38 protein-coding genes and 1 pseudogene are annotated in these 44330 nt (G+C 72.1%); 22 read left to right on the forward strand and 17 right to left on the reverse strand.

Going from position 1 to position 44330, the window contains the following annotated elements:
• From E9998_RS21040 to E9998_RS21070, 7 genes are all read right to left on the reverse strand, one after another.
• The coding region (locus tag E9998_RS21040) for an ATP-grasp domain-containing protein (RefSeq protein WP_158299919.1) at window positions 1-943 on the reverse strand (943 nt) is incomplete at its 3' end.
• 19 nt (window positions 944-962) lie between these two features.
• Window positions 963-1910 (reverse strand): diiron oxygenase, encoded by a 948-nt coding sequence (locus tag E9998_RS21045; protein ID WP_136531663.1) that lies wholly within the window; start codon window positions 1908-1910, stop codon window positions 963-965.
• A gap of 2 nt (window positions 1911-1912) precedes the next feature.
• Window positions 1913-3652 (reverse strand): carbamoyltransferase family protein, encoded by a 1740-nt coding sequence (locus tag E9998_RS21050; protein WP_136531664.1) that lies wholly within the window; start codon window positions 3650-3652, stop codon window positions 1913-1915.
• Window positions 3653-3700: 48 nt separating this feature from the next.
• Window positions 3701-5398, reverse strand: a complete 1698-nt coding sequence (locus E9998_RS21055) for a carbamoyltransferase N-terminal domain-containing protein (protein ID WP_136531665.1) — start codon at window positions 5396-5398, stop codon at window positions 3701-3703.
• Complete coding sequence (locus E9998_RS21060) at window positions 5395-6675, reverse strand: ATP-grasp domain-containing protein (protein WP_158299920.1); 1281 nt, start codon at window positions 6673-6675, stop codon at window positions 5395-5397. Before E9998_RS21060 ends, E9998_RS21055 begins: the two co-directional genes overlap by 4 nt.
• Before the next feature lie 674 nt (window positions 6676-7349).
• Window positions 7350-9173 (reverse strand): AfsR/SARP family transcriptional regulator, encoded by a 1824-nt coding sequence (locus E9998_RS21065; RefSeq protein WP_136531667.1) that lies wholly within the window; start codon window positions 9171-9173, stop codon window positions 7350-7352.
• A gap of 77 nt (window positions 9174-9250) precedes the next feature.
• Window positions 9251-9733, reverse strand: a complete 483-nt coding sequence (locus E9998_RS21070; RefSeq protein WP_136531668.1) for a hypothetical protein — start codon at window positions 9731-9733, stop codon at window positions 9251-9253.
• A gap of 428 nt (window positions 9734-10161) precedes the next feature.
• Here E9998_RS21070 and E9998_RS21075 point away from each other — a divergent pair, with 428 nt between their 5' ends.
• Both E9998_RS21075 and E9998_RS21080 read left to right on the forward strand, forming a co-directional pair.
• Window positions 10162-10824: a hypothetical protein gene (locus tag E9998_RS21075; protein ID WP_136531669.1), complete on the forward strand. Its 663-nt coding sequence runs from the start codon at window positions 10162-10164 to the stop codon at window positions 10822-10824.
• Between the two features lie 121 nt (window positions 10825-10945).
• Window positions 10946-11881 (forward strand): SDR family oxidoreductase, encoded by a 936-nt coding sequence (locus E9998_RS21080; RefSeq protein ID WP_136531670.1) that lies wholly within the window; start codon window positions 10946-10948, stop codon window positions 11879-11881.
• Between the two features lie 8 nt (window positions 11882-11889).
• Here the strand turns inward: E9998_RS21080 and E9998_RS21085 are convergent, their stop codons facing one another.
• Together E9998_RS21085 and E9998_RS21090 are read right to left on the reverse strand one after the other, a co-directional pair.
• The gene (locus tag E9998_RS21085) at window positions 11890-12987 is read right to left on the reverse strand and encodes a hypothetical protein (RefSeq protein WP_136531671.1); all 1098 of its coding nucleotides are present in this window, start codon (window positions 12985-12987) and stop codon (window positions 11890-11892) included.
• Between the two features lie 76 nt (window positions 12988-13063).
• Window positions 13064-14053 (reverse strand): LacI family DNA-binding transcriptional regulator, encoded by a 990-nt coding sequence (locus E9998_RS21090; RefSeq protein WP_192907132.1) that lies wholly within the window; start codon window positions 14051-14053, stop codon window positions 13064-13066.
• A 171-nt stretch (window positions 14054-14224) separates the two neighbouring features.
• Between E9998_RS21090 and E9998_RS25545 the strand changes: the two genes are divergently transcribed.
• Genes E9998_RS25545 through E9998_RS21110 form a run of 4 tightly spaced genes read left to right on the forward strand, consistent with a single transcriptional unit; the run spans window position 14225 to window position 19704 of the window.
• A complete protein-coding gene (locus tag E9998_RS25545) occupies window positions 14225-16234 on the forward strand; it encodes an HAD family hydrolase (protein ID WP_204745578.1) in 2010 nt (669 codons plus the stop codon).
• A 46-nt stretch (window positions 16235-16280) separates the two neighbouring features.
• Window positions 16281-17171: a DUF8171 family membrane protein gene (locus tag E9998_RS21100; protein ID WP_136531673.1), complete on the forward strand. Its 891-nt coding sequence runs from the start codon at window positions 16281-16283 to the stop codon at window positions 17169-17171.
• Window positions 17168-18871, forward strand: coding sequence for an ABC transporter ATP-binding protein (locus E9998_RS21105; RefSeq protein ID WP_136531701.1), 1704 nt, complete (start codon window positions 17168-17170; stop codon window positions 18869-18871). Before E9998_RS21100 ends, E9998_RS21105 begins: the two co-directional genes overlap by 4 nt.
• Window positions 18871-19704 (forward strand): energy-coupling factor transporter transmembrane component T family protein, encoded by an 834-nt coding sequence (locus E9998_RS21110; protein ID WP_136531674.1) that lies wholly within the window; start codon window positions 18871-18873, stop codon window positions 19702-19704. Before E9998_RS21105 ends, E9998_RS21110 begins: the two co-directional genes overlap by 1 nt.
• Before the next feature lie 2 nt (window positions 19705-19706).
• Here E9998_RS21110 and E9998_RS21115 read toward each other — a convergent pair whose 3' ends face one another.
• Window positions 19707-20282, reverse strand: a complete 576-nt coding sequence (locus E9998_RS21115) for a dihydrofolate reductase family protein (protein ID WP_136531675.1) — start codon at window positions 20280-20282, stop codon at window positions 19707-19709.
• Between the two features lie 99 nt (window positions 20283-20381).
• On the opposite strand from E9998_RS21115, the gene E9998_RS21120 reads away from it, so the two are divergent.
• The 3 genes from E9998_RS21120 to E9998_RS21130 all read left to right on the forward strand — a co-directional run bounded on the left by E9998_RS21120 (window position 20382) and on the right by E9998_RS21130 (window position 22902).
• Complete coding sequence (locus E9998_RS21120) at window positions 20382-21173, forward strand: inositol monophosphatase family protein (RefSeq protein WP_136531676.1); 792 nt, start codon at window positions 20382-20384, stop codon at window positions 21171-21173.
• 80 nt (window positions 21174-21253) lie between these two features.
• A complete protein-coding gene (locus tag E9998_RS21125; RefSeq protein ID WP_158299922.1) occupies window positions 21254-22657 on the forward strand; it encodes a serine hydrolase domain-containing protein in 1404 nt (467 codons plus the stop codon).
• A gap of 23 nt (window positions 22658-22680) precedes the next feature.
• Window positions 22681-22902: an inositol monophosphatase family protein gene (locus E9998_RS21130; RefSeq protein WP_240037702.1), complete on the forward strand. Its 222-nt coding sequence runs from the start codon at window positions 22681-22683 to the stop codon at window positions 22900-22902.
• Here E9998_RS21130 and E9998_RS21135 read toward each other — a convergent pair whose 3' ends face one another.
• Window positions 22903-23478, reverse strand: a complete 576-nt coding sequence (locus tag E9998_RS21135) for a class I SAM-dependent methyltransferase (protein ID WP_136531679.1) — start codon at window positions 23476-23478, stop codon at window positions 22903-22905.
• 54 nt (window positions 23479-23532) lie between these two features.
• Between E9998_RS21135 and E9998_RS21140 the strand changes: the two genes are divergently transcribed.
• From E9998_RS21140 to E9998_RS21155, 4 genes are all read left to right on the forward strand, one after another.
• Entirely contained in the window at window positions 23533-24009 is a 477-nt protein-coding gene (locus E9998_RS21140) for a MarR family winged helix-turn-helix transcriptional regulator (protein ID WP_136531680.1), read from the forward strand.
• 147 nt (window positions 24010-24156) lie between these two features.
• Window positions 24157-25137 (forward strand): hypothetical protein, encoded by a 981-nt coding sequence (locus E9998_RS21145; protein WP_136531681.1) that lies wholly within the window; start codon window positions 24157-24159, stop codon window positions 25135-25137.
• A gap of 215 nt (window positions 25138-25352) precedes the next feature.
• Window positions 25353-25943 carry a hypothetical protein gene (locus E9998_RS21150; RefSeq protein ID WP_136531682.1) on the forward strand — a complete coding sequence of 197 codons (591 nt, stop codon included), beginning with the start codon at window positions 25353-25355 and terminating at the stop codon, window positions 25941-25943.
• Window positions 25944-26103: 160 nt separating this feature from the next.
• A complete protein-coding gene (locus E9998_RS21155) occupies window positions 26104-26466 on the forward strand; it encodes a hypothetical protein (protein WP_136531683.1) in 363 nt (120 codons plus the stop codon).
• A 9-nt stretch (window positions 26467-26475) separates the two neighbouring features.
• Here the strand turns inward: E9998_RS21155 and E9998_RS21160 are convergent, their stop codons facing one another.
• The gene (locus E9998_RS21160) at window positions 26476-27312 is read right to left on the reverse strand and encodes an EamA family transporter (RefSeq protein ID WP_136531684.1); all 837 of its coding nucleotides are present in this window, start codon (window positions 27310-27312) and stop codon (window positions 26476-26478) included.
• Between the two features lie 112 nt (window positions 27313-27424).
• Here E9998_RS21160 and E9998_RS21165 point away from each other — a divergent pair, with 112 nt between their 5' ends.
• On the forward strand, window positions 27425-27994 hold the full coding sequence (locus E9998_RS21165; RefSeq protein ID WP_136531685.1) for a cupin domain-containing protein: 570 nt from the start codon (window positions 27425-27427) through the stop codon (window positions 27992-27994).
• A gap of 70 nt (window positions 27995-28064) precedes the next feature.
• Here the strand turns inward: E9998_RS21165 and E9998_RS25965 are convergent, their stop codons facing one another.
• Window positions 28065-28772 (reverse strand): LPXTG cell wall anchor domain-containing protein, encoded by a 708-nt coding sequence (locus E9998_RS25965; RefSeq protein ID WP_204745580.1) that lies wholly within the window; start codon window positions 28770-28772, stop codon window positions 28065-28067.
• Between the two features lie 295 nt (window positions 28773-29067).
• On the opposite strand from E9998_RS25965, the gene E9998_RS21175 reads away from it, so the two are divergent.
• Window positions 29068-29727, forward strand: coding sequence for a hypothetical protein (locus tag E9998_RS21175; RefSeq protein ID WP_136531686.1), 660 nt, complete (start codon window positions 29068-29070; stop codon window positions 29725-29727).
• Between the two features lie 6 nt (window positions 29728-29733).
• On the opposite strand, the gene E9998_RS21180 is transcribed toward E9998_RS21175, so the two are convergent.
• A complete protein-coding gene (locus E9998_RS21180) occupies window positions 29734-30660 on the reverse strand; it encodes a LysR family transcriptional regulator (protein WP_136531687.1) in 927 nt (308 codons plus the stop codon).
• Between the two features lie 116 nt (window positions 30661-30776).
• Here E9998_RS21180 and E9998_RS21185 point away from each other — a divergent pair, with 116 nt between their 5' ends.
• Complete coding sequence (locus E9998_RS21185) at window positions 30777-32174, forward strand: MFS transporter (protein WP_204745581.1); 1398 nt, start codon at window positions 30777-30779, stop codon at window positions 32172-32174.
• A 455-nt stretch (window positions 32175-32629) separates the two neighbouring features.
• On the opposite strand, the pseudogene E9998_RS21190 reads toward E9998_RS21185, so the two are convergent.
• A pseudogene (locus tag E9998_RS21190) lies at window positions 32630-33673 on the reverse strand (glucose 1-dehydrogenase); the annotation flags it as partial.
• 5 nt (window positions 33674-33678) lie between these two features.
• Entirely contained in the window at window positions 33679-35502 is a 1824-nt protein-coding gene (locus E9998_RS21195) for a glycoside hydrolase family 15 protein (RefSeq protein WP_204745582.1), read from the reverse strand.
• Between the two features lie 207 nt (window positions 35503-35709).
• Between E9998_RS21195 and E9998_RS21200 the strand changes: the two genes are divergently transcribed.
• The gene (locus E9998_RS21200; RefSeq protein WP_136531690.1) at window positions 35710-36165 is read left to right on the forward strand and encodes an SRPBCC family protein; all 456 of its coding nucleotides are present in this window, start codon (window positions 35710-35712) and stop codon (window positions 36163-36165) included.
• Window positions 36166-36213: 48 nt separating this feature from the next.
• Here E9998_RS21200 and E9998_RS21205 read toward each other — a convergent pair whose 3' ends face one another.
• A complete protein-coding gene (locus E9998_RS21205) occupies window positions 36214-37929 on the reverse strand; it encodes a carbohydrate-binding protein (RefSeq protein ID WP_136531691.1) in 1716 nt (571 codons plus the stop codon).
• Window positions 37930-38141: 212 nt separating this feature from the next.
• On the opposite strand from E9998_RS21205, the gene E9998_RS21210 reads away from it, so the two are divergent.
• The 5 genes from E9998_RS21210 (at window position 38142) to E9998_RS21230 (ending at window position 44210) form a co-directional block, all read left to right on the forward strand.
• Complete coding sequence (locus E9998_RS21210; RefSeq protein WP_136531692.1) at window positions 38142-39164, forward strand: LacI family DNA-binding transcriptional regulator; 1023 nt, start codon at window positions 38142-38144, stop codon at window positions 39162-39164.
• A 61-nt stretch (window positions 39165-39225) separates the two neighbouring features.
• The gene (locus tag E9998_RS21215) at window positions 39226-40467 is read left to right on the forward strand and encodes a sugar ABC transporter substrate-binding protein (RefSeq protein ID WP_136531693.1); all 1242 of its coding nucleotides are present in this window, start codon (window positions 39226-39228) and stop codon (window positions 40465-40467) included.
• A 17-nt stretch (window positions 40468-40484) separates the two neighbouring features.
• Window positions 40485-41462, forward strand: coding sequence for a carbohydrate ABC transporter permease (locus E9998_RS21220; protein WP_136531694.1), 978 nt, complete (start codon window positions 40485-40487; stop codon window positions 41460-41462).
• Window positions 41459-42286, forward strand: a complete 828-nt coding sequence (locus E9998_RS21225) for a carbohydrate ABC transporter permease (RefSeq protein WP_136531695.1) — start codon at window positions 41459-41461, stop codon at window positions 42284-42286. The genes E9998_RS21220 and E9998_RS21225 overlap by 4 nt, the downstream gene beginning before the upstream one ends.
• A gap of 4 nt (window positions 42287-42290) precedes the next feature.
• On the forward strand, window positions 42291-44210 hold the full coding sequence (locus E9998_RS21230; protein WP_136531696.1) for a glycoside hydrolase family 127 protein: 1920 nt from the start codon (window positions 42291-42293) through the stop codon (window positions 44208-44210).
• Window positions 44211-44330 lie beyond the last annotated feature (120 nt).

Here is a 44330-nt window from a genome sequence, read left to right on the forward strand (position 1 = left end):
GGTCGGGGCGTTCGCCGAGGGCGAGGCGGGCGCCGACGGTCCCGGAGTCGATGCCGTTGGCGAGCAGGCCGAGGTAGGGGATGAGGTCGCCGCCGAGGCGGCCGTTGATCTCCACGAGGACGGGGCCGTCCGGGGTGAGCTTGAACTCGGTGTGGGTGCTGCCGTGCCGCCAGCCGACGGCGTCGTGCGCTGCCTGGAGGTGGGCGAGCAGGTCGGGGTCGCGGAGCAGGGGGTCGTCCGCGTCGACGGTGTGGCCCATCTCCTCGAAGTACGGCTCGGGTCCGATGACCTTGCGGGCCAGGAGGTACGGGCGGCACTCCCCCTCGTGGACGGCGGCGTCGACGCTGATCTCGGGCCCTTCCAGGTACTGCTCCAAGAGGAGGGTGCCGTCGTTGGTCATGCCCGCCTGCATGGTCGACCGCGAGGCGGCGACGGCGGCGGCGAGGCCACCGGGTTCGTCCACTTTGATCACGCCTTGGCTCGCGCCGAGGGAGACGGGCTTGACGACGAGCGGGTAGCCGATGCGGGCCGCCGCGGCGGTGCCGTCGTCGCCGGGGGCGAGGACGGCGAAGGCGGGTTGGGGCAGTCCCGCGGCGGTGAGCGCGCGGCGGGTCGCGGACTTGTCGCGGACCGCGCGCACCGCCTCGGGCGAGGGGCCGGGCAGGCCGAGTTCGGCGGCCGCTTCGGAGGCGGCCTGGATGGCGGCCTCGTGCCAGCAGTAGACGCCGAGGACGCGGTGCTCGGCGGCGACGCGGCGCACCGCGTCGAGGGCTGAGGCGGGGTCGTACACGTCGCAGACACTTCGCCCCGCAAGGTACTTCGTCTGCCAGGTCGGTTCGGCGGGGTCGAGCGCCCACAGCGGCACGCCCTGCTCGGCCGCGGAGGCAAGAAGGTACTCGCGGAATTTCTCGTGCCCGGTCCCCATGATCAGCAGCAGGTCCATCGGCGGCTCCGTTTCTTCTTCAGGGCAGGAGGAGTCCCTGCTCGGTGAACGCGTCCCGGGCGCCCGGCTGGTCGAGGACGCCCACCTCCTCGAACAGGCGGAGGGTCTTGGCCGCGGAGTGCCGGATGCCGGCCAGCACCTTGTCGCTCGAGAACGAGTCGGCGATGATGTCGGCGGTCTTCGAGGGCCCGAACCCGGCCGACAGGAGGGCGTCGCGGGCCGGGTCGGTCGCCGGGCGCAGCGACCGCAGGACCAGCGGCGGCAGGTAGTGGGCGACGCGGCGGCGCAGCGGCGGGTCGAGCTGGCTCCACAGGTGCTTGAAGAACGCGCTGAAGAACGCGTGGTGGCGCCCTTCGTCGATCGCGTGCTCGCGCACGGTCTCGCGCATGATCGTCACGACGCTCTCGTCGGGCGGGATGTCGGAGAGGATCGAGGTCACGAGCGTCTCGAAGACGACCACCTGGAGCAGTTCGACGAGCCTGCGGTGCTGCGGGAAGTCCTCCCCGACCGCGTCGAGCCCGGCGATGAACGGCCCGAAGTCGTAGTCGAGGGCGGGGATCTCGGAGCGGCCCGCCAACTGGTGGAGCACGTCGAGGCTGTACAGCGAGTGGTAGCCCTCGTCTACGACGATCTTGTAGGCGTCCATGCGGGTGGTCTCATGGAGGTGGAGCCCGCTCGACCCGTCGGCGATCTTCTGCGAGGCCCGCACGACCACCGCGACCTCGAAGTGCATCGTGAAGCGCAGCCACTGGAAGGCGTGCTGCGCGGTCAGGTAGCGGCGCAGGACCGGGTCGCCGGGGTCGACGAGGGGATGGTCGAGGTGCGGCACGAGGTGCTCGGGGAAGAACGCCTTGTGGATGTCGTCCTCGGCGTCGATGAGCTTGCGGTGCTCCGACCGCACCCCGGCGCGCTCGTACCAGTTGCGGAACGCCTCGATCCGCGGCATCGGGTCCCGGCCTGCGAACACCGCTACTCCCCGGTCCTCGCCGGGTGGTCCGCGGGCAGGTCCCTCCCGGGCTTGGAGACCAGGTACCCCTCGATGTAGAGGTGGTCGATCTCGGTGCGCGCGAAGGTTCTCAGCGCGTCCTCGGGGGTCTCCACGATCGGCTCGCCGTTGTCGTTAAACGAGGTGTTGAGGACGATCGGCACGCCCGTGAGATCGGCGAAGCGGCTGATCAGTTCGTGGTACTCGGGATCGGCCGCGGCGTCGACGGTCTGGACGCGGGCGGTGCCGTCCACATGGGTCACCGCCGGGAGCGCGTCGCGGCGCTCGGGGAGGACTTCGGGCACCAAGAGCATGAAGGGGCTCTCGCCGCGGAAGTCGAACCAGTCCTCGACCGCCTCGGCGAGCACGGAGGGCGCGTAGGGGCGGAACGGCTCGCGGTGCTTGACGGTCTCGTTCAGGTAGTCGCGCACGCGCGGGTGGCGGGGGTCGGCGAGGATCGAGCGGTGACCGAGGGCGCGCGGGCCCATCTCGGAGCCGCCGTTGACCCAGGCGACGATCCGGTGCCCGGCGAGGAGCTCGGCGACGTCGGCGATCGGGGCCTCGCGCCATTCGAGCACGTCCCGGTACGCGTCGAGCGCGTCGAGGACCCGCTCCCGGGGGTAGCGCACTCCGTATGCGGCCGTAGTCATCTCGCCGCGCCGCTCCTGGCCGCCTTCCAGAATCCGGTGCCAGCCGTACAGGGCCGCGCCGACGGCGTTGCCGGAGTCGCCGGCGGGCGCGGGGATGAAAACCTCCTCGAAGGGGCCTTCGGCGCGCACGCGGTGGTTGGCGACCGAGTTGAGCATGACGCCGCCGCCGAGGCAGAGCCGGGTCTCGCCGGTGCGCCGGTGCGCCTCCGCGGCGAGGTGGAGCATGGCCTGCTCCAGCTCGTCCTGGACCTTGCGGGCCACGTCCTTGGCGAACGCGCAGTCCCAGCGCCGCTCGGTGAGCGACTCGAACTCGGCGCCCTCGTCGGCGGCGATGCCCTTCCAGATCTGTTCGAGGCCGTCCTGGGAGACGGTGATGTCGAAGCCGTCGAAGGTCAGCCACTCGCCCCAGTCCGGGCGCGGAGTCCCGTAGGGCGCCAGGCCCATCGTCTTCCCGGCCTCGGGGTAGCCGCCGCATTCAAAGACGCCGAAATCCGGGGTCCCGTACCGGGTGGTGAACCCGAGCTTCGCGGTGAAGAAGTCGTAGAACAGCCCGAGGCTCATGTCGCCGTAGTCGACCGGGTACTCCGTGGCCGCGACGCGGGTGAGTTCGGTGCCGCTGCCGGTGAACAGGGTGTGCTTCTCGACCATGCCTCCGGCGGAGCGGCTGCCGGCCTGGTCTACGACGAGGACGGCGGCGCTGTCGAACGGCGAGGTGTAGAACGCGGTCGCCGCGTGCGCGAGGTGGTGCGAGGGTTGGGGAAAGGCGTGGACCTTGCTCTTGTCCTTGAGCGGCAGGTCGCGCAGGATGCGCCGCACGGTGCCGTCGCCGAGTGGCCGATTGCCGACGATGAGGTCGACCTCGTCGACGCCGATGCCGGCCGCGTCGAGGCAGTAGGCGATGGCCTTGATCGGGATGATCTTCGTGAGGCGCTCGAAGTGGCCCTGCACGAGGAAGCCCTCGGAGTGCTTGATGCGGTCGAGCCGCTCTTCTTCGACCGCCGCGAGGACCACGCCGTCCTTGACGATGGCCGCCGAGCGGTCGTGGCTGAGGTTGACGCCGAGGATGTAAGGCATCGGTTGCGCTCCAATGGTGGTGGGAGGGAGGGTCTGCGGTGGGGTCGGTCAGCTGTCGCGGCGGTAGAGGAGTCCGTCGCTCCAGACGAGGTCCACCTGCCCCCAGGCGACGGCGGACGCGACGTCGGGGAAGAACCCGCTGCCCTTGAGGTTCGCGCTCGTGTTGCACAGCACCGGAATGCCGCTGGCCGCGTGGTAGGCCTCCAGGATCCGGCGCACCGCGCCGTCGCCGGGGCCGACCGTCTGGAGCCGCGCGGTGCCGTCGAGGTGGACGATCGCGGGGACGCGGTCGAGCCATTCGGGCCGGACCTCGTGGTCGAAGAGCATGTACGGGTCGGGGGTGCCCGGACTGAAGACCGCGGGCGCGTGCTCCTCCAGGCAGATCGGGGCGACGGGCCGGTACGGCTCGCGGTCCTTGACCTCGTTCAGCAGGTCCTTCATCGACGGTGAGACGGCCGGGGCGATGATCGATCGCCCGCCGAGGGCGCGGGGCCCGAGCTCAGCGCGGCCGTCGAGGACGACGCAGGCCTGTCCGGTGCGGTGCAGGAGCCGCCCGAGCTCGCCCGCGTCGAGGGCGGTCGTGCTCCACCCGGCGGGGACACGCGGGGTCGGCTTGAGGTCGGGTCCGAGGCGCACGTCCCAGGCGACCGGCGCCGCGGGGTTGTCGCGGCCCAGGGCCGCCGCGCCGATGGCCGAGCCGGAGTCGTTCGGGAAGGGCGGCACCCACACCTCGTCGAAGAGCTCGACCTCCCGGAGACGGGAGTTCCACTTGATGTTGAGCGCGCAGCCGCCGACGAAGCAGAGCTTCCAGGGGCCCTCGCCCTTCCAGTCGATCACCTTGGAGCGCAGGTGCTCGGTGAGGAGGCGTTCGAGGAGGACGTGGACGCTGGCGAGGACGTCGGCGTCGGTGGCCTCGCCGCCCTGCACGAGTCGCTGGACCTCGCCGAAGTACCGGTGGAGGTGGTCCAGCACGGGTTCGGAGGTGGACCCGAAGCCGCCGACCGCGTTCCGGTAGCCGACGGCGACCGGACCGTCCCCGGTGAAGAGCTCTTCGAACTTCGCCCGCAGGACCGTGATCACGTCCTCGTTCGGGGTGCCGAGGGCGATGTAGGCCATGAGCTTGCCGGCAACGGAGAGGTCCTCGTTGACGGACTCGGGCTTCTCGTCCCATTGGAACGGTCCGAAGTGGTGCGCCGCGGCGGCGTACGCGTGGCCGGTGAGGGGGAACAGCGCGCCGCCGTTCTCCACGGTCCCGTCGGGGTCGACGTGGTAGAGCCGCGGGAAGGAGCCGCCGTCCCACACCAGGACCAGCGCGGGCTCGCCGATCTGCCCGAAGGGGCTGAGGCCGTACGCGCTCGCGACGTGGCCGGCGACGTGTACGTGGCTGGTGTAGGGCCGGGGGCGGCCCGCGATCGGCAGGGTGCCGTCGTGGCCGGGCTCGAAGAGGTTCGGCACGGCCTCGGTCTCGCGGTAGGGGGCGAGCTGGAGCAGCAGCGGCTCGCCGTCCGCTTCGAGGCTCGCCTGGCCGTACTTCGCGCCGTCCCAGCCGTCGACCACCCAGCGGTCGACCTGGTCGGGGCTGTAGCCGAACTCGGCGAGCAGCTCGGTGACGACGGCGAGGTCGGCGACCTGGCTGTGCCGCGCGGCGTTGCCGAGCTTCTCCATCTCGACGCTGAAGACGAGCCGGTCGCCGTCGATGAGCGCGACCGCTCCGTCGTGGGTGAGTTTGAGGCCGCAGACGATCATGCGTCCGCCCTTCTCGATTCGTGTCCCTTGGCGAGCAGGGACTCCAGGTTGTCGAGGACGTGGTAGGAGTCGGCGACGAGCAGGTCCGCGGAGGCGGTGCGCAGGAAGAAGATGCCGCCGTAGCCGAGCGCGCCGCTGGTGAGGTCGTAGGCGGGCATGGGGGTGCCCGCGGTGATGCACAGGCCGGGGACGGCGGTGACGGTGGTGGCGGGGTCGATCACGCCGGTCCAGTCCACTAGGGACTCGTCCCAGGCGGGGTGGTCGCTCCAGGGGCGCCCGGCCGAGTCGGTCGCGATGAGCGAGAGCGATCCGGCCGCGCCGGTCGCGTCGCGGTCGGTGAGCATGGCCGCGGGCGGGTCGACCGGTTCGCCCAGGAGCGCGTCGGTGAGCATCCCGACGATGTCGATGCCGAAGCAGTGCTCGATCTCGGGGGCGACCATGACGCCGCCGAGCCGGGCGGCCGACTCGAGGACCGACAGGCGGCCGTCGGCGCACAGCTTGAGTTCGGTGTGGGTGCCGCAGGTGCCGAGCCCGAGGGCGTCCACGGCGGCGCGGGCTGTCTGTTCGATCTCGCGTTGCGCCGCTTCGGGAAGCGCGCAGGGCGCGAGGTTGCTCAGTTCGGTGAACGGCGGGATCGTGGGGATGCGCGAGGTGATGCACACGGGGTGGTAGACGCCGTCGACCACGAGGCCCTCGACGCTGAGGTAGTCGCCGTAGCCGCTGCCGGGCTCCCACCAGGACTCGATGGTGGCGTCGATGACCTCCTCGACCAGGAAGTCGGCGTCGGCACCGGCGGTCTGCATCTCGGTGTAGCCCGCGTCGAGCGCCTGGACCATCGCCTCGTTCGCCTTCGCCCACGCGCCTTCGAGGTCGGCTTCGCGTTCGAGCACGAGCTGGCCGATGGCGCCTGCGCCCCACGCGGATTTGAGCAGCATCGGCGCCGTCAGCTCGTCGAAGGCGCGGCGCAGGTCCTCAGCGGAGTCGACGACCCTGAAGCGCGGCACGGGGACGCCGGCGTCCTCCCACACGCGCCGCATGAGGCGCTTGTCCCTGGAGCGCACGGCGTTCGGTCCGGCGCCGCGCAGGCCCAGCCGGGCGGCGGCCTCGGCGACGGCGATGACCGCGAACTCGGAGAGAGTCACGATAGCGTCGGCGCCGATGCGCTCGGCCTCGGCCACGATGAGGTCCACGAGGTCGTCGCCCGCGACCTCGACGTCCCACCGCGGGGTCACCGAGGCGCAGTGCTGGCTCCACAGTGGTTGTGTATGCTCGGGCATCGGCTTCAATGCGAGTACGTGCAACTCGCCTTTCGCCGCGATCTTCGGGAATGCGTACTCGAGTGGGGCGCCGCCGCGCGAATAGACGAAGAGAACCCTTTTTCCGGGCACGGCAGTCTCCCTGCTGTCAGTCGGGATGGATCGCGGTCGACGAAGGTCCGGACCGCATTCCGGGCGCGTCCGTGGTCGCAATGTGATCTGTTTTCCGCAGGCGCCGAGGCGCCCTGAGCCGTAGACGATCGTATGAGACATGGGAGCGTGTGTCAAGCATGCCCGTCAATATGATTCCACAGTGACGACCGCGAACCAGACGCTATTACTGGTGCGTAATCGAATCGGCGTTGCCGGATTCACCTCACAGGACGAACTCGCCTTCGTGCGTTCCACCAGGTCATCCCGTGCCTCGAAATATGACCACCGACATAGGCCCGGCGCCGCTGCAGCCCCGGCAGAGCGGTTGAGCACCGCGTTCGCCCGCGATCGTGCCGCCGCCATCGGATTCACAACCGACACAGTAGTATCGGGGTGCACCTTGCGCCCCTGTGGATCCCGATGAATGGGAGCGCTGTACCGCCGAATTCGTTCTCCGGTGCTACACTCGCGCCCTTTCGCCGAAGTCGGCGACATTCGCCGGCGGTGCATTAAGGAATGGCGATCGCGTCGCCTCGCAGTAGTCATGCGGCGCGATACGTCGCGGGTCGCGGCGACGGACCGCAGATGTGCGTCACCGATTCGCTATCGCTCCGATCCCGATCATGGAGTTCCGCGAGTTCAGCCGCGTATTCGTGCAGCAGATCGGGAACGCAATAGCGTCCGGGCCGGTCTTCGCAGACGAGGTGCATGGAGGCGAGTTCGCGCAGGAGCGCGCGGGTCTGTTCGATCGGGATCGCGGCGAGGCTCGCGGCGCCCGGTGCGGTCCAGTGCGGTTCGGGGTGCGCGCCCAGGCGCCGGAACAGTTGGGCGGCATCGGGTCGCAGTGCGCGGTACGACCAGGAGAGGACGGCTCGGAGGTCGGTCTCGGGGTCGAAGACGGTGAGCGCGTCGAGGCGGGAGGATTCGAGTTCGGCGGCGAGGGCGTCGAGCGTGAGCGCGGGGCGGGCGGCAGCCCGGGCGGCGGTGACGGCGAGGGCGAGGGGCAGCCCGGCGCAGGCGGCGAGGAGGCGCGGCATCGCCTCGGGCTCGGCGGCCGTTCTCGCTGCGCCGAGGCGGCGTTCGAGCAGTGCGCGGGACTCGGCTCGGGTGAAGGGTTCCAGCGGCAGGAAGCGCACCTCGTGTGAGACGGCCAGACCGACCAGGTCGTTCCTGCTGGCGACGAGGGTGCGGCCGCCGCCGGGCCCGGGCAGGAGCGGGCGCACCTGGGCCGCGTCGCGTGCGTTGTCGAGGATCAGCAGTCGCGGGGTCCGCGCGAGCGCCTCGCGGTAGAGGGCCGTGCGGGCCTCGGGCGCCGAAGGCTCCCCGGCGAGGTCGACGCCGAGCAGTGCCAGGAGACGGTTCGTCGCCTCGGCGGGTTCGAGCGCGTTCTCGTTCGGGCCGAAGCCCTGGAGGTCGAGATGCATTGCGCCGCTGGGGAAACGTTCGGCCGCGCGGCGGGCCCAGTGCAGTGCCAGAGTCGTCTTGCCGATCCCGGCGGCCCCGGTGACGACCGTGACGGCGGAGCCGGCCTCGGCGTCGAGCGCCGCGAGGGCGGCGTCCCGGCCGGTGAACGCGGCGACGGGCGGCGGCAGATGCCCGACTCGGTCCGTTCTGGCGGGCTTGAGGTCGGGGTCGTCGCGGAGGATCGCGGTGTGCAAGTTGAGCAGGGCGGGGCCGGGGTCGGCGCCGAGGTCCTCGGCGAGACGCGAGGCGATCTGGGCGTAGACCGCCAGCGCCTCGGGCGAACGTCCGGTCCGGTGCAGGGCGAGCATGAGCTGGGCCGTGAACGGTTGACGAAGCGGGTGTTCGGCGACCAGGAGGCGCAGTTCGGTGGCGGCGGACTCGTGGTGGCCGAGTTCGACTTCGAGGTGGAACCGTTGCTCCAAAAGCGACAGCCGCTCCTCGTCGAGGCGGCGCGAGAGTCCTTCGACGAACCGGCCGCCGAGTCCGGCGAGCGCGGGGCCGCGCCATTGGGCGAGGGCCGCGCGGAGGGCGCGCAGGGCCGCGGGGCGGTCGCCGCGGTCGCGGGCGCGGCGGGCCTCGGCGGCGTGGCGGCGGTATCGCAGCAGGTCGAGTTCGTCTTCGGCGACATCGAGGAGGTAGCCGCGGCCGGAGGTCCGCAGCCGGTCCCGGCTGTTGCCGAGGACGCCGCGCAGGCCGCTGACGACGTTCTGGATCTGCTGCTGCGCCGTCTCGGGCGGGGTGCCGTCCCACAGCGCCGCGACGAGGCGGTCGACGGGGACGGGGACGGGGACGCCGGTCTCGTGCAGCAGCACCGCGAGCAGTCGGCGCTGGTGGTCGCCTCGCGGCGACGGCGACCGGTCGCCGTCGCGGATCTCCAGTGGACCGAGTATCCGGAACTCCACGGCACCTTCCTAACTGCGGTTCGGACTCGTCCTCCGCGGCCCGAGGGCGGGCCGCGGAGGACGGGCGGTGCGGCGGGTCAGCGGTCGCACCAGCTCTTCATCTCGGCGCCGGAGAGGATGCCGATGACGATGAAGGACATGACCGCGCCGAGGCAGCTGCCCACGTAGGTGCTGGTGAAGTCGGCGCCCTGGGCGGCGAGGTCGTTGTAGGTGCCCTGCATGGCGCCGAAGCTCAGGACGGCGAGCGCGAGGCCGACGATCTCCAGGGTGATCACGCCGGTGCGGGCCGACTGGCGGCGCTGCGGCAGCCGCACCGCGAACACGGCGTAGAGGATCACCCAGACGATGGTCTGGACGACGCTGAAGGCGACGAAGCCGTCGTACCAGTCGGGCAGCAGCGCGGCGGCTTCGGGCATCCCGTTGAGCGCGTTGACAAGGGTGATGAGGCCGAAGGTGGCGCAGATGCCGAGGCCGAAGCGGATCCAGAGCAGGACCACGACGAACTTCCCGCCGCCGGGCATCTCCGAGAATCCGAGGGCATCGGGGTGGTGGTGGGACATCGCAAGGGCTCCAAGGGTTCGGGGTGGGCGGTCCCGCACCGGGCGGTCCGGGACGCGTGCAGTCTCGGTCCGCCCGCTACGGCCCCGATACGGATGCGCTAACTGGGGGCGTGCGGGCGCGATGCCGTTCCCGTACGGGCGTGCGCCAGACTCCGGAGCTCCGTCCGGGCGCGGTCGACGCGCGCGGGCGATCGCACCGACGAAAGGCCCCCATGTCCTATCCCCCGCCCGGCCCGAACGGACCGCACCATCCCGGCGCGCAGCCCCCGCAGCAGTTCCCTCCCGGCCCGAACGGGCCGCCTCACCCCGGCGCGCAGGTCCCGCAACAGTTCCCGCCCGGGTACGGCCCGCCGGGCGGGCCGCCTCCCGGTCAGTACCCTCCCGGGCCGCCGCCGAACGGCGGCAACGGGTTCCCGAAGGTGTACCTCGTGCTCGGGGCGGTGCTGGTCCTGGTGCTCGCCACGGCCGCGGTCGTCCTCACGAAGGTGTTCCAGTCCGATGAGGACCCTCCGGCGAGCCTCGTGACGAGCGAGGCCGAGCCGAGCACCGAGGAGGAACCGACGACACCCGCCGAGGAGCCCACCACCGAGGCCGAGCCCTCCGGGGCCGCGCACGCGCTGGTCGAGGACGTCTGCGAGGTGATCGAACCGGAGGTCTCGACGTACATCACCGTGGACGACGAGGAGACCGAGGCGGGCATCAACGAGTTCTTCGGCGGCTCGGAGTGCTACATGACGGCCGTGCTGGAGGCCGGCGAGTTCTCCACGGCCTCCTTCTACGTCACCCAGAAGGCCGACCAGGAGGACCTGGAGGCCGCCGCCGGCGACTACGAGTTCGACCTGGGCCTCATCAGCGCGAGCTGCACCGTCACCGAGGACGTCGAGGGCCCGTGGGAGCAGGCGGTCTACTTCTTCGGCTCGCAGGAGGACGGCTGCGCCTTCCTCGGCTACACCCACACGCTCCTGGTCCTCGACGGCAACATGTTCATCCAGGCCGAGATCGTCTACGGCGACGAGGAGAGCGACGGCGCCGCCGAGCTCGCCGTCCTGACCGGCCTCGCCGAGGCCATCACCGAGGCTTCGATCCCGTAGCCGCCCGCCCGAGGCGCCGCGGGCGGCGTCTCGGGCGCGATCCACGGATCGACGAACCCTGGTTGTGCCGCAGGCGGCGGTGCATCGTGGTTGTCTGGGCCGGGACGCTAGGGGGAACGCCATGACACGTCACATCGCCGAGGTCGCACTGCGGGATCTGAGCGGAAAGCGCGCCGTGGTCACCGGCGCGAGCGACGGCATGGGGCTCGGCATCGCCGAGCGCCTCGCCGCCGCTGGCGCGGAGGTGGTCATGCCCGTGCGCAACCCCGCCAAGGGGGAGCGGGCCGCCGAGCGCATCCGCGCGGCGGTGCCCGGGGCCGCGGTGGTGCTGCGGAGCCTGGACCTGTCCTCGCTGGCGTCGGTGGGCGCGTTCGCGAAGGAGATGGCCGACGAGGGCCTGCCGGTGCACGTGCTGGTCAACAACGCGGGGGTCATGACGCCGCCCGACCGGCAGACGACCGCCGACGGTTTCGAGCTCCAGTTCGGCACCAACCACCTCGGGCACTTCGCGCTCGTGGCGGGTCTGCTGCCGCTGCTCCGGGCGGGCCGGGCCCGGGTGACCTCGCAGGTGAGCGTCGCGGCGAGGCGCGGGCGCGTCAACTGGGCGGACCCGAACTGGGAGCACGGCTACCACGGGCGGCGCGCCTACAGCCAGTCGAAGATCGCCTTCGGCCTGTTCGGACTCGAACTCGACCGCCGCAGCCGCGCCGCCGGCTGGGGCGTCTCCAGCAACCTCTCGCATCCCGGCGTCGCCCCCACGAACCTCCTCGCCGCCCGGCCCGAACTCGGCCGCGACCGCGACACCGCCGCGGTGCGCCTCATCCGGGCCCTCTCGGCCCGCGGCGTCCTCTTCGGCACCGTCGAGTCCGCCAGGCTCCCCGCGCTGCTCGCCGCAACCACCGGCGAACCCGGAGTCCTCTACGGCCCCAAAGGCCCCGGCCACCTCGGCGGCCCGCCCGCCCCGCAGCCCCTCTACCGGCCCCTGCGCCCCACCGACGACGCCGCCCGCGTCTGGGCCCTCTCCGAACGCCTCACCGGCAGCGCCTTCCCGACCTGAACTGGCGTTCAGCGACCTTCGGGCACGGGCAGTTCCGGGAAGGCGAGGGACGCGGCTAGGTAGAGGGTGGCGAGGACGGTGAGGACGGTGAGGGTCGTGGCGGGGCGGTTGAGAGGGCCGAACCAGCGGGCGACGAAGGCGGCGCCGTTGGAGGGGCGGGGGGCGTCGTGGTGGCCGCCGCTGGAGTTGGCGACGGCGGCGGTGAAGGTGAGGAGCGCGGGGGCGAACCACCAGGGGTCGAGGGTGAGGGCCATGATCGCGAGGACGGCGAGCGGGACGAATTCGAGGACGCCCGTGGGGAAGTCGGAGGGGTCGTCGCGGATCGCCGCGGGGAGGCTCACGGCGGCGAGGGCGCCCGCGGCGGCGAGGACGACGCCGATGGGGTTCGCGCCGGTGTGCGCGGCCACGAGGGCGGCTCCGGTGACGGCGGCTCCCGAGAGCAGGAGCGGGACGGGGCCGTTGTCGTAGCAGTCGTCTTCGAAGCGGCCGGCGACGGCGGTGAGGTGGAGCATGACCCCGGCGGCGGTGAAGAGTCCGATGTAGGGCTGGGTGGCGGTGCCGATCCACAGGCCCGCGGCGGCGGCGAGGCTGTAGGTGAGGAGCGCGTCGAGGCCCGCGCCGCGCTGCTCGTCCCGGTGGTCGAGGTTCCAGCCCTGGGCGGCCATCGCGGCGAGCAGGGACCAGGCGCCCGCGGCGACGGGCAGGAGGAGGCCGGCGTGCTCGGCCGCCAAGCCCCGCAAGGGGATCGCGGCGACGACCGGATCGGGGATCGTCACCGCCGCGGCGATCGCGAGGGTGCAGGCGAGCGGCAGGCGGATGTTGCGGACGGCTTCGAGCGGGTGCCCGGCCAGGTCGGGCCAGGTCCAGACCGCGGGGGCGCGGCGTTCGCGCTCGGCGGCGGCCGGGCCGGTCACGGTCATGGCGATGATCGAGGCCATGCCCGCGAGGACGGCGCCGGTGGCGGCGATGGCGAGCGCGGCGGTGCCGGTGAGCAGGTTGACGACGGAGCCGGCGAAGGTGGCGCCCATGGTCAGGGTGCCGACCGCGACGGCGGCGACGAGGACGGGGCGGCGGGCGCGGAGCCCGGTCGCCTCGGGTTCGGTCATCGTGGCTCCGGTCGTGTCGCGGGACAGGTCACGTCGGAACGGTACGAGCGGCCGCCACGAGTCCGTCCTCGTTCGGTCACGGGACGGTCGAGGCCCTTGGGACGAGGGTCGGCGGGATGATCTCGTGCCGGTCCTCGGTGCGGCCGCCGAGCCGGGAGGCGAGGAGGGCGAGGGCGGTCGCGCCGAGGAGCGGGCGATGCTGGTCGACGCTGGTGAGGCGGGGCCAGGCGCGGGCGGCGAGCTCGGTGTCGTCGTAGCCGGTGAGGGCGAGGCGTTCGGGGACGGCGAGGCCGCGTTCGTGGGCGCGGCCGAGGCATTCGACGGCGAGCACGTCGTTGTTCGCCATGACGGCGGTCGCGCCGGAGTCCAAAAGGGCGTCGACGGCGTCGCGGCGGTGCGCGTCGGGGAGGCGGTGGACGCGGGGGCGCAGGCCCGCGGCGGCGAGGGCGGTCTCGTAGCCGAGGAGGCGGCTGCGGGCGGCGGGCCGGTTCGAGGCGGTGGCGTAGGCGATGTCCTTGTGGCCGAGGGCGATGAGGTGTTCGGCGGCGAGGCCCGCCCCGGCGGCGTCGTCGTTGGCGACCGAGTCGACGCCCGGGGTGCGCGTCTCGGGACGGCCGACGACGACCACGGGGAGGCGGTCGGCGGCGGCCGCGAGGATGTCCGGGTCCACTCTGGAGCTGACGACGACGAGGCCTTCGACGTTGTGCCCGATCATGGCCTCGACGTGGGCGGCGAGGCGAGCGGGGTCGCGGCGGCCGTTGGCGAGGAAGGTGCCCAGGCCCTCTGATTCGGCCGCTTCCTCAACGCCGAGTGCGACTTCGGCGTGGTAGGGGTTGCGCAGGTCGGTGACGACGACGCCGATCTGTCCGGTGCGGCCCTGGACGAGGGCGCGCGCCTGGGCGTTGAGGCGGTAGCCGAGTTCGGCCGCGGAGCGGAGGATGCGGTCGCGGGTCGCGGCGCCCACGCCGTCGTCGCCGCGGAGGGCGAGCGAGACGAGAGACTTGGAGACGCCCGCGTGGGCGGCCACGTCGACGATCGTCGGGCGGCGGGTCCGGTTCGCAGTCACCCGACCATGATGACCACTCGCGGTCGGGCGCGGCAACCGGGAACACCCTTGCGGACCAGGGATTCTGGAACGTTCCAGTCCTGTTCGGGTCCCGTTCACCGGGCGCGGGCCCCGCGGACACCCGGCGGCCCGAGTCTGGTCATGCGAACCCCCGACACGACTGGAGCGCCCGTGACCGACCGCCCTGCCACCGCCCTGACCGAGCCGGTCGCCGCCCTCGCCGTGCGCCCCGACGCGCTGCTGCTCGACTTCGGCGGCGTGGTCTTCGAGACCGAGAAGCGCCCGGACGGGCGCCGCCGCGCCGCCGAGCTGGTGCGCGAACGCCTCTCCAGGGCAGGGCACGAGGTCACGACGGCATCGCTCCTTTCATCCATAGAGGCCGGTCTCGGCGCGCTCAAGCACTGGAAGCACGCGATGAGCCGCACGCTCGTGCCGGTCGAGCTGACGCACCGCGCGCTGTGGGAGGACTTCCTGCTCTCGGACCAACCTGCGGCGGTGCGCGCCGTCGCGGCCGGGGACGGCCGCGAGCTCATGGCCGCGATCAACCCGCTCCTGAGCGACCACCGCGTGCGCCCCGGCGCCGCCGAGCTGCTGCGCCTCGCCCGCGGCCTCGGCGTGCGGGTCGGCATCGTCTCGAACGCGCACTCCGGTCTTTCCCACCGGAACCTCATGCGCCGCTTCGGACTCGACGTGCTCGTGGACGTGCAGCTCTACTCCGACGAGGTCGGCATCCGCAAGCCGCACCCGGACATGATCCGCCGCGCCGCCGCCGCGCTCGGCACCGTGCCCGAGCGCTGCTGGTACGTCGGCGACACCCAGGACCGCGACGTCCAGGCCGGCCGCCGCGCCGGCGCCGGCGGCGTGGTCCTGACGCGCTCGAAGCACACCGACACCCCGCCGTTCCCGGTGGCGGAGAAGGCGGACGCAGTGTTCGACACCCCGGAGGGACTGATCCCGGTCCTCGCGGGAGCCGCGGAGGCGGGTGCCGCGGTCACCGGCGGCGGGTCCGATCAGGTTGCGGGGGCGGTGAATCCGACTCGGCCGCACTCAGGGTCGCGCCCGATCCCGCCCGTCGGGCCGGGCCCCGCCATCCCTGACGGCGGCCCCGCGGGGGGCCGCGCTGCGAGCGGCGGTCAGTTCGATCCGATTGCGGGCCGATCGGTTCCGACCCGACCGAACCCGGCTCGCACCGAGTCGGACTCCGGCGAGGGCACTCAGGTCGCCACCAGCCGTGTCCCGGCGCACGATGCCGAGCCGTATGCGGCGGCGGTCGGCGCTCCCCGCCCGAGCCCCGAGGCCGGTGACACCGGACCTGCGGCCGTTCAGGTTCCGGCACGCGGCGCCGAGCCCCTTTCGGCGGCCACGGACGGCGCAGGCGCCGACGGCCTCCCGTCGCGGCCGCGGGCGCTGCTCCTCGATCAGGGCGGCGTGCTGGTCACCTCCGTGAAGACACCGGAAGCCCTGGCGGGCTTCGTGAACCGCACGGCCGCCCGTCTCCGGGCGGCCGGGCATCCGGTGACGGACCTGCTCATGGGCGACGCACTCGCGTACGCGCTCGACGCCTACCGGGCGGCGAAGCGGACGCCGGAGTCCGATGAGGACGGCCGCTCGATCTGGCGCGAGATCACCCCGGCGGCGTTCTGGGGCGAGCACGCGGCGGCGGCGCTGCCGGTCTCGGCGCGGGACTGGCTGCTGGCCGAGGCGGTGGCGCTGACCGAGGAGTACGCGCGGGCGAAGTCCCGTGCGCGCCTTCGCGAAGGCGTGACCGGTCTCCTCGAATGGTGCCGGACCGAGGGGATCGCGGTCGGGATCGTGTCGAACACGATCTGCGGCCGGGAGGGCCGCCGCCGACTCGCCGACGCCGGTGTGGCCGAGCTGATCGGCGCGAACGCGTACTCCGACGAGGTCGGGCGCCGCAAGCCCGACCCGGCCCTGGTGCTGGCCGCGTCCCGCGCGCTCGGGGTCGACCCGGGCGAGTGCTGGTTCGTCGGCGACAAGCCGTGGCGCGACGTCAGGGCCGCCCGCGCGGCGGGCGTCGGGACCGCCGTCATCGTCGAGGGCGGCTCGCCCTCGGCCCCCGAACTCGCCGAGGCGACCGGAGCCGACCGGCCCGACCTCCTCCTCCCGTCCATGTCCGCCATCCACGAAGTACTCGTATCCGCCCGGCCCCTCCCCCGTTGAGCACGGCCCTCACGACCGCCCGACCCCCACCGAGAAAGGCCCTCCCATGACCGAGACCGCCCCGTCCCGGGCCCGCCGGGTCCTCCCCGACCCGCAGTCCCTGACCTCCTCGCAGAAGCTCATGGTGTTCGTCCTGTCGATGACCCTCTTCGGGCTGGCGAACATCTTCACCGAAGTGATACCCGAGTTCAAGCTCGGCCCCGTCGAGCTGTCGGTGGCGTACCTGGCGTTCGTGCCGGTGGTCATGGTCTGCCTCTTCCACCCGCTGTACGCCGCGCTCGGCGCGCCGCTCGGCGAGATCGTGTTCGTCGACCTCCTCATGGGCGACTTCTCCGGCATCGGCGAGGTCGAGGGCTACCTCCAGCTCTCGCTGGGCCTGTACGTCGGCGGCTCGCTCGTGCGCGACCCGCGCCGCAGGTGGCAGGTCGCCACGGCAGCGATCGTCGCCGTGCTCATCGACAAGGGCGTCGGCGGGATCATCGACATGTCCAAAGTGGTCGTCGGCGTGGAGGACGCCGAGTACGTCGAGGGCCTGCCCGAGTCGGTCCTCGTCATCGAGGGCTTCGCGTTCGCCTCGGACCTCCTCATCACCGGCGTCCTCTTCGGAGCGATCCCGGCCGCGTACCTCGCGAGGCGCCTGCACGGCAAGATCGAACCGCTCATGGGCATGGCCCCGCGCGACGCCGAGCACCCGGTGCCCGGCCGCGCCCGCCAGACCGCCGCGTTCGTCTCGCTCGCCGTGTTCCTCATGCTCGCCTCGGGCGTGTTCGCGTTCCTCGAAGCCGCCGACGTCAAGTTCGGCGTGTGGGAGCCCGGCTTCATCGACCGGTACGGGCTCGGCTTCCTGTGGGTGAGCGTCGCCGTCTGCGCCGTCGTGCTCATCGGCGTCGTCGTGTCCGCCAAGGCGCTCCGCCGCCGGGCCCGCTCGGAGGACTGACCGTGGACGACGTCATCGCCATCGACGGCCTGGCCTTCCGCTACCCCGGGGCCGCCGAGCCCACCCTCAAGGGCGTCGACCTGCGCATCCGGCGCGGCGACTTCACCGCCGTGATCGGCGGGAACGGCTCGGGCAAGACCACCCTGTGCAAGGCCTTCAACGGGCTCGTCCCCCACTTCTGGTCCGGCGAGTTCGAGGGCCGGGTCGACGTGGACGGGATCGACACGCTGGACGCCACGGTCGCGGCCCTGTCGCACCGCGTCGGGTACGTCTACCAGGACTTCGGGAACCAGCTGGTCCGGCCGTCGGTGCGCGACGACGTCGCCTTCGGGCCCGTCAACTTCGGACTCGCCGACCACCGCGAGCGCAGCGAGGCCGCCATGCGGCTGCTCGGGATCGACCACCTCGCGAAGCGGTACGTGTGGGAGCTCTCCGGCGGCCAGCAGCACCTCACCGCGCTCGCGGGGGTCCTCGCCATGGACCCCGCCGTGATCGTCGTGGACGAGCCGGTCGCCGAACTCGACCCGGCGCGCGCCGAGGAGACCTACCGGATGCTCAAGCGCGTCAACGAGGAGCGCGGCACCACGATCGTCGTGATCGAGCACCACGCCGAGTTCATCGCCCGGTACGCGCGCAGCGTCGTCCTCATGTCCGACGGGCGGGTCCGCTGGCACCTGCCGGTGCGCGAGGCCCTCGCCCGCCGCGCCGAACTCGCCGTGCACGGCATCCCCGCCCCGCAGATCATCGCCGCCGCCGCCGAACTCACACCCGGAGCGCCCGTGCCGCTCACCGTCGCCGAAGCGGCCCAATGCATCCGGGACGCGGGCCTCGCACCCGGCCCCAGGCCGCCCCAGCCCGAGGCCCCCGCGCCCGGGCCCGTGATCGCGCGCCTCACCGGCGTCACCCACGGCTACAAGGACGTCCGCGGCAAGGTCTCCACAGTGCTCGACGCGGTCGACCTCGCCTTCCGCGAAGGCGAGCGGATCGCCCTCGTCGGCTCCAACGGCGCCGGGAAGTCCACACTGCTGCGACTCCTCACCGGACTCAACGTGCCCCGCAAGGGCACCGTCGAGGTCGACGGCACCGACACGCGCACCGTCAAGCCCGCCCGCCTCGCCGACCGCGTCTGCTACCTCTACCAGCACCCCGAGCAGATGTTCCTCAACGACTCGGTGCGCCAGGAGATCGCGATGTTCCCCGAGCAGCGCCGCCGCCCCGACGCGGCCGCCGTCGTGGACGACGTCCTCGAACGCCTGCGTCTCACCGACTTCGCCGACCGCGACGGCCGCACCCTCTCCGGCGGCCAGCAGCGCCGCACCACCCTCGGCATCGGACTCGCCATGGCCCCCGCGCTCCTCCTCCTCGACGAGCCGACCGCCAGCCTCGACACCGCCACCAGGAACGACGTGATCGCCATGCTCGCCGCGCTCGCCGAACGCATCCGATGCGTCGTCGTCGCCACCCACGACATGCAGCTCGTGGCCGAATGGGCCACGCGCGTGCTCGTCCTCGGCGAGGCCCGCGTGCTCGCCGACACCACGCCCGCCGGGCTCTTCGACGACGCCGCGCTGTGCGAGCGCGTCAACCTCGTGCCGCCCCAGATCAACGTCCTGGGCAGGGAACTGGGCATCCACCCGCCGCCGCTGAGCGTCGCCGAGTTCACCGCCGCGTTCGCGCCCGCGCTCGCCGGAGGCCGCTGATGGCGCGCCGCCAACGGGACGTGCTCAGCGTCGAATGGGTCAAGCTCGAACTGCTCCGCACCGCGTACGCGACCCGCGGCGGCCTCTTCGCCGGGTTCGACCCGCGCGTGGTCGTCGGCTGGTACGCCGTGTTCGCGGTGGCGCCCTGGCTCACCCACAACATCACCGTCCTCGCCGCGCTCTTCGCCGTCGCCGCGGTGGCGGTGGCGCTGTGCCGGGTCGGGCCGCTCGTGCTGGGGCTCTTCGCGTTCGGGCTCGTGACCGAGACGGCGTACCTGTTCGCGGTGGCGTGGTTCTTCGACGGGGACCTGCACACCGTCGCGGCCCTGGTGACGCTGAGCCTCAAGCTCGGGGTGGTCGCCCTCGCGAGCATGGCCGCGTTCGTCTCGCTCGACCCCGAGAAGCTCTCGGACGCGCTGGTGAGCATGAAGGCGCCGCCGCTGCTGAGCTTCGGCGTGAGCTACGGCTACCGGATGCTGCCGATCATCATGGACGAGTTCCACACCATCGTGGACGGCCACCGCCTCCGCTCGGCCCCGCTGGAGCGGCGCGGAATCCTCGCCTGGCGCGTCCCCGTCCACATCGGATCGACGCTCGTGCGCAGCTTCTACCCGATGATGCTCAACACCGCCAAGCGGACGCGCACCACCGTGGAGGCCCTGGAGACCCGCGGCTTCACGTTCGCGGGCGAGAGCGCCAAGGGCCGCGACATCCGCCTGGCCTACCTGCGGCTGCGGATGCGCGACCTCGCCCTGGCCCTCGTGACGGTCGTCCTCATCGCGGGCGCGTTCATCATCGGCGAACTGGCCCCGGTCTTCGCCCGCGACTTCTGACCCTAGTGGAGCGTGGGTCGGTAGATCAGCTCCTGCGTGCGGCCGTCGAGGGTGCGGGTTTCGACCAGGTCGAGGTCGAAGTCCTCCGCGCCCTGGAAGATCGGGTCGGCGCCGGTGCGGCCGGTGACGACCGGGAACAGGGTCACCTGGACGAAGTCGACGAGGCCCGCGGCCATGAGGGCGCGGTTCATCGCGAGGCTCCCGTGGGAGCGGAGGGGGACGGCCGAGGTCTCCTTGAGTCGGGCCACGACGTCGACGGCGTCGCCGGGGGCGAGGGTCGCGTCCGGCCAGTCGAGCGGCCCGGTGAGGGTGCTGGAGACGACGGTGGCGGGGAGGTTCCTCATGCGGGTGACCCACGGGTCGCGCACTTCGGAATCGTCCGTGCTGGCCGCGATCATCTGCGCGAAGGCGCGGTAGGTGTTGGCGCCGAAGACCATCCGCTGGTCCTCCTCGTACTGGGCGAGGCGGTGCCCGAGCAGTTCGGGCCCCTGCTTGCCCCAGTACCCGGTCCAGTCGCCGCCCGCGGCGCCGAAGCCGTCGAGGCTGGTGAAGAAGTCGAAGGTGTAGGTCGCGGTCATGGTGTCCCCCTCGGGTAGCGGTATGCAGGTGAGGACTGTAGGGCGCGGCGGGATTCATCGCAGCGGATCGGACGAATTCTCCGCGGCTACGCTCGGGCCATGAGTGTGAGTGACGCCGAGCTGGCGGTCGCGGCGGCGAGCGCGGGCGCCGAGGTGGTGCGTGCGCGGTTCGCGGGGCCGTTGGCGCGCTTCGAGAAAGGCCCCGGCGACTTCGCCACGGACGCCGACCTGGCCGCCGAGGCGGCCGTCCTGGAGGTGCTGCGGGCGGGTCGCCCCGGGGACGCGGTCACCGGCGAGGAGGGCGGCCGGTCCGGCGAGGGCGACGCGGACCGGATGTGGCTGGTCGACCCGTTGTGCGGCACCGTGAACTACGAGGCCGGGCACCTGTTCGTGGCCGTGAACGTCGCCTTGCGGGAAGGCGGGGCCGTCACTGCGGCGGCGGCCGCCGATCCGGCGACCGGCGAGGTCTTCTGGACCGACGTGGACCGCGCGATGCTCCGGCGCGGCGGTGCCGACGCGGCGCTGCGCCCTTCGGCCCGGACCGCCCTGGTGGACGTCAACCTGGACCTTCCGTACCGCGAGCCGCCCGGCTTCAGCGCGGTGGGCCTTCTCGCCGACCCGGCCTTCGCCGAGCGCTTCCGGCCGCGCGTGGTCTCCTCGACGCTGGCCCTGACCTGGGTCGCGGCGGGCCGCCGCGCCGCCTACGTCACCGGCGGACGGATGCGCGACAGCATCCACTTCGAGGCGGGCATCGCCCTGTGCGAGGCGGCCGGCTGCACGGTCACCGACCTGTTCGGCGAACCGCTCACCGACCGCACGACGGGCCTGCTGGCGGCAGCGGACGCCGAAACCCATGCGGCCCTCCTGGAGATGATCGGACGCCCCGGCTGACCGATCCACGGGCCGGAGGAACGCCGCCGATGGCACGCCGGTGTCAGACTGGCCGTCTCCGACTCTCTTTGAGGAGCGACATGGTCTCGATCGGTCAGGTCCGCGAAGACCTCGGCTCCAACCTCCCGCGGTTGGCGCTCAGGCACGGCGTCCCGGGGGTCTCGGTCGCCGTGGGCGTCGACGGCGAGGTGGTGGAAGCCGTTGCGGGCGTGGTGAACACACGCACCCGCGTGCCGGTCGCGCCTGATTCGGTGTTCCAGATCCAGTCCGTGACGAAGGTCTGGACGGCGACGCTGGTCATGCAGTTGGTCGACGGCGGCCTGGTCGGCCTGGACGATCCGGTCCGGTCGCATCTTCCCGGGTTCCGGACCGCCGACCCGGCCGCGAGCGGGTCGATCACGATCCGGCACCTGCTCACGCACACCGGCGGCTTCGAGGGCGACCTCTGGAAGGCGACGACCACCGGCGACGACGCGCTGCAACGGCTCGTCGAGGACTGCGTGCCGGAGCTGCCGCAGTCCGAGGCGCCGGGCTCCCGCTACTCCTATTGCAGCGCGGGCATGGCGGTGCTCGGCAGGATCGTCGAGACCAAGCGCCGGATGCCGTTCGCGGCTGCACTCCGAACGCACCTGGCCGACCCCCTCGGCATCGAGGAGCTCGCCTGCAACGCCGACGAGGCGCTGGGGTTCAACACGGCCATGGGGCATGTGCCGCAAGGCGACCGGGGGATGCGGCCGCTGCCGGTCTGGGCGACCTTCCCCGAGTCGAACGCTCCCGCGGGGAGCCATCTGTCCATGTCCGCCCGGGCCCTGCTCGCGTTCGGCCGCATGCACCTCGCGGACGGCCTGGCCCCGGGCGGAGCGCGCCTGCTCACCGAGGACGCCGCGAAGGCGATGCGACTCCCCGAGACCCGCATTCCCGCGTCCCCGCACGACCGGAAGCACATCGGCCTGGTCTGGGAGCTCACCCACGGCGGCAAGGTCGTGAGCCACGCCGGAGGCACGATCGGCATCGCCTCGATCCTGGTGCTGGTCCCCGCCCAGGGCCTCTCGATCGCGCTCCTGATCAACGGCGGCGACTTCAACGGCCTCTACGGCGACCTCGTCGCCCCCTGGATCGAGTCCGCCGCCGGCGTCTCGACGGCACCGACTCGCGCGCCGGCGCCGGCCGACCTCGGTTCGGACCTCGCCCGCTACGTCGGCGACTACGGCACCCGCAATCAGCGTTCGACGGTGTCGATCGGCGAGGACGGCCGGCTGGAGCTCTCGTACACGGGCGCTGCGGAGGGCGCCGCCAGGTTCGCGCTGGCGGGACTTCCGGCCGGCCCGTTCACCGCCGAGATCCGCCGCGTCGAGGGCGACCTGTTCGCCTCGGTCGGCCGGGACGGGACCGCGGGCGGGTACGTGGAGTTCCTGGACGGTGACGAAGCGGGCCGGGCCCGCTTCGTCCACACCTCGGGCCGCTCGATCCCACGCCTGCCCTGAACGGCCGCACGCGGCCGGAACCGGTGGCCGAGGTTCGGTCGCCGAGGTTCAGTCGCCCCGTCGCGCCACGGCGCACCGCCCATGACAGCGTCCACTTCGAGGCGGGCATCGCCCTGTGCGAGGCGGCCGGCTGCACGGTCACCGACCTGTTCGGCGAACCGCTCACCGACCGCACGACGGGCCTCCTGGCGGCAGCGGACGCCGAAACCCATGCAGCCCTGCTGGAGATGATCCGAAGCGCCTGATCATCGGGGCCGCTTCGCCGCTTCCAGGCGGACGACCTTCATGTGCAGGCCCGCGAGTCCGGCCCTGAAGCGGGACTGCCCGGTGAGGGTCAGGCCGGTCCCGTTCGTGAAGGCGCTCAACGGTGCCCGCGGGAAGTCGTAGTTGAGGAGGCGACCGCCGGGGGTGAGGACGCGGGCGATCTCGGTGGCGCCGGCCTGAGGGTCGCCCCAGTGGTGGGAGCTGAAGGAGGTGACGACGAGGTCGAAGCGGGCGTCGTCGAAGGGGAGGGCGGCGGCGTCGGCGGCGTGGAGTTCCGCGAGGCCGCCGAGGTTGCGGCGGGCGAGGTCGACCATGTCGGGGGCGAGGTCGACGCCGGTGAGGCGGAGGTCGGGGCGGGTGCGGGCGAGGGTCTGGAGCAGGATGCCGGGGCCGGTGCCGACGTCGAGGAGGGCGGCGCCTTCGGGGGCGACCGCCGCGATGTCGGCGGCGATGCGGCGGTAGAGCGGCTTCATGAGGAGGCGGGCGAGGCGGTCGTAGTTGCGGCTGTGGCGGCCCTCGATGGGCTGGTTGCCGTGCTGGTGGTCGTGGTGCGGCATGGCGGACCCCAATGGTTGTATCGTACAACTTTCATTCGAGTCTACGATATTCAGTTGCATGGCACAACCGAGGAAGGGGCGGCGATGGACGCCGAGGCCGATCACCTGCACCACCTGCTCCTGGACCTGGTGCGCACCGCCGAGTTCGCGCTCATGGACGGGCTGCTCCCCGGCCGCGAGCTGTCGATGTCGCAGCTCCTCGCGCTCCACGAGCTGGACCACAGGCCCGGCCTCTCGCAGCGCGAGCTGGCCGCGGGCCTGGGCCTGGAGAAGAGCAGCGTCAGCCGCATGGTCGCCGACCTGGAGGCGAACGGCCTGGTCGAGCGCCACCGAGACCCCGACAACCGGCGGCTGTACCGGCTGGCGATCACCGCCGAAGGTCGGCGCCTCCACCGCCGGGCCGCCGAGGTCCTCCACGAGCGCTATCAGCGCTGGGCCGCGGCGATGACCCCCGGTGAACGCGAGGGGTTGGCGGCCGGGCTCCCCGCGCTGCTGCGGGTCATGCACGCCGATCGGCACGACCACGGGTGAACGTCCGGTTCCCGCCCGGCCCCTCGGTGGCCAAGGTTCGGTGGCCAGGGTCTGGTGGCCGAGATCTCGTATGATCGCCGGGTTCCGGCAGCGCACGCTCGCCCGCCCCCGTCGCGCCACGGCGCACCGCCCATGACAAGGACGCCAATGCCCCGCCCCGTGCCCGGCCCCGAGGCGCTCGTCCGGTATATCCAGACCGGCGACCGCGAATCCCGCATCTCCTACCGGTCGCTGCCGGACAAGGAGCGCGTCGCCTACAGGGACATGGTGAACCGCGTGTACGCCGCCGCGCTGCGACAGCACTTCGGCGACGATCCCTCCTCGAAGGAGGTCGACGCGCTCATCGAGCGGGTCGGCACCCGGCACCCGCAGTACGGCGGCGGCGTCAAGCGGGTCCTGCGTTCCTATCTGGACGGTGGCCGCAACGGCGGGGTGAGCCCGCGGCAGGTCCTCACCGCGCAGCACCTCGTCATCCGCGAGATCGCGAAGCTGCACCCCGAGTTCCGCAAGCGGGCCGACCAGACCGTCGCGAAGGCCTCCGGGTCGAAGGCCTCCTCCGGCGACCGCGCGGACATCGCCGAGCTATACAAGGCCGCCGCGGGCGACGTCGAGGGCGACGACCCCGGCGGGCTGCGCCTGCGCGCCGCGTTCGAGGAGCGTATGCGCGCGTTCGAGGCGAGCCGCGCCACCGAATCCGAAGTGGACATGGACATCGAGTTCGCCAGCACCGACGCGCAGTCGCTGGCGACGGTGACCCTCGGCCTCGACGGCTTCCTGCGCGGGCTCGAACTGCGGCGCGGCGTCGAACGCGTGGGCGGCAGGAGCATCGCCGCGTCCATCCTCCAGGCCTGGGTCGCCGCCGAGAAGCAGCGGTGGAGCCACGCGGACGAGGCGGGCGTGCACGATTCGGCGCCCGAGCCCGGTTCGGGCTCCGACAGGCGCGACACGTTCCTGTCGGAGGCGTACTCGCAGAGCCGGCTCTGCCGCGCCACCGTAGACCGGCACGGGCGCCTGCGCTCGATCACCTTCATGCGCAACGCGCTCTTCGAGGACGGCCGCCACGGCCTCGCCGCGGAGGTCCGCGAGGCGATCAAGAAGGCGCAGGCGGCCCTGGAGGAGTCCCTCTAACGCCCCTGCATCGGCGGTTCGGGCCGCATCGGCTCCTCCTTCCGGACCGAACTGCGCGCGCCCGCGCGGCCGTTTCGAGGCGTAATGCCTTGTATTGCAGCGATTCCGGCGGCGGTTTCGGGGACGCTCGGTGAGCGTCCCGTTGCTAGCATTCCGAACTGGACCTCCCGGAAGCGCCGGAGGTCCCGGCCCATGCCCCGATAAGGAGCCCCCGAATGAAACGACTGCTCGCCGCCCTCGCCGTGTGCGCCGCGGCCTTCGCCGCCACGGCCTGCTCGTCCGAAGAGCCCGCCGAGAAGGAGCAGGACGGCACCGCCGCCGCGGTCGAGGAGACCACCGAGGCCGAGACCGAGGAGGAGGCGCCCGCCGCCGAACCGGCCGGCGACTGCGGCGACGAGCGGGTGACCGCCGCGATGGCCGACGTCGTCGCCGGCGCCGGCGTCGAGTTCTCCGTGGACGACTCGCTCGACGGCGCGCTGACCTGCACCTGGGACACCGGCAGCGACCTCGGCGCCGTCGTCACGGCCACCGTCTCGCCCTCCACCGGCAACGCGGGGATGAGCGAGGAGGTCCTGGAATCGCTGAGCCAGGAGGTCCTCGACGACGCCCGCTTCGAAGGCGTCGACGCGATCCCCACCGTCGTCCTCGGCTGCGAGGAGGGCAACGCCTCCTCCCTCCTCGGCTGCGCGATCGCCGTCTACGGCCAGGAAGCCGACATCACCGTCCAGGCCCTCGTGGCACCGGACGTGACGCAAGACCAGCTCGTCGACGCGGCCTGGGCCCTCACCGAGGCCTTCGCCGGCTAATGCCCCCGGTGGCCCGGACCCATCGCGGGTCCGGGCCACTGCCGTGTCCGATGCTGCCGCCGCGTTGCCGCTTCGGCCTACGCCCCGGCAACGCCCCGTCCTGTGCACTGGTCCCACCGGGTCGAACCCCCTCCCGGCCAGCGCGAAAGGACGAATTCAGATGGACACCCTCAAGAAGACGGCAAAGTGGACCGGCATCGTCGCCATCGGCATGTGCGGCGTCGTACTCCTCGGCGGCGGCAAGGTCGTGTCGGGAACGCTCCTGGTCGCCACGGCCTTCATCCTCGCGCTCCCGGTCAAGCGCCACCGGCTCCCGCTGTGGTTCCGCATCGCGCTCGTCTTCGCCGTGTTCGCCCTCGTCGCCTGGAACATCTCCACCACCGACCTCCCCGTCCAGGCCAGCGGCATGGTCACGACCTGCGGCAACGAAGCCGCCGACGGCTTCACCCCCACCGGCTTCAAGTTCTGGGACCAGGTCCGCTACATCTTCAACGGCTTCCTCGCCCAAGCCGCCCCGTCCTAGAGTCCCGCATCAGGCCAATGCGAGCAGCCCGACCGCGAGCGCGGCCGCACCGAGGCCGACGAACTGGCCCTTGTGGAGGCGTTCGCGGAGTACTCTGCGCGCCAACAGTATCGTCGCGGCCGGGTAGAGGGCGACGACCACGGCAGTCACCGCGAGGTCGCCGGATCGCGTCGCGAGGAGGAACAGCAGGTTCGCGATCGAGTCGAGCGCTCCGGCCGCAGCGGCCGGGCCGAACGCCGGCCGTTCGGGCCCGAGGCGGCGGTGCAGGGCGACGGCCGCGGTCAGGGTGATCGCCGAGGAGACCGCCCGGCCGGCGATGAGCGGGGCCACGCCGCTGTCGGTCGGGGCCTGGTGGAGGAAGACGAGTTGGAACGCGATGGCCGCGCCGGCGCCGAGCGCCGGCAGGAGCGCCTGTTTCGAGGGCCGGGCCGTGCGGGCTCCGGGGCCCGCGCTCACGAGGACGACGGCGACGAGCGCGAGCGGGAGTCCGGCGATCGCGGCCGTTGCCAGGTGCTCGCCTTGGAGGAGCCCGACCCCGACGGGCAGGACCGCCGAGACGAGGGCCGTGATCGGCGAGAGGACGTTCATCGGGCCGATCGCGAGAGTCCGGTAGAGCAGTACGAACGCGGCAGCCGAGGCGATCCCGGAGGCCGCGCCCCAGCCCAGGGCTCCGGCACTGAAGTCGGCGCCGAGCAGGGGCCAGAGCGCGAGTTCGACGGCGAGGCTCGCGGGCGCGGCGACCGCGACCGTGCGCAGCACGTGGGCTTTGCGCGCGCCGAGCCCGCCGAGGAAGTCGGCGCTGCCGTAGGCGAGCGAGCTGCCCAGGGCCAGCAGCAGTGCGATCACGTCCCCTCCTCGGGTAGCATCGAAACGACCGATTCAAACAATAGACCGACCGTAATGGTTCAGTCAAACGACCGAGACGGTCATTCTCGTGACCTTGACTTCAGGAGGGCCCGTGGCCGAGACCGAGGCGACGCTGGCGACCGTGGCGCAGAACGTCAGGACCGCCCGCACCCGCGCGGGCCTGTCCCTCGACGAGCTCGGCAGACGCGCCCAAGTGAGCAAGGGCGCGCTCGTCGCGCTCGAGAAGGCGCAGGGCAACCCGAACCTCGCGACCCTCGTCCGCCTCGCCGACACGCTCGGCGTCTCGGTCTCCGCACTCATGCAGGGCCCGCAGGAAGGACGAGTCCGCGTCGTGGACGCCGCCGATCTCACTCCCCTGTGGACCGGCGACGACGGCGGCGAGGCGCGCCTCATGCTCACCACGGCGGGCCCGGCCCCCGTCGAGGTCTGGCGCTGGCGCCTCGCCCCCGGCGAGTCCTACCCGAGCCACCCCCACCAGGCCGGCGTCCAGGAGACCCTGAGCGTCGTCGCGGGCCGCATGATCCTCACCGTCGACGGCGCCGACCACGAAGTGGCCGCCGGCCAGACCGCCGCCTTCAACGCCGATGCCCCCCACGGCTACCGCGGCACCGGCGACACCCCGTGCGACCTGATCATGACCGTCCAACTCCCGCCCGCCTGACGAATCGGCCGAGGCCCTGAGGACGAAGGACGGCCCGCCGGGTTTCCGGCGGGCCGTTGGGGTTCGGAGGTTACTCCCAGCTGGCGGCGGCTTTGCGGCGGCGGGCGAAGACGAGGGCTCCGGCGCCGGCTACGGCGACCGCTGCGGCGGCGGCGATCATGAGGCCGGCGTTGCCGCCGGTGGTGGGGAGCGTGGACTGGGCGCTGCTCTCCTCGCCGGTGGGGTTCTCCTCGGAGGGCTGCTCCTCGCCCGCGGTGGGCTCTTCGGTGGGCTCCTCGGTCGCGGGCTCCTCGGGGGCCTCGTTGTCGACCAGGTCGGTGGAGCCGAGGGCGAGACCGGTGTGCATGGTCGCCGGGGAGACGTCGTCGGCCTCGAAGAGGAGGCCGAAGCCGAGGTCGGATTCGGCGGTGGCGGTGTCGGCGACGACCGCGTCGAGCTCCAGGAGGACGCCGTCGGCGGGGAGGACGCCGGGGACGGTGCAGACGAGGCTGCCGTCGGCGCCGTCGGCGCAGTCGGCGCCGATCGGGTTGAAGTCGAGGACCGCCCGGTCGTCGGGGGTGATCGTGACGACCGAGCCGGTGACCTCGTCGCTCGTGGTCGGGGTGATCGTGAGTTCCAGCGGGTTGGAGCCGACGACGACGGCCGACGGGATGTAGATGAGCGCCTCGGCCACGATGGTGTCCTGGGCGAAGGCCGCGCCGGAGGAGGCGGCCACGATGCCCGCCGCGACACCGGTCGCGGCGACGCCGCGGAGGACGTTGGTCTTGAGGGTGGACATGAATCTCCTTGTGCAAGGGAACGAACGTCATCGACCGGGCGGCACACCGCCCGGCCCGACTTGCAGGGTGTGAAGCCGTGCCGCAGCATCCGAAAACGGGGCACGACCGGGGTACGCAGAGAACCCTAGGAGGGCCCCGCAACCCGCCTACGCGGGCGGCGGCGCCCGGTCCGGGCTCCCTGTACATACCCGCCGAGGTCCGCCCGGGGTTGCACGAAGCCGGGTGAAATCTGCGAATCGGCACGACGTGACCAAGGTCGCAGCGATGTCGCACGCGTCGGGCAGTATGGCGCGCATGAGAGCGCAGGACGCACCCTTCCGCCCCTACTGGTGGGCGACGAGTCTGGACGAGGCCGGAGTGGACTCGCGCTCCGGCGACGGCACCTACAACCGCTATCCGTTCGAGGACCTGCCGGAGACGCCCTATCCCATGGACGGCGACTTCGCCTGGCTCGCAAGGCAGCCGGCGCAAGAGGAGTGGGCGATCCGCCAGGACGTCCGGGAACCGCTGGCGGCGTTGACGAGCGTCTGCGAACGCGAGGGCGTGCCGCTGCCGGAGCCGTTCGCGCGCTTCATGGGCTCACCGGACCTCCAGGACCGCATACGCTCCACCACCGCGTGCTACCTCGACCTCGACGCGGGCACCGTGCCCGTCCCGGGCGGCGGCAGGCTGATCCGGTTCCTCGCCGACCAGCAGGGCTGCCTGTTCTGGTACCTGTTCGTCACCGAGGACGGCGCCGACCACGCCGTGGTCTGCACCCCCGAGTACCTCGACAGCGAGGAGGCCACAGAAGTCGAAGGCGGCGAGGCGATCTGCTTCTGCGCGGAGTCGTTCGAGGCGTTCCTGTGCCGGTACTGGCTGGAGAACGAGATCTGGTTCGCCACCGAGGACGGGACGCCGATGCCGGAGGTCGGCCCGGCCTACATCGAGCGGTACCGGGCGCTGGCGGGCTGAGCCCGGTCAGGCGTGCGCGTAGTCGCCGTCGCGGGTGGTGCGGGCCGCGGCCTCGGTCATCGCGGCGACGCGGTCGGCGAAGGCGTCGACCGCCGCGGTGTTCTCGCCGGTGCGCCAGACCAGGCCGTACCGGACGGGCTGCGCGTCCACGACCTGGAGGTGCGCGATGCCGGGGCGGGCCTGGTAGGCGGCGCTGTGGGCGCCGGTGAGCATGGCGCCCTTGCCCGCGGCGATGAGCATCTGGGCCTCTTGGAGGCTGGTGACGCCGGGGCCGGCCGGGATCGGGCGCCCGTCGGGGGTCTCACGGGGCGCCTGGAGCTCGGTCCGGTAGGCGGGCGCGTCGCCTTCGAGGACCAGCAGCGGGGTCTCGGCGAGGTCGTCGGCGGTGAGCCAGGGGCGGGCGGCCAGGGGGTCGTCGGCGGCGATCGCGAGCATCCGGCCCTCGGTGACGAGGGTCGGGCCCTTGGCGAGGTCGGCCTCGCGGACGGGCAGTTCCATGAACACGACGTCGTAGTACCGGTCGCGGAGCTGCGCGAACGGCTCGGTGAACGACATCTCGCAGATCGCCACGGCGAGTTCGGGATGCTCGCCGCGCAGGAGGTCGACGGCCTTCATGGCGATCTCGCCGACGAGCGGGTTCGCGAAGCCGATGCGGAGGGTCCCGCCGAAGCCGCGGGCGGCCGCGGCGGTGCGGGCGAGCGCGCGCTCGATCGCGCGGTGGTGCGGTTCGACGTCCTCGCGGAAGCGCGCGCCGAGGTCGGTGAGGGCGACGGTGCGGCTGGTGCGCTCGAACAGCGGCGCGCCGACGCGCCGTTCGAGGCGCTGGACCAGCTGGCTGACGCGGGCGCGCGAGAGGCGCATGCGCGCGGCCGTGCGGCCGAAGTGCAGCTCCTCGGCCAGGATCAGGAAGCATTCGAGCTCGTCGCGTTCCACCGGGGCTCCTATCGGTAAGTCCTGCTGAATGAACGTTGCGTTCTTCGCCGTTGTTCCCGCGCCGGGACGGCCCGATGATTGCCGGGCCAGAGAGAAACCCGAGCCAAGGAGTAACCGTGAAAGCCCGTGAATGGGGTGTGCTGCTCGTCCTTTCAGGAGCGATCTTCCTGGAGGGCATCGACGTCGCCATGCTCAACATCGCACTGCCCTCGATCCGCGCCGACCTCGGCCTGTCCACCGGGTCGCTCCAGTGGGTCGTGAGCGCCTACGTCCTCGGCTACGGCGGCTTCATGCTGCTGGGCGGGCGCGCCGCCGACCTCCTCGGGCGCCGCCGGGTGTTCCTGGTTGCGCTAGCGGTGTTCCTGCTGTTCTCCGGCCTCGGCGGGCTCGCCCAGGACGGGGCCACGCTCATCGCGGCGCGGTTCGTCACCGGCCTCGCCGCCGCGTTCATGACCCCCGCCGGACTGTCCATCATCACCACCGGGTTCGAGGAGGGCCCCAAACGCGACCGGGCCCTGATGATCTACGGCGCCATCGGCGCGGGCGGGTTCACGCTCGGCATGGTCATCGGCGGCCTCCTCACCTCGCTGGACTGGCGGTGGGTGTTCTTCATGCCCGTCGGCCTGTCGCTGGTCCTGCTGGTCGCCGCGGCCGCGCTCATCCCCCGCTCGCCGGTCCCCGACCGCGCGGGTCAGCGGTTCGACCTCCTCGGCGGGCTCACGATCACCGCGGCGGTCGTGCTGCTCGTCCTCGGCGTCGAGCGCGCCTCCCACGTCGCCCTCCCCTGGACGGCCGGGACGCTCGGCCTGGGCCTGGCGCTCGTGGCCGCGTTCGTCGCGATCGAGCGCCGCACGGCCGCCCCGCTGGTGCGGCCGGGGATCTTCCGGTCCGCTTCGCTGGTGCGCGCCAACGTCATCGGAATGCTGTTCATGGCCGGGTTCTTCGGGTTCCAGTTCCTCGTGGTGCTGTACCTCCAGGAGCTGCGCGGCTGGTCGACCGTCGAGGCGAGCCTGGCGATGCTGGTCATCGGCCTCGACGTCGCCCTCGCGCCGACGCTGACGCCGAAGCTCGTGCGCCGCTTCGGGAACGCCCCGGTGCTCCTGGCCGGCCTCGTGTTCGCGGCGGTGGCGTTCGGGTGGTTCCTGACGGCGGGGAACGACACTTCGTACCTCGGGATGCTCCCGAGCCTGGTCGCGATGGGTCTGGCGTTCACGCTGGCGTACGGCCCGCTGACCATCATCGCCACCAACGGGATCGCCGAGGAGGAGCAGGGGCTCGCGGGCGGGCTGCTGTACACCTCGTTCCAGTTCGGCGCGGCCCTCGGCCTCGCCGGGGTGGCGGCGGTGAACGTCGCCGCGACCGCTTCGGGCACGTCGGAGGCCCTGCTCGACGGCTACCGCGCCGCCCTCCTGGTCCCCCTCGGCGCGGCGGTCGTCGCCGTGGCCGTGGGCGCCTTCAACCGCAACGAGGACAAGGCGGCCGAGGAGAGGGAACCGGCGCTCGCCGCCGCCTGAACACGGGTGCGCCCCGGGCCGAGGCCCGGGGCGCAGCGCCGCTACCGGTACTCCCCGACCGCCTCGATGCGCCCGACGATGTGGCGGTTGAACTCGTCGAGTTCCTCGGCGGGAACCCACAGTTCGAGGATGGTGTCACCGCCGACCCGCTGGACGGGGTAGCGCTCGGCGAAGGCCCTGTCGACGTCGAAGCGGGTCACGTAGCCGACGCCGGCTCGGGGGGCGTTCCAGTCGCGGGCGATGCGGATCGCGTAGTCCTCGTTGAGGACCGGGTAGAAGATCGGCTGCTCGGGCAGGCGCGGCGGCCAAGCGGTCCAACCGGACTCGCGCACGAGCGCGAGTTCGGCCGGACCGCACGGGCGCCACAGGGTCGTGGTGCTCATGCCCCGGACTCTGCCACGACCGCAGGCCGGGGCGCACCCTCGTTTCAGGAGGCGAAGGTCTAACGAGGCGAAGTCGATGACGATCTTGACGTCTTCGGGGCCGGTGTGGCCGAAGGCCTGCTCGTAGTCCTCCAGCGGGATGCGGCGGGTGATGAGGCCCTGGAGCCAGTCGCGGTCGGAGGCGGCGAGGATCTCGGCGGCCTTCGTGAAATGGGTCAGGTTGGCGTTGACCGAGCCGACGACCACGTCGTTCTCCAGCACCAGTTCGCGGTTGAGGCCGCCCGCGTCGACCTCGACCTTGCGGCCGGTGGGCGTGACGCCGGTGAGGCAGGTGACGCCGTACGCGCCGGTGGCGGCCATCGCGTCGAACACGAGCGCGGGCGCGCCGGTGGCCTCGATGACGATGTCCGGTTCGCCCTTCTCGATCGCGGCGGCGAGGCCGTCGGTGTGGTAGGTCGCGCCGAGGGCCCGCACGAGCTCGGGTTTCGGGCCCTCGTCGGTGCGGTCGAGGACGTGCACCTCCAGGCCGCGCTGCGCGCCGACGAGCGCGGCCAGCAGGCCGATCGGGCCCGCGCCGAGGACGAGCACGGTCTTCGGCTCGAACCAGGAGCGCCCGCCGACGCGGTCGATCTGCTCCCAGGCCTTGGCGAGCACGCTCATCGGCTCCATGAGCACGCCCACTTCGGACAGTGCCGGGTCGAGCTTCACGGCGTAGTCGGCCTCGATCGTCCACGCCTCGCTGCCGAAGCCGTCGATCTCCTTGATGCCGCGCTCGGTGTAGTCGCCGTTGCGGCAGTTGTCGAACAGGCCCCGCGCGCACGCCCCGCACGGCACCGGGTCGGGCCTGCGCACGACGCCGACCACGAGGTCCCCGGGCGCGAAGCCCGAGCCCTCCGGTGCGGTGCGCACCCGCCCGAGCGACTCGTGGCCGATGACGAGCCGCTTCGAACCCGAAGGGGCCCAGCCGTACTCGCCTTCGGTAAGGTCCCGGTCGGTGCCGCACACGCCGAGCGCGATGGCGTCCACCAGCAGGTCGCCCTCGCCGGGCACCGGCTCCTCGATCTCCTCCAGCGCGAGCGACCCCTGTCGCCCGGCCTCCACGGTCAATGCGCGCACGGCGCTCACCCCTTCCCTTCCGATGCCTCCCGGCGGGCGTCGGCGCGGGGCCGGGCCGCCGGGGGCGCGCCGCTGAGGTGGCGCGCCGAGTTCACCAGGCCCACATGGCTGTAGGCCTGCGGGGTGTTGCCGAGGTGGCGGCCGGTGGCGGGGTCGTACTCCTCGGCGAGGAGGCCGAGGTCGTTGCGGGTCTTGAGGAGCCGTTCGAACAGCGCCCTGGCCTCGTCCTCGCGGCCGATGCCCTGGAGGGCGTCCACGAGCCAGAACGTGCAGGCCAGGAAGGTGCCCTCGCGCCCGGGCAGGCCGTCGACGCCGCTGTCGGCCTCGGGGTCGTAGCGCAGGACGTAGCCGCCGTGCGTCAGTTCGCGCTGCACCGCCTCGACGGTGCCGACCACGCGCGGGTCCTCCCAGGGCAGGAAGCCGACCATCGGCAGGAGCAGCAGCGCCGCGTCGAGTCCCTTGGAACCGTAGAACTGCGTGAAGGTGCCGCGGTCGGCGTCGAAGCCGCGCTCGCAGACCTGCGCGTGGACGCGGTCGCGCAGCGCCCGCCACTCCTCCACCGGCCCGTCGAGGCCGAAGCGCTCGACGGCCTGGACGGCGCGGTCGAAGGCGACCCAGGCCATGACCTTGGAGTGCACGAAGTGGCGCCGCTCGCCGCGGACCTCCCACAGGCTGTCGTCGGGGTCGGCCCAGTGCTCGGCGACGAATGCCAGCAGTCCCTTCTGGAGCTCCCATGCGTCCCCGTCGGCCTCGTCGTCCGCCGCGCGGGCGAGGTGGAGCGCGTCGAGCGTCTCGCCCCACACATCGAGCTGGAACTGACCGGTGGCGGCGTTGCCGATGCGCACCGGCGCGGAGCCCTCGTAGCCGGGCAGCCAGTCGACCTCGATCTCGGGGAGCCAGTGGCGGCCGTCGAGCCCGTACATGATCTGGAGGTCGGCGGGGTCGCCCGCGGCGGCGCGCAGCAGCCAGTGCCGCCAGGCCCGCGCCTCGTCCCTGAACCCGGTGCCGAGCATCGCGGCGAGCACGAAGGACGCGTCGCGCAGCCAGCAGTAGCGGTAGTCCCAGTTGCGCACGCCGCCGAGTTCCTCGGGCAGCGCGGTCGTGGCCGCGGCGAGGATGCCGCCGGTCGGGGCGTATGTCAAGGCCTTCAAGGTGATGACGGAGCGGCGCACCGCCTCGTCCCATTCACCCTCATAGGACAGGTCGCCGATCCACTCGGTCCAGAACGACTCGGTGTCGGCCAGCGCCTCGGCGGCGTCGACGGCCGTGGGCCGGTCGTGGTGGGACTCGTGGTGGGTGAGGACGAAGGCGACGCGTTCGCCCGCGGCGACGGTGAACTCGGCGCTGGCGGTGCCGTCTTCGATGTCAAGGGGCACTTCGGCTTCGAGCCAGGCGGCGTCGGGTCCGGCGATGGCGGAGAGGTGGGGGCCGTGGCCGCGGACCCAGGGCACGACCTTGCCGTAGCCGAAGCGCAGGCGCAGGACGGTGCTCATGCGGACCGCGCCGTCGAGTCCTTCGACGACGCGGACGATGTCGGCGGCCTCGCCCCGCGGGGGCATCGCGTCGGTGACGCGGACGGCGCCTTCGGGTGTGTCCCATTCGGTTTCGAGGATGAGGGTGTCGGTGCGGTAGCGGCGGCGGGTGCACTTGCCGCCCGCGGCGGGGCCGAGCCGCCAGCTGCCGTGGTCCTCGTCGCCGAGGAGGGCGGCGAAGCAGGCGGGGGAGTCGAAGCGGGGCAGGCACATCCAGTCGATGGAGCCGTCGGAGCCGACGAGGGCGGCGGTGTGGAGGTCGCCGATCATCCCGTATTCCTCGATGCGCAGGGCCACGGCGGCGCCTTCCTGGTCGGTGTGCGTGCGGTCCTTCCGGGTCTACCCGCTGCGGCCGTTCGCACACCCGTCGGGTCCGGTCGCGGCATCGGCAATTGTCGCATTCGCGGGGCGTCCGGAGCCGGGATTCGGCGGGAAGTGGTGTGCGCTCGCGCAACGCGGGTAACCGGCCCGGGACCGACGAATCGCAACGAAGGAGTGATCGCGATGAGCACCATCACCGAATCAGTCGACGTCGAGGTCCCGGCCGCCACGGCCTACGAGCAGTGGACCCGTTTCGAGACGTTCCCGTCCTTCATGGAGGGGGTCGAGTCCGTCAGCCGGATCGACGACACGTTCACGCACTGGGTGACGAGCATCGGCGGGGTCACCCGCGAGTTCGACGCCGCCGTCACCGAGCTCCAGCCGTGGGAGCGGGTGGCGTGGCGGTCGATCTCCGGCCCCACGCACGCGGGGGTCATCTCGTTCGCGCCGCTCGACGACGACACGACGCGCGTCACCGCGCAGATGGACATCGACCCGGAGGGGTTCGCCGAGAACGCGGCCGACAAGCTCGGCGTGCTCGACCGGCGGGTGCACGGCGACCTGCACCGGTTCAAGGAGTTCATCGAGGGCCGCGGGGACGCGGGTGCGGGGCGTGAGCCGGACCCGCTCGGGTTCTGAGTCGCGAGCGAGCGCGCCCGGGGAACGGCCCCGGGCGCGCTCGCTCGTTCAGGCGAGGGTGATGTTGTCGAGTTCGGCGTAGCCGGTGCCGCCGGCGAAGTACGGGGAGCCCTTCGCGAGGCGTATGACGTTGTAGCCGGCGTTGAGGTTGACGGTGACGGTGGTGGTGGAGAACTGGGCCCAGCCGGAGGTCGGCGGGTAGGAGACGGTGGACCAGCCGCCGCCGTTGTAGGCGAGGCCGTGGGTGGAGGTCGCGCCGGTGCCGTTGGCGTACCTGATGGTCATGGTGTAGCTGCGGGCGGTGGGGACGTTGACGGTGAAGTCGACGAAGGAGTCCGAGCGCATGTCGGCGCTGCCGTCGATGTTGCCGACGTAGTAGCCGCCTGAGGCCCCGCCCGCGGAGCGGGTGAGGGCGTTGACGACGGTGGCGTTCTCGGCCTCGTAGACCTGCTGCCAGGAGGTGGTCGGGCCGCCCGCGGGCGTGACGACGAGCTGGTAGGCGCCCTCGGCGTTCATGTCGGGTACGGGCACGGAGATGGAGCCGCCGCTGGTGGTCATGGTGGTGGTGCTGACGGTCGTCGGCGCCGTCACGGCGGTGTGCCTGCCCGAGCCGGGGGTGTAGAGCAGCTGCACCTTGACGGAGGAGCCGAGGGCGCCGAGCCCGTTGACCTTGACGGTGTTGGAGCCCCAGTCGCCGCCGAAGAGGACGTTCACGATCTTGCGGCTGGAGTCGTAGGAGGCGACGCCGTCGAGCCAGGAGTTGGGGGTGGTCTTGACGATGTTGCCGGTCATGGACCCGTACCAGCGGTACAGCCAGTAGGAGGCGGTGGGCTGGTTCTGGAGGGTGAACAGGCCGTCGAAGGTCCCGGCCTCGAACCAGTAGGCGCGGTGGGCCTCGCGGGCGCCGTGGCGCTCCAGGACGCTCATCCAGTGGAGGGCCACGGAGGGGATGTCCATCTGGTTGTAGCTGTTGTACTCGTTGATCGCGATGGGGCGCGGGGAGATGCCCAGGGAGGACTCGATGGCGCGGTAGTCGGCGACGTGGTCGTCGAAGTTGTCCCAGTCCATGTCGCCGAGTTCGTGCCAGACGATGACGTCGGGGAGCGTCCCGGTGTCGCGGGCGTAGGTCAGGAACGAGACCATGCGGTTGTGGTTGTAGTGCGAGTCGCTCGGTCCGACGATGGGCGTCACCGGGTCCAGTGACCGCACCAGGTCGTAGGTCCGCTCCCAGCCTGCGTTGAAGGAGCCCGCCGAGGCGGTGTTCCAGGTCCAGTCGGGCTCGTTCCACAGCTCCCAGCCGTGGATGTTGGTGAGGTCGGTGCGCTCCAGGCGGTCGTTGACCTGCGTGGTGACCTTCTGCTCCCAGTCGGCCCAGCCCTGCCAGACGTAGGGGAAGGAGGGGTAGATGTCGGGCATGCGGATGAACTGCTGGGCGCCGGCGCGGACGAGGTTGGCGCCGACGTCGAGGGAGTCGCAGCACGGCTCGGTCGCGCCGTTGCCGAGGTGGGTGGTGCCGGGGGCGGGCTGGGTGAAGCTGGTCGGGTTGAGCGGCAGGAGCATCGAGGTGGTCGGCTGGGAGTCGGAGCCGACGCCGTAGAGGCCGCCGGAGGCGACCTGGGTCGCGGGGCGCACGACGGTGCCGACGTCGACGGTGAGCGTGAGGCCGGCGGCGTTCGCGGGAGCGGCCGCTCCGGCGACGGCGGCGCCGATCAGGAGGGCGAGCGCGGCTATCCGCGCGACCGTCCGTTTCAGGGGGTATCGCATGTCTTCTCCTCATTGAGCGACCGAACCGGTTCGACGGTTCGCTTTCCGCAGAGGCTAGTTTCGAACCCCGTTCGATGCAAGTACTTCTATATATGCAGTTAGAAGACGCGTGGTGTTCGAGTGAGGCGAGTTTGCATTCGCCGGATCGGGTCGCTATGCTTCGAACCGGTTCGCATGATCGGCATCCCTCGCGAACCCCGGAGGAGGACTCGGTGGTCAACATCGGAGACGTCGCCCGCGCCGCGGGCGTCGCGCGTTCGACGGCGTCGTACGCCATGAGCGGCAAGCGCGCCGTCTCGGACGAGGTGCGCCGCCGCGTCCAGCAGGTCGCCCTCGAACTCGGCTACACCCCCAACGCGGGCGCCCGCGCCCTCGCGACCTCCCGCGCGATGGTCATCGGCCTGCTCGCCCAGTTCCTCCCCGACGAGTTCGCCCCCGCGATGCTCCAGTACATCCAGGGCGTCACGAACACCGCCCGCGACCTCGGCTACGACATCCTGCTCAGCTCCGACGCGAACGGCACCGCGGCCCTCAAGCGCCTCACCGACTCCCGCATGGTCGACGGCGTCGTGCTCCTCAACGTCGCCGAGGACGACGAGCGCCTGCCCGTCCTGCGCGCCGCCGCCCAGCCCGGCGCCCTCGTGGGCCTGCCCGGCGACTGCACCGGCGTCGACGTCTTCGACCTCGACTTCGAGGAGGCCGGGCGCGTCATGGTCGAACACCTCGTGGCCCTCGGCCACCGCGAGCTCATCCTCGTCTCCCAGCCGCAGCACGTGGTCGAGCGCGGCGGCGCCTACGTCTGGCGCCTCCAGAACGCCGCCGTCGAGACCGCCGCGCAGCGCGGGGTGCGGCTGCGCACCGTCCACGCCGCCGCCGCCCAGCCCGACATCGGCCGCGAACTGCACGCGCTCCTCGGAGCGAACCCCGAGGCCACCGGCCTGCTGCTCAACAACGAGGCCGCCGCCGCGGCCCTGCCGACCGTGCTCCACGAGCGGCGCCTGTCGGCCCCCGCGGACCTCTCGGTCGTCGGGCGCTACTCCGACGAGTTCGCCCGGACCTTCTCCCTGCCCTACTCCTCCATCGAGAGCGCGCCCGACCGGCTCGGGCGCATGGCGGTGCGACAACTCGTGCGCCGCATCGAGAAGGAGATCGCCGACGACGCGCCCAACGTCGTCCGGTTCGTCGCGCCCGAACTGGTGGACCGTGGCTCCACGGCCCCGCCGCGACCGGCGTAGGACGACCCCTCACCCCGGAGGGCACTGCCGCCCTTCGGGAACCGTTCAAGGAGGAACAACCATGAAGTACCGACCCCTTGCCAGGTCGACTGCGGCGCTCGCCGCGGCGGCCGCGCTGGCCGTAGCCGCCGCCTGCTCCTCCGGGGGCGACGAGGCCGACGCCGACACGCACACCTGGTGGGACCCCTACCCCCAGCACGCCGAGGACTCCGCCTGGGCCGAGCGCGTCGACGCCTGCGGCGAGGAGGCGGGCGTGACCATCGAGCGCACCGCCTCGGACACCACCGACCTCACCAACCGCGCGCTGCTGGCGGCACAGGAGGGCACCAGCCCCGACATCATGCTGCTCGACAACCCGGCGGTGTCCACACTGGCCGACACCGAGATGCTCACGACCATGGACGAACTCGGCCTCGACGTCTCCGGCGTCGACGAGAACCTCCTGGCCGCGGGCGTCGTCGACGACCAGGCCTACGGCATCCCCATCGGCGCCAACACGCTCGCGATCTACTACAACGCCGACATCCTGACGGCGGCGGGTGTGGACCCGGCCTCGATCACCGACTGGGCGACCCTGACGGACGCGCTCGCCAAGGTTACCGGTAACGGCGACAAGGGGATCACCTTCGCCGCCATCGGCACCGAGGAGGGCTCCTTCCAGTTCCTGCCGTGGTTCTGGGGCGCCGGCGCCGACCTGCGCGACCTCGACTCCCCCGAAGCCGTTGCGGCCCTTCAGTTGTGGACCGACTGGCTCGACGCCGGCTACGCCCCCAACTCGGTGCTCACCAACTCCCAGAACACCACCTGGGAGGAGTTCCTCACCGGCGAGTTCGCGTTCGCGGTCAACGGCACCTGGCAGGTCAACAGCGCCGCCGAGGCCGGCTTCGCGACCGGGCTCGTCCAGATCCCCGGCATGGACGGCGGCGCCGCGCCCGCACCGACGGGCGGCGAGTTCATCATCGCCCCCGCGCAGGCCGACACCGACCGCTACGACGTCACCCGCCAGATCGTGGAGTGCATGACCACCCCCGAGGGCTTCGTCGAGACCGCCACCACCTTCGCCTACTACATCCCGCCGACCGCCGAAGGCCAGGAGGCGCTGCTCGCGGCCGAACCCGACCTCGAACCGTGGGTCGCCGCCGTGCAGGAGGCCAAGGGCCGCACCAGCGACAACCTCGGCACCGACTACCCGAAGATCTCCGAGGCGCTGTGGACCGCCGTCCAGAACGCCCTGTCGGGAGCGGCCACCCCGGCCGACGCCCTGGCGCAGGCCCAGTCCGACGCCGAAGCCGCGCTCGGCTGACGGGGAGCGACACGACCATGACCACGACTTCGGTCACCGCGACCGACCGTGCGTCCCACGGTGCGGCGGGCCCTGCGCCCGCCGCACCGGCCCGCCGCCGGCGCCGCCCGCCGGGCTCGGCGAGCACCTGGACCGCGATCGGCTTCGCCGCACCGCTCTTCGCCTACCTCGCCGTGTTCTACGCCTATCCACTGTGGCGCAACATCGAGCTGAGCGTCCACGACTACACCGTGCGCGCCTTCGTCCTCGGCAACCCCGAGTTCGTCGGCTTCGAGAAGTACACCGAGGTCTTCGCCTCCGACGCCTTCCCCACCGCACTCGTCAACACCGCCCTGTTCACCGTCGTGTCCATCGCCTTCCAGTACGCGATCGGCCTTGGCCTGGCGGTGTTCTTCCACTCGAACTTCCGCCTCTCGGGCGTGCTCCGCGCGCTCTTCCTGGTGCCGTGGCTCCTGCCGCTCATCGTCTCCTCGTCCACCTGGGCGTGGATGCTCAACTCCGACCACGGCATCGTCAACTCGGTCGTGCAGTCCTTCGGCGGCGACCAGATCAACTGGCTCACCTCCCCCGGCACCGCCCTGACCGCCGTGATCATCGCGAACATCTGGCTCGGCATCCCGTTCAACCTCGTGATCCTCCACGCCGGACTCCAGCAGGTGCCCGCCGAGGTCTACGAGGCCGCGTCCCTCGACGGCGCCTCGTCCTGGCAGCAGTTCTGGCGCATCACCTTCCCGCTCCTGCGGCCCGTCTCCGGCATCACCCTGCTGCTCGGGTTCATCTACACGCTCAAGGTCGTCGACGTCATCTGGATCATGACCACCGGCGGCCCCGGCAACGCCTCGCTGACCCTCGCCGTGTGGTCCTACCGGGAGGCCTTCGGCACCGGCCAGCCCGACTTCTCGCCCGCCGCGGCGATCGGCAACCTGCTCATCGTCATCGCGCTCGTCTTCGGATTCGTCCACGTGCGCATGCAGCGCTCCTGGGAGAAGTCATGACCACCCGACGCTCGGTTCGACCGTGGTGGAAGACCGCGCTCGGCGTCGTCTTCACCGCGCTGATGCTCTTCCCCGTCTACTGGATGGTGAACGTCTCGCTCACCGACGCCAGCGACCTGCGCCGCTCCGACCCGTCCTGGTTCCCCGCCTCCCCGACCTTCGAGGGCTACACCGCCGCGTTCTCGCAGCAGCTGCCCTCGCTGGGCACGAGCCTGGTCGTGGGCCTGGGCACCGTGGCGCTCACCGTCGCGATCGCCGCCCCCGCCGGGTACGCGCTCGCGATCCTCAACCTCAAGGGCGGCAGGACGCTCAACTTCCTGCTCCTCGTGGCGCAGATGATCCCCGCGGTCGTCATGGCGATGGGCTTCTACGCGATCTACGTGCGCCTGGGGCTCCTCAACTCGGTGTGGGGCCTCGTCGTCGCCGACTCCACAGTGGCCGTCCCCTTCGGCGTGCTCCTCTACTCCACGTTCATGGCGGGCATCCCCCGCGAACTGATCCACGCCGCCCGCATGGACGGCGCCGGGTCCTGGGGCACCTTCACGAAGGTGGTGCTCCCGGTGTCGCGCAACTCGACGCTGACGGTAGCGCTCTTCGCGTTCCTGTGGGCCTGGTCGGACTTCATCTTCGCCTCGACCCTCAACCGCTCCGGCGAGTTCGTGCCGATCACCCTCGGCATCTACCAGTACATCGGCAACAACACCACCCAGTGGAACGCGATCATGGCCACCGCCGTCATCGCCTCCCTCCCCTCGGCGATCCTCCTGGTCGTCGCCCAGCGCTATGTCGCCGCGGGCGTGACCGCCGGCGCCGTGAAGGACTGAACCCTTGAACGACAACGCCCCCCGCAACGCGCCGGTCGCACCCCGCCGCGGCACCCGCCGCGGCCTCGCGCTCGACGAGCTGACCCTCGCCGAGGGCTTCTGGCGCGACCGGCAGCGGACGAACGCGGACGCCACCTTCGCCCACTGCCTCGCGTGGATGGAGCGCCTCGGCTGGATCGCGAACTTCGACCGGGTGGCCGAGTCCGACACGGCCGGGCCCCGGCCCGGCTGGCAGTTCTCCGACTCCGAGGTCTACAAGCTCATCGAGGCCCTCGCCTGGGAGTCCGGGCGCTCCGGCGACGCCCGGGCCGAGGCGATCCTCGAATCCCTTGTAGACCGCATCGCGGCGGCTCAGGACGAGGACGGCTACCTCAACACCTGCTACGGCCACGAAGGCCAGGCGCCCAGGTACTCCGACCTGTCCTCCGGGCACGAGCTGTACTGCACCGGGCACCTCCTCCAGGCGGCGGTCGCACGCGTCCGCACCGCCGGCGAGGACGAGCTCGTGGCGATCGCCCGCCGCGCCGCCGACCACGTCTGCCGCGAGTTCGGCCCCGACGCGAACACCGGCATCTGCGGCCACCCGGAGATCGAGGTCGGCCTCGCCGAACTCGGCCGCGCCCTCGACGAGCCCCGCTACCTCGAACAGGCCCGCCTCTTCATCGAACGCCGCGGCCGCGGCACCCTCGCCCCCGTCGCCCTCCTCGACGCCTCCTACTTCCAGGACGACAAGCCCGTCCGCGAGGCCGACGTCTGGCGCGGCCACGCCGTCCGCGCCCTCTATCTGGCCGCGGGCGCGGTCGACGTCGCCGTCGACACCGACGACGCCGAACTCTTCGACGCCGTTGCACGCCAATGGGACCGCAGCGTCGAGCGCCGCACCTACCTGACCGGCGGCATGGGCTCGCGCCACCAGGACGAGGGCTTCGGCGAGGACTGGGAGCTCCCGCCCGACCGCGCCTACTGCGAGACCTGCGCGGGGATCGCCTCGGTGATGGTGTCCTGGCGCCTCCACCTCGCCACGGGCGACGTCCGCTACGCCGACCTCATCGAACGCACCCTCTACAACGTCATCGCCGCCTCCCCCGCCGAGGACGGCCGATCCTTCTTCTACGCCAATCCCCTCCACCAGCGCACCGCCGCGGGCGACGTCCGCCCCGACGCGGTCAACCCCCGCGCCGAGGGCGGCGCCCGCGCCCCCTGGTTCGACGTCTCCTGCTGCCCCACCAACCTCGCCCGCACCCTCGCGACCTGGCAGGCCTACACCGCCACCGTCGACGGCGACGAGGTCTCCCTCCTCCAGTACGCGCCCGGCCTCCTCCGCGTGGCCCTCGAATCCGGCGAACTCGCCCTCGACATCGCCACGGCCTACCCGCACGAGGGCACCATTCGAATCACCGTGCGCGAGGCCCCGGAAGGCCCCGTTCGACTCCGCCTGAGGATCCCGTCCTGGGCCACCGGCGCCACGCTGCACGACGGCCACGAAGCCCACCCGGCCTCACCCGGCTGGGCCACAACCCAGCTCCGCCGAGGCGATACCCTCACCCTCGAACTCCCGACCACCCCCCGCCTGACCTGGCCCGACGAACGCATCGACGCCGTCCGCGGCTGCGTCGCAGTCGAAAAGGGCCCCCTGGTCCTCTGCGCCGAATCCATCGACCTCCCCGAAGGCTGGCCCATCGAGTCGCTCCGCCTCGACACCGGAACCCCGCCGCAACCGAACGGCGACGGCGCCACCGTCCAGGTATCGAAGGCCGCCACGCCGCTCCCCCACCAGGGAGCGGTCCCCTACCGCGCAACCCCGGACCCCTCCGAAGCGCCCGACACCGCCGAGCTGCAACTGATCCCCTACCACCGCTGGGCCCAGCGCGGAAGCTCGACAATGCGGATCTTCCTGCCGGTACAGGCCGCGAGGAACGCCTGAGGCGCAAGTCCCGGTATCGCTTCCAGGTCGGTGCCACGTTAGTGTCACGGACCTGCCGGGCCGACCTGATCAATACAGCGGGGGCTTGATCCCTTGGTGTTGACACCCTGATGCTCCGGA

It is taken from the genome of Glycomyces paridis (assembly GCF_004912155.1).
GTDB classification, from domain to species: domain Bacteria; phylum Actinomycetota; class Actinomycetes; order Mycobacteriales; family Micromonosporaceae; genus Glycomyces; species Glycomyces paridis.

What these genes read in the sequence shown, in the direction of transcription:
- E9998_RS21145 (WP_136531681.1), top strand. Translation starts at nt 24,157, where the DNA reads ATGCCCCGCCCCGTGCCCGGCCCCGAGGCGCTCGTCCGGTATATCCAG.
- E9998_RS21100 (WP_136531673.1), top strand. Translation starts at nt 16,281, where the DNA reads ATGACCGAGACCGCCCCGTCCCGGGCCCGCCGGGTCCTCCCCGACCCG.
- E9998_RS21135 (WP_136531679.1), bottom strand. Translation starts at nt 23,478, where the DNA reads ATGCCGCACCACGACCACCAGCACGGCAACCAGCCCATCGAGGGCCGC.
- E9998_RS21225 (WP_136531695.1), top strand. Translation starts at nt 41,459, where the DNA reads ATGACCACCCGACGCTCGGTTCGACCGTGGTGGAAGACCGCGCTCGGC.
- E9998_RS25965 (WP_204745580.1), bottom strand. Translation starts at nt 28,772, where the DNA reads ATGTCCACCCTCAAGACCAACGTCCTCCGCGGCGTCGCCGCGACCGGT.
- E9998_RS21050 (WP_136531664.1), bottom strand. Translation starts at nt 3,652, where the DNA reads ATGCCTTACATCCTCGGCGTCAACCTCAGCCACGACCGCTCGGCGGCC.
- E9998_RS21200 (WP_136531690.1), top strand. Translation starts at nt 35,710, where the DNA reads ATGAGCACCATCACCGAATCAGTCGACGTCGAGGTCCCGGCCGCCACG.
- E9998_RS21215 (WP_136531693.1), top strand. Translation starts at nt 39,226, where the DNA reads ATGAAGTACCGACCCCTTGCCAGGTCGACTGCGGCGCTCGCCGCGGCG.
- E9998_RS21175 (WP_136531686.1), top strand. Translation starts at nt 29,068, where the DNA reads ATGAGAGCGCAGGACGCACCCTTCCGCCCCTACTGGTGGGCGACGAGT.
- E9998_RS21070 (WP_136531668.1), bottom strand. Translation starts at nt 9,733, where the DNA reads ATGTCCCACCACCACCCCGATGCCCTCGGATTCTCGGAGATGCCCGGC.
- E9998_RS21115 (WP_136531675.1), bottom strand. Translation starts at nt 20,282, where the DNA reads ATGACCGCGACCTACACCTTCGACTTCTTCACCAGCCTCGACGGCTTC.
- E9998_RS21055 (WP_136531665.1), bottom strand. Translation starts at nt 5,398, where the DNA reads ATGATCGTCTGCGGCCTCAAACTCACCCACGACGGAGCGGTCGCGCTC.
- E9998_RS21080 (WP_136531670.1), top strand. Translation starts at nt 10,946, where the DNA reads ATGACACGTCACATCGCCGAGGTCGCACTGCGGGATCTGAGCGGAAAG.
- E9998_RS21150 (WP_136531682.1), top strand. Translation starts at nt 25,353, where the DNA reads ATGAAACGACTGCTCGCCGCCCTCGCCGTGTGCGCCGCGGCCTTCGCC.
- E9998_RS21155 (WP_136531683.1), top strand. Translation starts at nt 26,104, where the DNA reads ATGGACACCCTCAAGAAGACGGCAAAGTGGACCGGCATCGTCGCCATC.
- E9998_RS21085 (WP_136531671.1), bottom strand. Translation starts at nt 12,987, where the DNA reads ATGACCGAACCCGAGGCGACCGGGCTCCGCGCCCGCCGCCCCGTCCTC.
- E9998_RS21220 (WP_136531694.1), top strand. Translation starts at nt 40,485, where the DNA reads ATGACCACGACTTCGGTCACCGCGACCGACCGTGCGTCCCACGGTGCG.
- E9998_RS21125 (WP_158299922.1), top strand. Translation starts at nt 21,254, where the DNA reads ATGGTCTCGATCGGTCAGGTCCGCGAAGACCTCGGCTCCAACCTCCCG.
- E9998_RS21060 (WP_158299920.1), bottom strand. Translation starts at nt 6,675, where the DNA reads ATGCCCGAGCATACACAACCACTGTGGAGCCAGCACTGCGCCTCGGTG.
- E9998_RS21120 (WP_136531676.1), top strand. Translation starts at nt 20,382, where the DNA reads ATGAGTGTGAGTGACGCCGAGCTGGCGGTCGCGGCGGCGAGCGCGGGC.
- E9998_RS21110 (WP_136531674.1), top strand. Translation starts at nt 18,871, where the DNA reads ATGGCGCGCCGCCAACGGGACGTGCTCAGCGTCGAATGGGTCAAGCTC.
- E9998_RS21205 (WP_136531691.1), bottom strand. Translation starts at nt 37,929, where the DNA reads ATGCGATACCCCCTGAAACGGACGGTCGCGCGGATAGCCGCGCTCGCC.